General features: G+C 59.5%; 49 protein-coding genes. 25 read left to right on the top strand and 24 right to left on the bottom strand.

Going from position 1 to position 50,720, the window contains the following annotated elements; translation table 11 throughout:
* Positions 1-90 precede the first annotated feature (90 nt).
* Genes BZK31_RS12620 through BZK31_RS12610 form a run of 3 tightly spaced genes read right to left on the bottom strand, consistent with a single transcriptional unit; the run spans position 91 to position 1,855 of the window.
* Positions 91-762 (bottom strand): GNAT family N-acetyltransferase, encoded by a 672-nt coding sequence (locus BZK31_RS12620; protein ID WP_083183180.1) that lies wholly within the window; start codon positions 760-762, stop codon positions 91-93.
* 11 nt (positions 763-773) lie between these two features.
* The gene (locus BZK31_RS12615; RefSeq protein ID WP_083183178.1) at positions 774-1,220 is read right to left on the bottom strand and encodes a GNAT family N-acetyltransferase; all 447 of its coding nucleotides are present in this window, start codon (positions 1,218-1,220) and stop codon (positions 774-776) included.
* A gap of 5 nt (positions 1,221-1,225) precedes the next feature.
* Positions 1,226-1,855: an FMN-binding negative transcriptional regulator gene (locus BZK31_RS12610; RefSeq protein ID WP_083183176.1), complete on the bottom strand. Its 630-nt coding sequence runs from the start codon at positions 1,853-1,855 to the stop codon at positions 1,226-1,228.
* Positions 1,856-1,945: 90 nt separating this feature from the next.
* Between BZK31_RS12610 and pdxR the strand changes: the two genes are divergently transcribed.
* The 4 genes from pdxR (at position 1,946) to BZK31_RS12590 (ending at position 7,533) form a co-directional block, all read left to right on the top strand.
* Positions 1,946-3,508: a MocR-like pyridoxine biosynthesis transcription factor PdxR gene (pdxR, locus tag BZK31_RS12605; protein WP_083183174.1), complete on the top strand. Its 1,563-nt coding sequence runs from the start codon at positions 1,946-1,948 to the stop codon at positions 3,506-3,508.
* Positions 3,509-3,561: 53 nt separating this feature from the next.
* Positions 3,562-4,773 (top strand): YeeE/YedE family protein, encoded by a 1,212-nt coding sequence (locus BZK31_RS12600; RefSeq protein WP_083183172.1) that lies wholly within the window; start codon positions 3,562-3,564, stop codon positions 4,771-4,773.
* Positions 4,774-4,914: 141 nt separating this feature from the next.
* The gene (locus BZK31_RS12595; protein WP_167377941.1) at positions 4,915-5,787 is read left to right on the top strand and encodes a bestrophin family protein; all 873 of its coding nucleotides are present in this window, start codon (positions 4,915-4,917) and stop codon (positions 5,785-5,787) included.
* A 141-nt stretch (positions 5,788-5,928) separates the two neighbouring features.
* Complete coding sequence (locus tag BZK31_RS12590; protein WP_083183167.1) at positions 5,929-7,533, top strand: glucan 1,4-alpha-maltotetraohydrolase domain-containing protein; 1,605 nt, start codon at positions 5,929-5,931, stop codon at positions 7,531-7,533.
* Positions 7,534-7,589: 56 nt separating this feature from the next.
* On the opposite strand, the gene BZK31_RS12585 is transcribed toward BZK31_RS12590, so the two are convergent.
* The 3 genes from BZK31_RS12585 to aspA form a co-directional block, all read right to left on the bottom strand.
* Positions 7,590-8,594, bottom strand: coding sequence for an asparaginase (locus tag BZK31_RS12585; protein ID WP_083183165.1), 1,005 nt, complete (start codon positions 8,592-8,594; stop codon positions 7,590-7,592).
* A gap of 28 nt (positions 8,595-8,622) precedes the next feature.
* Positions 8,623-10,074 (bottom strand): alanine/glycine:cation symporter family protein, encoded by a 1,452-nt coding sequence (locus tag BZK31_RS12580; protein WP_083183163.1) that lies wholly within the window; start codon positions 10,072-10,074, stop codon positions 8,623-8,625.
* A gap of 283 nt (positions 10,075-10,357) precedes the next feature.
* The gene (gene aspA / locus BZK31_RS12575) at positions 10,358-11,782 is read right to left on the bottom strand and encodes an aspartate ammonia-lyase (protein ID WP_083183183.1); all 1,425 of its coding nucleotides are present in this window, start codon (positions 11,780-11,782) and stop codon (positions 10,358-10,360) included.
* A gap of 283 nt (positions 11,783-12,065) precedes the next feature.
* Between aspA and BZK31_RS12570 the strand changes: the two genes are divergently transcribed.
* Entirely contained in the window at positions 12,066-12,971 is a 906-nt protein-coding gene (locus tag BZK31_RS12570) for a LysR substrate-binding domain-containing protein (RefSeq protein WP_083183161.1), read from the top strand.
* A 40-nt stretch (positions 12,972-13,011) separates the two neighbouring features.
* Here the strand turns inward: BZK31_RS12570 and BZK31_RS12565 are convergent, their stop codons facing one another.
* Positions 13,012-13,644, bottom strand: coding sequence for a zinc metalloprotease (locus BZK31_RS12565; protein WP_083183159.1), 633 nt, complete (start codon positions 13,642-13,644; stop codon positions 13,012-13,014).
* 361 nt (positions 13,645-14,005) lie between these two features.
* On the opposite strand from BZK31_RS12565, the gene purE reads away from it, so the two are divergent.
* The 4 genes from purE (at position 14,006) to BZK31_RS12545 (ending at position 16,668) form a co-directional block, all read left to right on the top strand.
* Entirely contained in the window at positions 14,006-14,497 is a 492-nt protein-coding gene (gene purE, locus BZK31_RS12560) for a 5-(carboxyamino)imidazole ribonucleotide mutase (protein ID WP_083183157.1), read from the top strand.
* A 9-nt stretch (positions 14,498-14,506) separates the two neighbouring features.
* Complete coding sequence (locus BZK31_RS12555; RefSeq protein ID WP_083183155.1) at positions 14,507-15,589, top strand: 5-(carboxyamino)imidazole ribonucleotide synthase; 1,083 nt, start codon at positions 14,507-14,509, stop codon at positions 15,587-15,589.
* A gap of 217 nt (positions 15,590-15,806) precedes the next feature.
* Positions 15,807-16,052: a GlsB/YeaQ/YmgE family stress response membrane protein gene (locus tag BZK31_RS12550; protein WP_004881638.1), complete on the top strand. Its 246-nt coding sequence runs from the start codon at positions 15,807-15,809 to the stop codon at positions 16,050-16,052.
* Positions 16,053-16,134: 82 nt separating this feature from the next.
* Positions 16,135-16,668, top strand: coding sequence for a DUF3299 domain-containing protein (locus tag BZK31_RS12545; RefSeq protein ID WP_083183153.1), 534 nt, complete (start codon positions 16,135-16,137; stop codon positions 16,666-16,668).
* A gap of 12 nt (positions 16,669-16,680) precedes the next feature.
* On the opposite strand, the gene BZK31_RS12540 is transcribed toward BZK31_RS12545, so the two are convergent.
* Entirely contained in the window at positions 16,681-17,592 is a 912-nt protein-coding gene (locus BZK31_RS12540) for a D-hexose-6-phosphate mutarotase (protein ID WP_083183151.1), read from the bottom strand.
* Between the two features lie 107 nt (positions 17,593-17,699).
* Positions 17,700-18,101 (bottom strand): acyl-CoA thioesterase, encoded by a 402-nt coding sequence (locus tag BZK31_RS12535; RefSeq protein WP_083183148.1) that lies wholly within the window; start codon positions 18,099-18,101, stop codon positions 17,700-17,702.
* A gap of 428 nt (positions 18,102-18,529) precedes the next feature.
* Here BZK31_RS12535 and BZK31_RS12530 point away from each other — a divergent pair, with 428 nt between their 5' ends.
* The 8 genes from BZK31_RS12530 (at position 18,530) to BZK31_RS12495 (ending at position 29,007) form a co-directional block, all read left to right on the top strand.
* Complete coding sequence (locus tag BZK31_RS12530) at positions 18,530-19,819, top strand: MFS transporter (RefSeq protein ID WP_083183147.1); 1,290 nt, start codon at positions 18,530-18,532, stop codon at positions 19,817-19,819.
* A gap of 163 nt (positions 19,820-19,982) precedes the next feature.
* On the top strand, positions 19,983-20,981 hold the full coding sequence (locus tag BZK31_RS12525; protein WP_083183145.1) for a phosphate ABC transporter substrate-binding protein PstS: 999 nt from the start codon (positions 19,983-19,985) through the stop codon (positions 20,979-20,981).
* A gap of 138 nt (positions 20,982-21,119) precedes the next feature.
* Positions 21,120-23,405: an ABC transporter permease subunit gene (locus BZK31_RS12520; RefSeq protein ID WP_167377939.1), complete on the top strand. Its 2,286-nt coding sequence runs from the start codon at positions 21,120-21,122 to the stop codon at positions 23,403-23,405.
* A gap of 69 nt (positions 23,406-23,474) precedes the next feature.
* Positions 23,475-25,091 carry a phosphate ABC transporter permease PstA gene (gene pstA, locus BZK31_RS12515; RefSeq protein ID WP_208617200.1) on the top strand — a complete coding sequence of 539 codons (1,617 nt, stop codon included), beginning with the start codon at positions 23,475-23,477 and terminating at the stop codon, positions 25,089-25,091.
* Between the two features lie 69 nt (positions 25,092-25,160).
* Positions 25,161-25,994: a phosphate ABC transporter ATP-binding protein PstB gene (gene pstB, locus BZK31_RS12510; protein ID WP_083183139.1), complete on the top strand. Its 834-nt coding sequence runs from the start codon at positions 25,161-25,163 to the stop codon at positions 25,992-25,994.
* A gap of 70 nt (positions 25,995-26,064) precedes the next feature.
* Complete coding sequence (phoU, locus tag BZK31_RS12505; RefSeq protein WP_083183138.1) at positions 26,065-26,829, top strand: phosphate signaling complex protein PhoU; 765 nt, start codon at positions 26,065-26,067, stop codon at positions 26,827-26,829.
* A 204-nt stretch (positions 26,830-27,033) separates the two neighbouring features.
* Positions 27,034-27,942: a response regulator gene (locus tag BZK31_RS12500; RefSeq protein ID WP_083183136.1), complete on the top strand. Its 909-nt coding sequence runs from the start codon at positions 27,034-27,036 to the stop codon at positions 27,940-27,942.
* Positions 27,943-28,104: 162 nt separating this feature from the next.
* Complete coding sequence (locus BZK31_RS12495; RefSeq protein ID WP_083183134.1) at positions 28,105-29,007, top strand: peptidoglycan DD-metalloendopeptidase family protein; 903 nt, start codon at positions 28,105-28,107, stop codon at positions 29,005-29,007.
* An 83-nt stretch (positions 29,008-29,090) separates the two neighbouring features.
* Here the strand turns inward: BZK31_RS12495 and BZK31_RS12490 are convergent, their stop codons facing one another.
* The 3 genes from BZK31_RS12490 to phoB all read right to left on the bottom strand — a co-directional run bounded on the left by BZK31_RS12490 (position 29,091) and on the right by phoB (position 32,601).
* Positions 29,091-30,431 carry a hemolysin family protein gene (locus tag BZK31_RS12490; protein WP_083183132.1) on the bottom strand — a complete coding sequence of 447 codons (1,341 nt, stop codon included), beginning with the start codon at positions 30,429-30,431 and terminating at the stop codon, positions 29,091-29,093.
* Positions 30,432-30,528: 97 nt separating this feature from the next.
* Entirely contained in the window at positions 30,529-31,851 is a 1,323-nt protein-coding gene (phoR, locus tag BZK31_RS12485; RefSeq protein ID WP_083183130.1) for a phosphate regulon sensor histidine kinase PhoR, read from the bottom strand.
* Between the two features lie 60 nt (positions 31,852-31,911).
* Positions 31,912-32,601 (bottom strand): phosphate regulon transcriptional regulator PhoB, encoded by a 690-nt coding sequence (gene phoB, locus BZK31_RS12480; protein ID WP_002555882.1) that lies wholly within the window; start codon positions 32,599-32,601, stop codon positions 31,912-31,914.
* A gap of 161 nt (positions 32,602-32,762) precedes the next feature.
* Here phoB and BZK31_RS12475 point away from each other — a divergent pair, with 161 nt between their 5' ends.
* Positions 32,763-33,134 carry a COG4315 family predicted lipoprotein gene (locus BZK31_RS12475; RefSeq protein WP_083183128.1) on the top strand — a complete coding sequence of 124 codons (372 nt, stop codon included), beginning with the start codon at positions 32,763-32,765 and terminating at the stop codon, positions 33,132-33,134.
* A 20-nt stretch (positions 33,135-33,154) separates the two neighbouring features.
* Here the strand turns inward: BZK31_RS12475 and ubiA are convergent, their stop codons facing one another.
* Positions 33,155-34,045, bottom strand: coding sequence for a 4-hydroxybenzoate octaprenyltransferase (gene ubiA / locus BZK31_RS12470; RefSeq protein ID WP_083183127.1), 891 nt, complete (start codon positions 34,043-34,045; stop codon positions 33,155-33,157).
* Positions 34,045-34,605: a chorismate--pyruvate lyase family protein gene (locus tag BZK31_RS12465; RefSeq protein WP_083183182.1), complete on the bottom strand. Its 561-nt coding sequence runs from the start codon at positions 34,603-34,605 to the stop codon at positions 34,045-34,047. Before BZK31_RS12465 ends, ubiA begins: the two co-directional genes overlap by 1 nt.
* Before the next feature lie 186 nt (positions 34,606-34,791).
* Here BZK31_RS12465 and BZK31_RS12460 point away from each other — a divergent pair, with 186 nt between their 5' ends.
* The 5 genes from BZK31_RS12460 (at position 34,792) to BZK31_RS12440 (ending at position 37,849) form a co-directional block, all read left to right on the top strand.
* A complete protein-coding gene (locus tag BZK31_RS12460) occupies positions 34,792-34,959 on the top strand; it encodes a rubredoxin (protein ID WP_002555879.1) in 168 nt (55 codons plus the stop codon).
* Positions 34,960-34,982: 23 nt separating this feature from the next.
* Positions 34,983-36,131, top strand: a complete 1,149-nt coding sequence (locus BZK31_RS12455) for an NAD(P)/FAD-dependent oxidoreductase (protein WP_083183124.1) — start codon at positions 34,983-34,985, stop codon at positions 36,129-36,131.
* Between the two features lie 188 nt (positions 36,132-36,319).
* A complete protein-coding gene (locus BZK31_RS12450) occupies positions 36,320-36,595 on the top strand; it encodes an HU family DNA-binding protein (RefSeq protein ID WP_025262535.1) in 276 nt (91 codons plus the stop codon).
* Between the two features lie 268 nt (positions 36,596-36,863).
* Positions 36,864-37,304, top strand: a complete 441-nt coding sequence (locus BZK31_RS12445; protein WP_083183122.1) for a hypothetical protein — start codon at positions 36,864-36,866, stop codon at positions 37,302-37,304.
* A 167-nt stretch (positions 37,305-37,471) separates the two neighbouring features.
* Positions 37,472-37,849, top strand: coding sequence for a helicase (locus BZK31_RS12440; RefSeq protein WP_083183120.1), 378 nt, complete (start codon positions 37,472-37,474; stop codon positions 37,847-37,849).
* Here the strand turns inward: BZK31_RS12440 and BZK31_RS12435 are convergent, their stop codons facing one another.
* From BZK31_RS12435 to BZK31_RS12390, 10 genes are all read right to left on the bottom strand, one after another.
* Positions 37,850-39,811: a DUF7844 domain-containing protein gene (locus BZK31_RS12435; protein ID WP_083183118.1), complete on the bottom strand. Its 1,962-nt coding sequence runs from the start codon at positions 39,809-39,811 to the stop codon at positions 37,850-37,852.
* Positions 39,808-40,128, bottom strand: a complete 321-nt coding sequence (locus tag BZK31_RS12430) for a DUF2388 domain-containing protein (protein ID WP_083183117.1) — start codon at positions 40,126-40,128, stop codon at positions 39,808-39,810. The genes BZK31_RS12435 and BZK31_RS12430 overlap by 4 nt, the downstream gene beginning before the upstream one ends.
* Positions 40,129-40,167: 39 nt before the next feature.
* A complete protein-coding gene (locus tag BZK31_RS12425; RefSeq protein ID WP_083183114.1) occupies positions 40,168-40,473 on the bottom strand; it encodes a DUF2388 domain-containing protein in 306 nt (101 codons plus the stop codon).
* Positions 40,474-40,564: 91 nt separating this feature from the next.
* Complete coding sequence (locus tag BZK31_RS12420; RefSeq protein WP_083183112.1) at positions 40,565-40,885, bottom strand: DUF2388 domain-containing protein; 321 nt, start codon at positions 40,883-40,885, stop codon at positions 40,565-40,567.
* A gap of 316 nt (positions 40,886-41,201) precedes the next feature.
* Complete coding sequence (locus tag BZK31_RS12415; RefSeq protein WP_083183110.1) at positions 41,202-41,417, bottom strand: DUF1127 domain-containing protein; 216 nt, start codon at positions 41,415-41,417, stop codon at positions 41,202-41,204.
* Positions 41,418-41,736: 319 nt separating this feature from the next.
* Complete coding sequence (locus BZK31_RS12410; protein WP_083183108.1) at positions 41,737-43,230, bottom strand: acetyl-CoA hydrolase/transferase family protein; 1,494 nt, start codon at positions 43,228-43,230, stop codon at positions 41,737-41,739.
* A 178-nt stretch (positions 43,231-43,408) separates the two neighbouring features.
* A complete protein-coding gene (locus tag BZK31_RS12405; RefSeq protein ID WP_083183106.1) occupies positions 43,409-44,863 on the bottom strand; it encodes an NAD(P)(+) transhydrogenase (Re/Si-specific) subunit beta in 1,455 nt (484 codons plus the stop codon).
* On the bottom strand, positions 44,860-45,183 hold the full coding sequence (locus BZK31_RS12400) for an NAD(P) transhydrogenase subunit alpha part 2 (protein WP_004881581.1): 324 nt from the start codon (positions 45,181-45,183) through the stop codon (positions 44,860-44,862). Before BZK31_RS12400 ends, BZK31_RS12405 begins: the two co-directional genes overlap by 4 nt.
* Before the next feature lie 10 nt (positions 45,184-45,193).
* Positions 45,194-46,315: a Re/Si-specific NAD(P)(+) transhydrogenase subunit alpha gene (locus BZK31_RS12395; protein ID WP_083183104.1), complete on the bottom strand. Its 1,122-nt coding sequence runs from the start codon at positions 46,313-46,315 to the stop codon at positions 45,194-45,196.
* A 425-nt stretch (positions 46,316-46,740) separates the two neighbouring features.
* Positions 46,741-47,649 (bottom strand): LysR family transcriptional regulator, encoded by a 909-nt coding sequence (locus BZK31_RS12390; RefSeq protein WP_083183103.1) that lies wholly within the window; start codon positions 47,647-47,649, stop codon positions 46,741-46,743.
* A 155-nt stretch (positions 47,650-47,804) separates the two neighbouring features.
* Here BZK31_RS12390 and BZK31_RS12385 point away from each other — a divergent pair, with 155 nt between their 5' ends.
* Together BZK31_RS12385 and BZK31_RS12380 are read left to right on the top strand one after the other, a co-directional pair.
* Positions 47,805-48,986, top strand: coding sequence for an acyl-CoA dehydrogenase (locus BZK31_RS12385; protein WP_083183101.1), 1,182 nt, complete (start codon positions 47,805-47,807; stop codon positions 48,984-48,986).
* A 12-nt stretch (positions 48,987-48,998) separates the two neighbouring features.
* Positions 48,999-50,219, top strand: coding sequence for a CaiB/BaiF CoA transferase family protein (locus BZK31_RS12380; protein WP_083183099.1), 1,221 nt, complete (start codon positions 48,999-49,001; stop codon positions 50,217-50,219).
* Positions 50,220-50,720 lie beyond the last annotated feature (501 nt).

The following is a 50,720-nucleotide window of genomic DNA, read 5'->3' as shown; positions in this document are numbered from 1 at the left end:
GACAGTTGGCTCCCACGGGAAGATCACGTCGTGGGAGCCAACTTGTCCGCGAAGGCAGGGTGTCAGGCGCCGCAGTTCAAGCGACGAACGCTACTGCCGAAACGCCTCGAGCCCTTTGATCTGCTCGCCATCGCTGAAGTTATCCACCGCCAGCCAGCCTTCGAAAGCGGTTTGCAGGGCAGGCCATTCGCCGTCGATGATCGAGTACCACGCGGTGTCTCGGCTTTTACCTTTAACCACCATGTGCTGGCGGAAGGTGCCTTCGTAGCGGAAACCGAAGCGCTCGGCGGCGCGTTTTGAGCGGGCGTTGTTGGCGTTGCATTTCCATTCCAGGCGGCGATTGCCCAGTCGAAACGCTTCCCTGGCCAGCAGGTAAATCGCCTCGGTGCCTTTGGGTGTGCGTTGCATGGAGGCGCTGAAGGTTACGTGGCCTATTTCTATCCGGCCATGGGCCGCGAAGATCGACAGAAAACTGATGATCCCCTCGGCTTTGCCAGTCTGCTGATTGATCACGCTGTAAAACCATGGATCTGTCGCTGCCTGATGCCCGGCCAGCCAGGTATCGAAGGCATCGCGCTGGCTGAACGGCCCGTAAGGCAGATAATCCCACAGCGCCGGGTCGGCATTCGGCCCCTGCAAGACTGACCACAAGTCGTCGGCATGACGGGATGTGTCCAGCTTTTCCAGCCGAATGAACCGACCGTTCAACGTCTCTGGCCCAGGCAGCGTCGCCGGTTGCCAATCCAATGCGGTCTCAGACATCAATCACTTCCTCAAAGAGCCTTGCGAAATTGAATGTAACCGCCACGCTCGGCGATGCGCTCATACAACTGAATGGCCGTGGCATTGGTTTCATGGGTCAGCCAATGCACCTTGTCACAGTCATCGGCCTTCGCAGTCGCGTAGACATGCTCGATCAACAACCTGCCGATCCCGCTGCCGCGCTGTTGCGGCGCAACGATCAGGTCCTGCAAATAACAGGCATTTTTGATGCTCCAGTTGGAGCGGTGATAGATGAAGTTCACCATGCCCACCGCTTCGCCGTCCAGCCAGGCCAGGGCCGAATGGGTCGGTTCGCTCGGGTCGAGCAGGCGTTGCCAGGTCACCTCACTGACGCCTTCGGCCAGCTCGGTCTTGTAGAAACGCAGGTAGGCCTGCCAGAGCGGCAGCCACGCTGAATGATCGTCGGCTGTCACCGGGCGAATATGCACATTGCTCATGGCTGTCATCCTTGGCCCATCAACCGGGCCAGTTGCTGTTCGTTGGGTTTTTGGCTGGCGGCAAGACCGTTTTTTACTCCGTCCATGTCCGATGCGCTGCGGTTCTGGCTGAGTTTGCGTTTGCCTTCCAGCCGCTGGACGGGCAGGGCGAAGCCGACGATGGCGCCGAGCATCCGGGCGATGTAATCGGCGGGTGCGTCATCAATCGACCAGGGCTGAGCGCGATCGGATTCGTGCTTGATCGTCAGCTCGTTCAGCAGACCACGCAGACGCTGCGTGTCGGTGAAGGTCTCGGCTTTGCCGCAGGCATGCACGGCCAGGTAATTCCAGGTGGGTACGACCTGACCGTGCTCGGCTTTGCTCGGGTAATACGACGGGCTTACGTAGGCGTCGCCGCCAGGGAAGATCACCAGCGTTTCGCTGCAAGTGTCCAGGTGTCGCCATTGCGGATTGGCTTTGGCCAGATGACCGTAAAGCGTGCCACGGGAGCCTTGATCACGACGCAGCACCAACGGCAAGTGACTGGCCTGCATGCCGTCCTCATCCCACGTGACCAGAATCGCCAGACGGGTCTGATCCATTTGCTCATGGAGTCTGGCGATATCGGTGTCGTTGAAGGCGGCAGGTGTGTACATGGCAATGCTCCCGTTTCGGTGAACCCATCCTAGGTAGGTCATTGGTCTGTTGTAAGATCCATTTTTCAGAGATTTCATAGGGCCAATACGATGGTGTCCGACCCGTCTGCGTTTCCGTCCACGCTCACCGGCATCCGGCTGGACAGGCGTCAGGGCCTGAGCAAGCAGCTTTATCGAGCGCTGCGTCAGCAGATTCTGGACACCCGACTGCCCAGCGGCACGCGTCTGCCTGCCAGTCGTGAACTGGCCGACCTGCTGGCGATTTCCCGCAACAGCGTCCTGCGCGCCTACGATCAGTTGTATGCCGAGGGTTTTACCGAAACCCGCGTGGGTGACGGGACCTACGTGGCGCATTTACCGAGCCGCACCGCAGCGCTGGATCAGCGGCACGACGTAAAACTATCCACCGACTTGTCCACAGGTTTGCCCACAACTTTGTCCACAGGTTTATCCACAGTTCGCCCGGGGTTTTCAAACAATCTGGACGCCGAAGTTATCCACAGTTCGGCGCTGAATCTGCTCAGAACCCATCAGCTTCCTGTTCCTTCAGGCGAAGCCCCCAGAGCGTTTCGCGTCGGCGTGCCAGCCTTCGATCTGTTTCCGTTCGCCCTGTGGGGCAAGCTTTACGCGGCTTTCTGGCGTCGGCCGGATCCGGCCCGGTTGGGTTATGGCGATGCGGCGGGAGAGCTGCGTCTGAGAGAGCTGATCGCGGCATATCTGCGGTCCTCTCGAGGCCTCTACTGCATGGCTGAACAAATTGTGATCACCAGCGGCGCGCAGCACGCGATCAGCCTTTGTGCACAGTTGCTGATTGATCCCGGCGATCGGGTCGCGGTAGAAAATCCGGGCTATCGCGCAGCGGGACATGCCTTTGCGGTGGCCGGCGCTCGATTGCAGGGTGTGGCGGTGGATGGCGAAGGTCTGTGCTGCGCCGAACTGGCACGCTCCGATTGCAGGCTGGCGTATGTCACGCCGTCGCACCAATACCCCACCGGTGTGGTGATGAGCCTGGCCAGACGCCTCGACTTGCTCGCGTGGGCCGAGCAGCATCAGGCCTGGATCGTGGAGGACGACTACGACGGCGAATACCGATACAGCGGCGCACCGCTGGCACCACTGGCTGCGCTGGATCGAAGCGGGCGAGTGTTGTACGTGGGCACCTTCGGCAAAATTGCCTTTCCGGCTTTGCGCCTGGGTTATCTGGTGCTGCCGCAAGAACTGGTGCAGCCGTTCAGCCAGCGCAAGGCGTTGGACATGCGGCATACCGAGGTCAGCACTCAGGCGGTCATGGCGCAGTTCATTGCCGCCGGGCACTTCCAGCGGCACATTCGTCGCATGCGGCGGGCTGCGTTGAGCCGGCGCAATGCATTGCTCGCAGGCTGGCCTGCCGATATCGCGGGTTGCGCCGCCATGCCCACGGTCTCGGCGGGGTTGCACGTGATGGTCAAGGTCCAGAGCCTGGCCCGCGAGCGTGAGTTGATCGAGCAGGCCGCCAGTGTCGGTGTCGAAATCACGCCGTTGAGCAGCTACTGGCTGCCCGATTCGCCCCAGTCCATGGATGAACGGGCCGGGCTGGTGCTGGGTTTTGCGGCGGTGCCGCAAGCGCATATCAACGATGCGCTGAACAGGCTGCGCACGGTCTGGTCCGAGTAGGCCTGCGGTACACGTATAATCGCCTCTTTCTGCTATTCGTCGTCGAGAGACTCATGAACACTTCCCTTTCTGCAACACCCGGCCGCACTTACGGCGCACCGCTGGCGGCGTTGTTTCTGTTATTGATGGGCGCGCAGTTTCTGCTGCTCAGCGTCGGCACCCGTCAGGTTCTGCTCTGGATTCTCGGTGCAGCGTTGGGCGTCACCCTGTATCACGCCGCGTTTGGATTCACCTCTGCCTGGCGAGTGTTCATTCGTGAACGGCGCGGTGCGGGTCTGCGCGCGCAGATGGTGATGCTCGCCGTTGCCGTGGTGCTGTTCTTCCCGGCGCTGGGTGCCGGCACGCTATTCGGGCAGCCGGTCACGGGTCTGGTCGCGCCCGCTGGCGTTTCGGTGGTGGTCGGAGCCTTCATCTTCGGCATCGGTATGCAACTGGGCGGAGGCTGTGCGTCCGGGACGCTGTTCACGGCGGGCGGCGGTAATGCGCGGGTGCTGATCACGCTGCTGTTCTTCATCCTTGGGTCGCTGATTGCCACGCACCACGTTGACTGGTGGTTCGCTCTGCCTTCGTTTCCGGCCACCTCGCTAGTAAAGAGCTTTGGCGTGATCCCGGCGCTGCTGGGCAACCTGGCATTGTTCGCCCTGATTGCGTTCGTCACCGTACGCCTCGAAAGGCGCCGTCACGGTCAGCTTGAAGCGCCTGTCACCAGCGAGCATCGCGGCCTGCGCCGACTGCTGCGCGGTCCCTGGATCCTGGTCTGGGGCGCTGTGGCGCTGGCGATTCTCAACTATGCAACGCTGGCACTGGCCGGTCGGCCCTGGGGCATCACCTCGGCATTCGCCTTGTGGGGTGCCAAAGTGGCGAGCGGTCTGGGCGTGGATGTCGGCAGTTGGGTGTTCTGGCAAAGCGCGGCGAATGCCAAGGCTCTGGCCGCGCCGGTCTGGGAAGACATCACCAGCGTCATGGACATCGGCATCATGCTCGGCGCTTTGCTTGCCGCAGGACTGGCCGGACGTTTTGCGCCGAACCTCGACATCCCGACACGCTCGATCGTGGCGGCCGTGATCGGTGGCCTGCTGCTCGGTTACGGCTCGCGTCTGGCCTACGGCTGCAACATCGGTGCGTATTTCAGCGGTATCGCTTCCGGCAGCCTGCACGGCTGGCTGTGGTTGGTTGCGGCCTATGCGGGTAACGTCATCGGCGTCCGGCTGCGTCCGTTTTTCTTTGCCGCAGAGCGTCCGCAGGTCGCGTTGAGCGGTTGCTGAAAAACGATTGAACCCTTGAGATAAAGCGGGCCGTTGGCGAACCATCTGCCATTTTGGCATTCAAACCCCGTGCAGTAGCGAGGATGTCCGAATGCGGTCTCGCTTATTTATCGATGGGGTAGTCCTTTGCAGCAGACGATCATGGGAAAAATCCGATTTCTGGGCAAGACAATCGGTTATGTGGGCTGGTCGCTTTTCTGGCTGCTGATTTGGGACGTGATTGTCACGGTCGATTTCATGCTGTACCTGGAGCGCAAGATCACCTTGCCATCCATGCCGCTGACCCTGCTGGGTTCGGCGCTGGTGGTGCTGACCAGCTTCCGTAACTCCAGCGCTTACAACCGATGGTGGGAAGCCCGCACGCTGTGGGGCTCGCTGGTCAACAGTTCGCGCAGCTTCGCCCGTCAGGTGCTGACGCTGGTCGAGGACGATGACGGCATCAACCCGGTGAAGGCGACCTTGTTGCGCCGCCACGTCGCCTACGTCAAATGCCTGTCTGCGCACTTGAAGGGCGCGCATTGCGGCGACGAGGTGCAAGCCTTGATCCCCCGTGAAGAGTTCGAACGCCGTTTCGACACCAACAACTTCCCCAACGACCTGCTCAACACCTCGGCTGCGCTGTTGGCCAAGGAATACCAGTGCGGTCGCCTGGACAGTATCCGTCTGGCACGTCTGGAATCGACGATGGTGGATATCTCCAACTGCCAGGGCGGCATGGAGCGCATTGCCAACACACCGTTGCCTTATCCGTACGTGGCGTTTCCGCGTCTGTTCATCACCCTGTTCTGCCTGATCGTCCCCATCGGTCTGGTCGAAACCCTTGGCTGGTTCACGCCGCTGGCGTCCACTGTGGTGGGCTTCATGCTGCTGGCGATCGAGAAGATCGGCACTGACCTGCAGAGCCCGTTCAAGGCCAGCGAGCACGAAATCCAGATGACGGCGCTGTGCGCGAACATCGAGCGCAATCTTGAGTCGATGCTCCGTGGTGCACAGGAAGAAAGCAAGGCGTCCTGAATCGGCCTCTACAAAAGAAATGGCATGGACGCCATTTCTCTTGTGCCGCAATGAGCGGTCGGGCTATCAGTTCTGTCAGGTTACGAGGGCTGTCATCATCTTTAAGCTGGCGATAACGTTTCCTGCCCAGGGACTATCGCCATGCACTTCTTCCGGTTCATCGCGCTGCCGATTCTGGTTCTAACCTGTCAGATTGCTCTTGCTGAAGACTTGCGTGGCAATACCGCGCGAGGCCTGCGTAATGACGGCGGTGACGAAATCCTGCTTCAGGGCTTTCACTGGAACTCCAGCCGCTCAACACCTCAAAGCTGGTACAGCATGCTCAAGGACAAGGCTCCGCAAATCCGTGCCGATGGATTCACCTCGGTCTGGATGCCGGTGCCGTGGCGCGACACTTCTCACTGGAGCGATGCGAACACTCAGGCGTCGGGGGGCGGAGAAGGCTATTTCTGGCAGGACTTCGACAAGAACAGCGCCTATGGCAATGCCGACACGTTCAAGCAGGCTGTCGACGCATTGAGCGCTGCCGGGGTCAAACTTGTGTACGACGTAGTACCTAATCACATGGATCGGCAGCACATCGGCCCACAACTCAAAGAGCGGCTGAGTGACAAGGAAGACTGGCGCGACGGCTGTACGCAGTGCGACGACGGCGATCCGTTCATGGGCGGAGAAGCTGACCTCAACACCGCAAAACCTGAGGTCTTCGCTCTGTTCGGTGAGGAATTCGCCAGGTTGCGCGACAGTCATTCGGCAGACGGTTTGCGTTTCGACTTCGTGAAGGGCTATAGCGCCGCCACGGTCAATCGCTGGATGGAAGCGTTTGGGGATCAGCAATTCTGTGTCGGGGAACTCTGGAAAGCGCCTGGCGAGTACCCGCCCGAAGACAGTCGGCATATTGCCAGCTGGCAAGACGCGTTGAAGCAATGGTCCGATCAGTCCCGCTGCACTGTCTTCGACTTTGCGCTCAAAGAACGTATGCAGAACGGCGATATCACGCAGTGGAAATACGGACTGAACGCCAACCCGGACGCCAACTGGCGTGCCGCTGCGGTGACCTTTGTGGATAACCATGACACCGGTTATTCGCCTGGAGCCAACGGTGGGCAGCACCACTGGGCGTTGCCTGAGCATCTTCGCGATCAGGCTTACGCTTATATTCTCAGCAGCCCGGGAACGCCGACAGTGTACTGGCCGGACATGTACGACTGGCCACGCGGTTCCTTGCTGCGGCAATTGATACAGATTCGACGCAGTGCCGGTATCAGGGCCGATTCGCCGATCAGCTTCCTGAAAACCGCTACAGGCCTGGTCGCAGAAGTGACCGGCACCCGACAACTGCTCCTGATCGCACTGGGTTCTGATTACAGAAACGAACAGGTTCCGGCCAGTTTCAAGCCAGCACTGAGTTCGGGTGCCAATGAGGCAATAAGGATTTGGCGAGCCAATGCCGTTGAGGTCCAGCTGACCTGCACAAATGGTCAGACCCGCTGGGGCGAGGGCGTTTATGCCATCGGTTCTGGTCTGGAGCTTGGTGAGTGGGATCCGGCGCGGGCGGTTCGTCTGGATGAAACCGGTGAGTATCCAGACTGGCGGCAGCGGATTCGCGTCGCCGACAATGCGGCCTATGAATGGAAATGCATCGTGCGCAGCGATGCCGAGCCCGAAAAGGTCATCAAATGGCAGGAGGGCGCCAATACACGTTTTGTTGCGAAGGAGGGCGGTGACAGCAAGGGCGGATTATGAGGGGTGTTTCGGCAGGATTCGGCTCAGTCTTGAACCCTGCCAAAACAGCTTGGGACTTAGCGAAGTTCCCCGCACAGATCCAGCTCGACCAGCCGCCGGATATCTTCGATCACAAGGTCTGCGCCGAGCAGAGTGTGCAGCTTGCCGAATGCCGCTTCGCGCGTCATTCCGCCACCTGACAGCACGCCGGCCCCACGCAGACGGCTGCCCGCTTCGTATACATCCAGCTCGACGCCGCCTTCGTGGCACTGCGTGATTGCAACCACGCAGATGCCTCGCGCCCTTGCGTTTTCCAGGCTGGCGACGAACCGGGGATCGTCGCTTGGACCTGTGCCGTTGCCGAAGCATTCCAGGACCAGGCCCTGAATGCCACTGTCGACCAGACCGTCCAGCTGCGCGGCGCCGATACCCGGAAACAGCGGCATCACGGCGACGTTGGCCAGGGTTCTGGGCTGACGATAATCCAGCGCGTCGGGTAATGACACGGCGGCATGACCGCCTCGCGATCGCTGCAGCGGCGCGAACGGGTGGCGTCCGAAACTGCGGATTTTGGCGCAGCGGGTCGGTGCCATCAGATCGCCGTGGAAATACAGATGAACACCTGAAGCCAGCCCGCTGCCCAGCGCAAGCAACGCGCCATTGACGTTTTCCCAGGCATCGCTGTCCGGCACGCCAGCAGGCAGCATGGAGCCTGTGAATACCACCGGTGCATCAAACCCCAGCAACTGAAAGCTCATCGCTGCGGCGCTGTAGGCCAGGGTATCGGTGCCATGCAGCACCAGCACCGAATCGCAGCCGTCCACATCCACCGCTTCGATCACCGCTTCACGCAGACGCAGCCAGTAGGCTGGCGTCATGTTGGCACTGTCGATCAGGGGCGACATCTCGCGAAAACGCCATTGCGGCACGATCAGTTCGGGGTGCTCGGCCAGTTGCGCGGCCATTCGTGCCTCGAAACCCGACGCAGGTGCAAGGCCGTTGGCGCTGGCCTGCATACCGATGGTGCCGCCGGTGTAGAGAACCATTACTCGCTTGGCGGGTTGATGTGCGTCGTGAGTCATGGCTCTCTCCTTTCAGGGCGTTGTACGTTTATCGCGCTTGTGGAGCAGGTTTGCCTGCCACTTCAGCGTCGTGAACCGGTGTCTGGGCAGGGTTGGCCGGCCAGGCATTTCGATCCAGATCCAGGTCCGGGAATTGGCTGGAATCGAAGACCGGAGTCTTGATGCCCGCACGACGCTGGGCATCGTAATCATTCAGGATGCGTTTGACGACTTTGAACAGCATCGCCAGCGCGATCAGGTTGACGAAGGCCAGCATGGTCATGGTGATGTCAGCGAAGGCCAGTACGTCTTTGAGGTCAACGACCGCGCCCCACAGAATCAGCACCAATACCGCGACGCGATAACCGATGATTGCCTTCTTCTTCTCGCCGAAGAGGAAGCGCAGGCTGTTTTCACCCAGGTAGTAGTTGTAAAGGATCGAGGTGAACACGAACAGCGCCAATGCCACGCTGATGAAGATCCGGCCCCAGTCACCCACCACGGCAGCCAGCGAGTTCTGTGCAAGCACGATACCGTTGCCGTCGTAGCCAACGTCGTAGATACCGGAGAGCAGAATCAGCAGGGCGGTGCAGGTGCAGATCACGAACGTGTCGAGGAACACGCTGAATGCCTGAACCACGCCTTGGGCAACCGGGTGCTCGACCTGAGCCACCGCCGCCACGTTCGGGGCGCTGCCCAGACCGGCTTCGTTGGCGAACACGCCGCGCTTGACGCCCATGACGATCGCGCTGCCGATCAAGCCGCCGAACACCGGGTCAAGACCGAAGGCGCTTCTGACGATGGTCATCAGCATGGCCGGAACGTGGTCGATCTGCAGGACGATAACGTAGACAGTGACCGCGATGTAGATCAGGGTCTTGACCGGCACCAGCAGGTCGGAGATCGCAGCAATGCGCTTGATGCCGCCGATGAATGCCAGGCCCAGCAGCACGACCAGACAGATGCCGGTGGTCATGGTGTTAACGCCGAAGGCGCTTTTCAGCGAGTCGGTCACCGCGTGCGATTGCAGGCCGTTGAAGGCGAAGCCGAAGGTCACCAGCAGCAGAACCGCCATGACCATGCCCAGCCAGCGTTTGCCCAGACCGTGCTGGATGTAGAACGCCGGACCGCCACGGAACTGGCCTTCGGAGTCCTTGCGTTTGTAGAGCTGAGCGAGGGAACACTCTATGAAGCTGCTGGACATGCCGACCAGCGCGGTCACCCACATCCAGAACACGGCACCCGGGCCACCGAGCGTCACGGCAATGCCGACACCTGCAATGTTGCCCGCACCGACGCGGCCGGCAAGGCTGAGCATCAGGGCCTGAAACGAACTCAGCTGACCCGCGCTGCTACGCAAGCTGTCGCGAAATACCGAGAACATGTGGAAAAAGTGTCGAAACTGAACGAAACGTGAGCGGATCGTGAAGTAACTACCCAGGCCTACGATAAGTACGATCAGTACTTTACCGGAGAGAAAGTCGTTAATCATTTCCAGCATTTTTGTTATTCCTCGCTACTTTTGAGGGGGCGCACTATACCGGTGCAAAGTTTTTACGTCTGTAGCCGCTTTCTTGTGGGACTGATTCTTCATTTACGGCGCTAAATGAATGCGCTGTGGATAAACTCCGCAGAGCGTTGTGCCAGAGGCTCGGGGCCGTTATCGGATCCCGTTTGGCCAGCAGGCAAAAAAAAGGGTCTGGAGAATCACTCCCAGACCCTCAAAAAATTGAGGGGTGTCTAGGCCCTCAATCTGGTGAGCTTGTTGCGCAGGTCATTCCCTGTCAGGCCTTCAGTGGAGCCAGACGTGGAGCAATCATGTTTTCGGGGCGCAGGATGTCGTCGAGCATGGCGTCGTCGAGCAAGCCTTCTTCGCGAACCAGTTCCAGAACGCCGCGGCCGGTTTCCAGCGCGATGCGGGCGATACGGGTCGAGTTCTCGTAGCCGATGTAAGGGTTCAGTGCGGTGACCAGACCGATCGAGTGCTCGACCAGTTCACGGCAGCGCTGTTCGTTGGCGGTGATGCCGACGATGCAGTGCTCGCGCAGCATGTCCATGGCGCGCTGCAGCAGGCGGATCGAGTCGAAAATCTTGTAGGCGATCAGCGGCTCCATGACGTTGAGCTGCAATTGGCCACCTTCGGCCGCCATGGTCAGCGCCAGATCATTGCCGATGATTTCGAAGGCCACCTGATTGACCGCTTCCGGGATCACTGGATTGACCTTGCCGGGCATGATCGAGCTGCCTGGCTGACGAGCTGGCAGGTTGATTTCGTTGATGCCGGTGCGCGGACCGCTGGACAGCAGGCGCAGGTCGTTGCAGATCTTCGACAGCTTGACCGCGGTGCGCTTGAGCATGCCGGAGAACAGCACGAAGGCGCCCATGTCGGAAGTCGCTTCGATCAGGTCGGCGGCTGGCACCAGCGGCTGGCCGCTGATGGTCGCCAGACGCTCGACCGCAAGCTTCTGATAGCCAGGGTCTGCGTTGATGCCGGTGCCGATGGCGGTGCCGCCGAGATTGACTTCGGTCAGCAGCTCTGGCGCCAGGCTGTGCAGACGGTTCAGGTCTTCCGTAAGCGTGGTGGCAAAGGCACGGAATTCCTGACCCAGGGTCATCGGAACGGCGTCCTGCAATTGGGTACGACCCATTTTCAGGACGTGGTTGAATTCTTCACCCTTGGCGGCGAAGGCCTGAATCAGGCTGTCGAGGCTGGCCAGCAATGCATCGTGACCGAGCAGCAGACCCAGGCGAATGGCCGTCGGGTAGGCGTCGTTGGTCGACTGAGCCATGTTCACGTCATTGTTGGGGTGCAGATGCTTGTATTCGCCCTTCTCGAAACCCATGGTTTCCAGCGCAATGTTGGCGATGACTTCGTTGGCATTCATGTTGGTCGAAGTGCCAGCGCCGCCCTGAATCATGTCCACCACGAACTGATCGTGGAAGTCGCCACGGATCAGGCGGGCACAGGCCTCGCTGATGGCGGCGTATTTGGCATCGTTGAGGTGTCCGAGCTGATGGTTCGCGTCGGCTGCGGCCTGCTTGACCATGGCCAGGGCCACGACCAGTTTAGGGTAGTGCGAAAGCGGCACGCCAGACAGGTGAAAATTGTTGACCGCGCGCAGGGTCTGAATGCCGTAGTAGGCGTTTGCAGGGACTTCTAGAACACCAAGCAGGTCTTTTTCGATGCGCGATGATGCAGGCGAGGACATGATAGAAAAAGTCTCAAAAAAAGCACGGACGATGCCGGAACGCAGCGGATAGTGGGCTTTGCGTTTAAAGTTGACCAATGCTGTTAAACGCTGGGCTATGCATAAACGGCATAACAGGTGTGTAACCTGGGTTTTTTGTCATGCGTAAAGGGGACAAAATGTCGCACCTGTACATGTTCCTGTCGCTCACGGGACGGAAAGGTTTTTGTAACTGCATCGCGTCAGGCATCGTCTCTACCGCAGTCGCCTGCTGACGCAGTCAACCATTGTCCGGGAGGACCTGATGAATCTGGAAAGCAAATGGTTGGAGGATTTCAGCGCTTTGGCGGCCACTCGCAGTTTTTCCCAGGCCGCCGAGCGTCGCTTCGTGACGCAACCTGCGTTCAGTCGGCGTATTCGCAGCCTCGAAGCGGCGCTTGGGCTGACCCTGGTCAATCGGTCGCGCACGCCCGTTGAACTGACCGCCGCCGGGCAGCTGTTTCTGGTCACCGCCCGTACCGTCGTCGAGCAACTGGGCGAGGTGGTGCGTCATCTGCATCATCTGGAAGGCGGGCAGGGTGAGGTCATGCAGGTTGCGGCAGCGCATTCGCTGGCGCTTGGTTTCTTCCCGCGCTGGATTGCCCAACTACGCAACGAAGGCCTGAACATCGCGACCCGCCTGGTCGCGACCAACGTGGGCGATGCGGTGCACGCGTTGCGCGAGGGTGGCTGTGACCTGATGCTGGCGTTCTATGACCCGGACGCGGCGTTACAGATGGACGCGGAAATTTTCCCGTCTCTGCACCTCGGGCAGACTCAGATGTTGCCGGTCTGTGCCGCCGATGCACACGGACAGCCGCTGTTCGACATGGACGGCGAGGCCAGCGTGCCGCTGCTGGCTTACAGCGCGGGTGCTTTTCTGGGGCGGTCGGTGAACATGTTGCTGCGTCAGCGCAATCTACGGTTCACCACGGTGTACGAGACCGCCATGGCCGACAGCCTGAAAAGCATGGCGCTGGAAGGGCTTGGGATTGCGTGGGTGCCACAGCTGAGCGTGCGTGCCGAGCTGGCGCGAGGCGAGCTGGTGGTCTGTGGCGGTCCTGAGTGGCACGTTCCGCTGGAAATCCGTCTGTACCGCTGCGCGCTGGTGCGCAAGGCCAACGTTCGCCTTTTGTGGCGCAAGCTCGAAAGTGCGGCGGCGCAGGAATAGCGGCAGAACGGGCCGCCGGGATGGGCGGCCCGCGTCTGGGTCAAGGGTACTGGCTCAGATCCTCGGCGATACGGCGCTTGTTCTCGTCGCTGTAGACTTTACAGTACTGGCGATAGGATTGATGGACCGCCACCAGATTGGTTTCACACCACCAGGCTCCCCGATACAGAATTTCCGCAGATTCGTGGGTGCCGCCCAGCATATGGCCCAGCTCATGGGCCGCAGTCGACACATATCCCAGCGAGGCCATGCCCGTATGGCTGCCTGGAGCCGACAGGCCCAAGGTGTTCGAATCCATTGCCTCCTGAGTCAACAGCAGGTACTTGGTCGTGCCGTTTCGCGGCAGGTTCCTGGCATTGATGTACTGATCGGCCCGCTGCCTCCATGCGTTGTAGATCGCATCGGAATCAGTGCTCTTGTAGGCAAAATCCGTAACGCCCGGGACGTCGCTGATGAACTGCAACTGAACGCGCCGACCTGTGAAACTCTCCAGGTCTTTCACGAGCCAGATAAGATAATCCTCGGCAATGCGGGCGGTGCTGGTTTCCTCGATGTCATTGTGCAGCAGCAGAAAGAGGAACAGCGGGCGTCTGGATGGCGAGTCTTCGGCCTGGGCCACCTGGCCAGACAACAGTGCGGCGATCAGCAGGGCGCCGGTAAAGATTTTCAACATGGGTACTCATCCTTGAGTAAGTAATTCGAGATCTGCCCGGAGCGGGTCAGACCTCACGTAATAAATAGCAATACGTTGCGGCAGTCAGCCGGACCTGGCTGCTGTAGCTGTGGTCCTGTGATATTGAATGTGCAGGACTTGCACGTGTCCTGCTGTGGGAAGGGAAGTCGCCCTGCGGACCGTTTACAAAAACCTTGTACGGATGGTCGTGGAAGGGGCTGTCATCCTGCTGCTTTACGGTATACTGCGCGGCCTTTGGCCGGTTCGATCGGTCATTATTCGTACAACGAGCCACGCCGGTCCTCCCGCGTGGCTTGTTGTTTTTAGACGCGCCTGCGGGCGCCCGATGAGAGGCACGACGATGAGCGTACTGGTTGGCGTGATCATGGGCTCCAAGTCCGATTGGTCCACCCTTAGCCACACCGCTGACATGCTGGAAAAGCTCGGCATTCCCTACGAGGTCAAAGTGGTGTCAGCGCACCGCACGCCGGACTTGCTGTTCCAGTACGCCGACGAGGCGGAGAGCCGTGGTATCGAGGTCATCATCGCGGGCGCCGGTGGTGCCGCTCATTTGCCGGGCATGTGTGCAGCCAAGACCCACCTGCCGGTGCTGGGAGTGCCGGTGCAGTCCTCGATGCTGTCGGGCGTCGACTCCCTGCTGTCCATCGTGCAGATGCCTGCCGGTATCCCGGTCGCCACACTGGCCATCGGCAAGGCCGGTGCGATCAATGCGGCGCTCTTGTCGGCGAGCATCCTGGGCGCCAAACACCCGCAATTTCACGCAGCGCTGAAGAAATTCCGCGCCGAACAGACAGACAGCGTTCTGGACAATCCAGACCCACGTCACGCCTGAGGTTTTTTCATGAAAATCGGTGTAATCGGTGGCGGCCAGCTGGGCCGCATGTTGGCACTGGCGGGTACACCGCTGGGCATGAATTTCGCCTTTCTCGACCCTGCGCCGGACGCCTGCGCAGCGGCACTGGGCGAGCCCCTGCGTGCCGATTATGGCGATCTCGATCCCCTGCGCCAGCTGGCGGATGAGGTCGATCTGGTGCCCTTCGAGTTCGAAAGCGTCCCCGCCGAAACCGTGGCCTTCCTGTCGCAGTTCGTACCGGTCTACCCGAGCGCCGAAGCGTTGCGCATTGCGCGTGACCGCTGGTTCGAGAAAAGCATGTTCAAGGACCTGGGCATTCCGACGCCAGCCTTCGCCGATATCCAGTCGCAAGCCGACCTGGATGCGGCGGTGGCCAGCATCGGTCTGCCTGCCGTTCTGAAAACCCGCACGCTGGGGTATGACGGCAAGGGCCAGAAAGTGCTGCGCACCGCTGCCGACGTAGTGGATACCTTTGCCGAACTGGGCAGCGTGCCGTGCCTGCTGGAAGGCTTCGTACCCTTCACGGGCGAAGTGTCGCTGATTGCCGTGCGTGCGCGTGACGGAGAAACCCGTTTCTACCCGCTGGTGCACAACACTCATGACAGCGGCATCCTGCGCCTCTCCATTGCCAGTACCGATCACCCTTTGCAGGCGCTGGCCGAGGGTTACGCCGGTCGTGTGCTCAAGCAACTGGATTATGTGGGTGTGCTGGCCTTCGAGTTCTTCGAAGTCGATGGCGGCCTGAAAGCCAACGAAATCGCGCCGCGTGTGCACAACTCCGGTCACTGGACCACCGAAGGCGCCGAATGCAGCCAGTTCGAAAACCACCTGCGTGCCGTTGCCGGCCTGCCGTTGGGTTCGACAGCCAAAGTGGGCGAGAGCGCGATGCTGAACTTCATCGGCGAAGTCCCTGCGGTAGACCAGGTCATCGCGGTCGAAGACTGCCATCTGCATCACTACGGCAAGGCGTTCAAGGCAGGCCGCAAAGTTGGCCACGCGACCGTTCGCAGCCACGACCGCGCCACGCTGGACCGTCAGGTCGGTCTGGTCGAGGCGCTGATCAAGGGCTGAGCCTTCGCTGCCCTGCCTGGGCATCCCGTCAGGGCGAGCGTGCTCGTCCCTGAACGGTCTGTTCAGGCACATCGTGCGTGGAGTCAATCCGCGCCAGGCGGTTCTTTCCGCCAATCTTCATTTCCGCCGGAACCATTCCCCACTGCCGTTCTCAGATAGCAGTAAGCCAAGGCTGCTATGGGTCGTGGCACGTTCAATTCAGACAGAGGGAAATGGCATGGGTATCATCGGAACCATCTTCATCGGCTTGATCGTCGGCCTGCTGGCGCGCTTCCTCAAGCCGGGCGATGACAGCATGGGCTGGATCATGACCATCCTGTTGGGCATCGCCGGTTCGCTGGCTGCGACCTACGGTGGCCAGGCTCTGGGCATCTATCAGGCGGGCGAAGGCGCAGGCTTCCTGGGCGCACTGGTCGGCGCAATCATTCTGCTGGTCATCTACGGCATGATCAAAAAGCGCTAAGCATTAGCGTCAGCCCTCTGTTTTGCACTGCGCAGAGGGCTAGAATGCGCGGCAATTCTTTCTTTCCTGCCGAGCACTGTTCATGCGTCGCTTTCTCGTAATGACTTTACTGCTGGTATCCGGGCTTGCACACGCCCAGTTGCCGGAAACCGACTGGCTGGAACTCATGCCCAAGTCGGATCAAAAGGCCCTTGAGGCCATGCCTGAAATCGACCACAACTCTCCTGAAGCGATGGGCACCTTTGACAGCAAGGGCGGGCTCAAGCAGAGCAAAGGGTTGCCGGCGGTGATGTATTCCGCCAAGACGGTCCCGGCGATGAACAACAAGACCATTCGGCTGGGTGGTTATCCGGTCCCGCTGGAAACCGACGCCAAGGGGCACAGCACGCTGTTCTTTCTCGTGCCGTATCCGGGCGCCTGCATCCATGTTCCGCCTCCGCCGCCCAATCAACTGGTGCTGGTGCGTTACCCCAAAGGCCTGAAACTGGATGATATCTACACACCGCTGTGGGTCGAAGGCACCCTGAAAATCGAGAAGATCAGTAACGATCTGGCCGATGCGGCCTACGCTATGGACGCATCCAAGGTCCGGATCGTCGTCGAATCGGACCTTTGATGCAGGCTTGAATCAGAGCGGCTCGCTCCAGATGCTCACGTTCAGAATGTGCATGTCGTCCGGGGCCAGGGTCACCACGTCACTCAGCACGTTGGCGGTTTCGACGCAGACCATGCGCTGCCAGCCGTCCGCTGCCATGTCGGTGAACCGGCTGGTCTTTTCAATCCACGGGTTCCACAGAATGGCCGAGTTCGACCCGCTGCTGTGAATCTGGATGCGGCGTTGCCAGTGTGGGTCGACAATGCTCAGCAGGCCCGGCGTGTCCAGGTAGATGCGGTCGGTTTCGCCGGTAAACGTCAGATCGCCGCTCTGCTCGCGCTCTTCCCAGTTTTCCAGCGTTTCGATGTAGCGCAGGCCGTCCAGCCCTTCGACGCTTACCTGACGTGAGTCGCTGACCGCAAAATACGTGTGCAGCGCCTGGCTGATCGTGACCGCTTCAGTGCCGCAGTTATAGCTGACCAGGCTGACGTTCAATGCGTCGTCCAGGCGAATGCTCAGCTTGAGCGCGACGTTGTGCGGCCAGCCCGGCAGTTTGCCTTCGGCCTGCGGCAGGACGAACTCCACCAGCAGGGCCGCGCCGTCTTCGCCGACACCCAGCATTTCCCAGTCCAGCGCGCGAACCTCACCGTGGGCCTTGGCCGGCTCGGCGCTCTGACGCATGGCCTGCACGCTTTCAGGGTTACGTTCCAGATTGCCAAACCATGGCCAGCAGATCGGCATACCGGCGCGGATGGGCTTGCCTTGCTTGAAGACCGCTTCTTCGTTCAGCCAGATCAGCGGCTGCTGTCCGTCGCGCTGATAGCTGAGAATGTGCGCGCCTTGCTGTGCGACGAGCAGTTCTGCGTCGCCGTGGCGAATGCGCCAGCAATTCAATTCATCGTACTGGACGGGTTCGACGCTGGATTCAACCGGGGATGTGGACATGCGAAATCTCTCACTCAATGGCCGTGACGAAAGTAGACCGTGCTGGACGGAATGAGTTTACCCGGGGGCATGGCCGTTTCTGGTCTCAGCCCCAGGCAGGACAAGGATCAGCGTCGCGCGGGGACCGAACGGGTGCGGCCGGCGGCATCGATGGCGACGAACACGAAAACCGCTTCGGTGACCTTGCGCCATTCGCTGGTCAACGGGTCATCGCTCCACACCTCGACCATCATCTTGATCGAGGTGCGGCCGACTTCTAGGGTTCGCGTATAAAAGGAAAGCTGTTCGCCGACCGCCACCGGGACCAGAAAGGCCATGCGGTCGATCGCCACCGTTGCGACGCGTCCGCCTGCCACTTTGCTGGCCATCGCGGTGCCTGCAAGGTCCATCTGGGACACCAGCCAGCCGCCGAATATATCGCCAAAGCCATTGGTTTCACGGGGAAGTGCCGTGATTTGCAACGCAAGATCGCCTTGCGGAGTTGGATCTTCTTGTTCGAGCTCGATCATGCCTAGGGTGCCTCTGACCCATGACTCTATTATTTTTTGCCGCGGTTAACAGGGTCATTGAAAACCTGAAACATGAACATTGTATGTTCTGATTCAGGCATGGCCCTTGAGGGAAACTCTGCGAAAACCGCTGATTCAGACGTTTTCGCACAAATTCCCAGTGCCGCTGACAGCCTGCGAGTATATCGGGCGTTGCGTCATAGAACGACCGTCGGGTTCTCATTTTGTGTCCACGACGTTCTCGCCAGGTTTTTTTTAAGACAATTTGTTATCTTGCTGGACCTCTACAGGTGACAAGACTGCCTGTACACGCAATTTTGGTGCCTATCTGCACAGTTGCTCCGGACAATCGCTTCTGCACGCCACCCCGCCGCAGCCAGCGTAGCTGTCGCATGCCTATTTCAGAACAAGCAAAGAGAAGCCTTGTCATGTCATCTGTTTCTTCAAGTACCGCGCAGCCAGCGCGACCGTTGACCCGTAGCGACTACAAGACGTTGTCGCTTTCCGCCTTGGGTGGAGCGCTGGAGTTTTACGACTTCATCATTTTCGTGTTTTTTGCGGCAGTGGTCGGCAAGCTGTTCTTCCCGGTAGACATGCCTGACTGGCTGCGCATGATGCAGACATTCGGCATTTTCGCCGCCGGTTATCTGGCACGTCCGCTGGGCGGCATCATCATGGCGCACTTCGGCGATCTGCTGGGGCGCAAGAAAATGTTCACACTGAGCATCTTCATGATGGCGGTGCCGACCCTGATCATGGGTCTGCTGCCGACCTATGCCCAGATTGGCATGTGGGCGCCGATCCTGCTGCTGTTGATGCGCGTCATTCAAGGCGCGGCCATCGGTGGTGAAGTCCCGGGCGCCTGGGTATTCGTGTCCGAGCACGTTCCCGCGCGTTACATCGGTTATGCCTGTGGCACGCTGACCGCGGGCCTGACGGCAGGCATTCTGCTGGGCTCGCTGGTCGCCACGGCGATCAACAGCATCTACAGCCCCGTCGAAGTAGCCGATTACGCCTGGCGTATCCCGTTCCTGCTGGGGGGTGTGTTCGGCTTGATGTCGGTGTACCTGCGTCGTCTGCTGCACGAAACCCCGGTCTTTGCCGAGCTGCAACTGCGCAAGGCGCTGGCCGAAGAAGTGCCGCTCAAGGCCGTACTGCGTGATCATCGCGGCGCCGTCGCGCTGTCGATGCTGATGACCTGGCTGTTGTCGGCCGGCATCATCGTCGTGATTCTGATGACACCGACCATTCTGCAGACCATTTACGGCTTCCCGGCTGCCACGGCATTGAAGGCCAACAGTCTGGCCATCGTCTTTCTGAGCATTGGCTGCATCGCCGCCGGTGCACTGGCCGACCGGTTCGGCGCGGGCTGGGTGTTCCTGCTCGGCAGCGCCGGTCTGCTGGCCAGTTCGTGGACCTTCTATCACATCCTTGCCGACAACCCGGGCGTGCTGTTTCCGTTGTACGCGCTCACCGGCCTGTTCGTCGGCACCATCGGTGCCGTGCCGTATGTGATGGTCAAGGCGTTCCCGCCAGTGGTGCGTTTTTCGGGTCTGTCGTTCTCGTACAACCTGGCGTACGCCATCTTCGGCGGCCTGACCCCTATGGTCGTGACCTTCATGCTCAAGAGCAGCCCGATGGGCCCGGCCTGGTATGTCGCGGCGCTGTGCGGCATGGGCATGGCAATCGGCATCTACCTGCTGTCCCGCAAGCGCTGATCACGATTCACCGAAACGCGCATTCGTAGATTGTGCCAAAAGGCCATCACCTGATCCGGGGGATGGCCTTTTCATCTTATTGTCACAATCAGTTCATAGAGTAGTCACACGACCGGCGAAAGCGGGTCATGGACCCCTACATACCCTGCCAGGAGCGCAAGGAATGACACTCAAGAGTCTGATGACTGCACTGACATTTGTGGCAGCCGGAGTCGCTGCTGCAAATTCATTCGCCGCCGTAGATCCGGCCATCAAGTCCTACACCAAGACCTCCGGTGTATCGGGCAATCTCTCCAGTGTCGGCTCCGATACCCTGGCCAACCTGATGACCTTGTGGGCCGAGGCCTATAAGAAAGAATACCCGAGCGTGAACATTCAGATTCAGGCCGCCGGATCGTCGACCGCGCCACCCGCGCTGACCGAAGGCACTGCCAATCTGGGGCCGATGAGCCGCAGGATGAAAGACGGCGAGTTGTCAGCGTTCGAGCAGAAGCACGGCTACAAGCCGACGGCCATTCCGGTGGCAGTCGATGCGTTGGCGGTGTTCGTGCACAAGGACAACCCGATCAAGGGCCTGACCCTGCAACAGGTTGACGCGATCTTTTCCGTGACTCGCCTGTGCGGTGCGAAGACGGATGCCAAAACCTGGGGCGACGTCGGTGTGACGGGTGACCTGGCAGGCAAGCCGATCCAGCTGTTTGGTCGCAACTCGGTGTCCGGCACTTATGGCTACTTCAAAGAAGAGGCCTTGTGCAAAGGCGACTTCAAGCCCAACGTCAACGAGCAGCCAGGCTCGGCCTCGGTGGTCAGCTCCATCAGCAACTCGCTGAACGGCATCGGTTACTCCGGGATTGGCTACAAGACCTCCAACGTCCGTACCGTCCCGCTGGCGAAAAAAGAGGGCGGTGAGTTCGTCGAAGATAACGAAGCCAATACCTTGAACGGCACTTATCCGCTGTCCCGCTTCCTGTATGTCTACGTGAACAAGGCGCCCAATCAGCCACTGGCACCGCTGGAAGCAGAATTCGTCAAACTGGTGCTCTCGAAACAGGGCCAGGAAGTGGTCATGAAAGATGGTTATATCCCGTTGCCTGCTCGCGTGGTCGAGAAGGCATTGACCGACCTGGGCCTGCAAAACGCCACGGGCGTGGCGGCAAAGTAACAGACGCAATAGCGAGGCTGAATGGACTTGCCTTGTCACAGGCTGAACAGTCCGCCGCCGGATTTTCTGGGCAGCGGGCTTTTTTGCGTCACTCTTCTGTAATGTTTCTGTAATACAAGGCCGCTACGGTGTGTGCGCATGAATGAGTTGGCTAAAGCCGCGATGAATCAGGACTCTGCCCCGGAGCGTATTGACTTCAATACGCCCGCGATGCTGCGCAAGCGTCGTATTCGTGCGTTCAAGGATCGTCTGACTCACTGGTACGTGGCCATTGGCGGTCTGGCGGTGCTGGCTGCCATTACCCTGATTTTCTTTTACCTGGCCTACGTCGTTGCGCCGTTGTTCAAGGGAGCGAGCCTGACGGCTGCGGCGCCCCTGAACGCCACCTGGCTGCAGGACGCCGGCAAGCCGCTGATGATCGCCATCGAAGAACAGAACCAGATCGGCATGCGGATTTCCGACAAGGGCGACGTGGTGTTCTTCGACATCAAGGACGGCACCGAGCTGCAACGTGTCGCGTTACCGATTCCGGCGGGGACAACCGTCACGTCCATCGGCAAGGACCAGCCGGGTGCGCCGCTGATTGCACTGGGCCTGTCCAATGGTCAAGTGTTGATCTTCAGGCATTCGTACCTGACCACTTATCCGAACAATCAGAAAACCATCACGCCCAGTGTCGCCTGGCCTTACGGCGAGACGCCGCTGGTGCTGGACGAAGCGGGCCGTGCCGTCGAACACGTGACCGTCAGCGTCGACGGTGAAAACCTGAAAGTGGCGGGCTCCACCGGCACGCAGTTGCATGTCATCGCGCTTGAGCAGACCGAGAACCTGATGACCGGCGAAATGACCCGCGAGCAGAGCCGTATCGAATTGCCGCAGATGTCCGCCACGGTCAAAGCCATCTACATCGATCCGCGCCAGCAATGGCTGTACGTCATCAACGGCCGGGCGCAGGCTGACGTGTTCAGCCTGCGCGACCGCTCGCTCAATGGCCGCTATAAATTGCTGGAAGACGGCAATGCCGAGATCACGGCCAGTGCTCAACTGGTCGGCGGCATATCGTTGATCATGGGTAATTCCAAAGGCGGCATGACCCAGTGGTTCATGGCTCGGGATACCGATGGCGAACAACGCTTGATGCACATTCGCGATTTCAGGATGGGCAACGCGCCGATCGTGCAGGTCAAGCCGGAGCAGCGTCGCAAAGGCTTCATCGCTCTGGATGCCTCAGGCAAGCTGGGCGTGTTCCACAGCACGGCGCATCGCACATTGCTGGTCGATCAGGTCGTGGACGGTCCCGGCATCCTGGCGTTGTCGCCACGCGCCAATCAGGTGCTGGTCGAAAGTGGCAGCACGCTGTTGCCGTTGAGACTGGACAACCCGCATCCCGAAGTGTCATGGAGTTCGCTGTGGGGCAAGGTCTGGTATGAAAACTACGACGAGCCCAAGTACGTCTGGCAGTCCACGGCGTCCAACAGTGACTTCGAACCCAAACTGAGCCTGGCGCCGTTGACGTACGGCACGCTCAAGGCCGCGTTCTACGCCATGCTGCTGGCCGCGCCGCTGGCGGTTGCCGCCGCGATCTACACCGCCTACTTCATGGCACCGGGCATGCGCCGCAAGGTCAAGCCGGTGATCGAGCTGATGGAGGCGATGCCAACGGTGATTCTCGGTTTCTTCGCCGGGCTGTTCCTGGCTCCGTATCTGGAAGGCCATTTGCCGGGGATTTTCAGCCTGCTGTTGCTGACGCCCATCGGCATTTTGCTGGCGGGTTTTTTCTGGACGCGTCTGCCCGATTCGATCCGCCTGCGTGTACCGGACGGTTGGGAAAGCGCGATTCTGATTCCGGTCATCCTGCTGGTGGGCTGGTTCTCGCTGAGCATGAGCCCGCATCTGGAGAACTGGTTCTTTGATGGCGACATGCGCATGTGGATCAGTAATGATCTGGGCATCACCTACGATCAGCGCAACGCGCTGGTGGTCGGGCTCGCGATGGGCTTTGCGGTGATCCCGAACATTTATTCGATTGCCGAAGACGCCGTGTTCAGTGTGCCGCGCAGCCTGACGCTGGGATCGTTGGCGCTGGGCGCCACAGCCTGGCAGACCCTGACGCGGGTGGTGATCCTGACCGCCAGCCCCGGTATTTTCTCGGCCCTGATGATCGGCATGGGCCGTGCGGTAGGTGAAACCATGATCGTGCTGATGGCCACCGGCAATACGCCGATCATGGACATGAACCTGTTCGAAGGCATGCGCACGCTGGCGGCCAATGTCGCTGTGGAGATGCCGGAATCGGAAGTGGGCGGCAGTCATTATCGGGTGTTGTTCCTGGCGGCGTTGGTGTTGCTGATGTTCACCTTTGTCATGAACACCGTTGCAGAGCTGATTCGTCAGCGCCTGCGCAAGAAATACTCGTCGCTTTAAGGAAGGTAGAAGTTCGTGAAAAGGAACTCCCTCAAAGGCTGGTTCAAAAGCGGCGCTCCTGGCGTATGGATGAGTGCGGGTGCCGTTTCCATCGCCGTGATCATGACCATCGGTTTGCTGGCCGTGATTGCCGTGCGCGGCCTTGGACATTTCTGGCCCGCCGATGTGGTTGCGGCACAGTACGACGTCCCCGGTCAGGCAAGGCATGTGCTGATGGGGGAACTGGTCGAGAAGGAGCAGGTGCCGCGCGCCCGCTTACAAGGCGCAGGTTTGCCAGTCCCTGCCGAAGGGCCCGAGTTCATGACCCGCGAGCTGTTCAAGGTCGGAAACCGGGACATCAATCCCAGCGATTTCACGTGGGTGATCGGTGAGTGGCTGACCGGGGAGAGTCGGCCGGCCGAGTTGATGACCCTCGAGCGTCGCGAGTGGGGCAACTTCTACGGCTATCTGGTCAACGTCAAGGAAAGCGGCAAGGTCGTCGCGCAAGGCGAAGCAGCGTGGCCGACCTTGCAGGAACGCATCAAGCGAGTCGAGCGGTTGGCTGACGAACTGTATGCGCTGGAGAAGAAAGACATCGGCGCCATCAATCATGGTATCGAGCGGCTGCGTCTCCAGGCCCGCAAGCTGGAGCTCGATGGCAGGCTCGATGCCGCCGCGCAGGCCGACATGGCTGTCGAGCGCGCCGAACTCGATGCCCGTTACGTGGCCATCGAAGAGCGTCTTGGCGCGCTGCATCAGGCATTCGACCGCGACAGCCTTACGGCCCGTGATGCCAACGGCAAGGAAATCGAGATCAGCCTGGGCAAGGTGGTGCATGCCTACCAGCCCAATGCGATGGGCACGGTCACCAAACTGACTTTCTATTTCAAGAAACTGTGGGAATTCCTGAGCGACGACCCGCGTGAGGCCAATACCGAGGGCGGGATCTTCCCGGCGATTTTCGGGACCGTGATGATGACCTTGATCATGGCGATCATCGTCACGCCGTTCGGCGTACTGGCGGCGGTGTACCTGCGCGAGTATGCGCGCCAGGGCCCGTTGACCCGGCTGATTCGCATTGCGGTCAATAACCTGGCCGGCGTCCCCGCCATCGTCTATGGCGTGTTCGGTCTGGGTTTCTTTGTCTATGTGCTGGGCGGTTCGGTGGACCGGCTGTTCTTCCCCGAGGCCTTGCCTGCACCAACGTTTGGTACGCCGGGTCTGTTGTGGGCATCGTTGACCCTGGCGCTGCTCGCCGTTCCGGTGGTGATCGTGGCGACTGAAGAGGGGCTGGCGCGGATTCCGCTGACACTGCGTGAGGGCTCGCTCGCACTGGGTGCGACCAAGGCCGAAACGCTGTGGAAAATCGTCTTGCCGATGGCCAGCCCGGCCATGATGACCGGCCTGATTCTGGCCGTGGCCCGCGCCGCGGGTGAGGTTGCGCCGTTGATGCTGGTCGGCGTGGTCAAGCTGGCACCGTCGTTGCCGCTGGATGGCAACTACCCGTACCTGCACCTCGATCAGAAGATCATGCACCTGGGTTTTCACATTTACGACGTGGGCTTCCAGAGCCCCAATGTCGAGGCGGCTCGCCCGCTGGTCTACGCCACGGCCTTGTTGCTGGTACTGGTCATCGCCTTGCTCAACCTGTCGGCGGTCAGCATTCGCAACCACCTGCGGGAAAAGTACAAGGCGCTCGACAACTGATCCAAGAGTGCCGCCCCTCATGCGAGGCGGGCGGCCCTATGAAACGAATGGTTCGCACAGGAGCAATCCATGCAGCACGAAAGCCCGACTCACGGCATGAACATGTCGGCTCTGAGACGTCACAAGCAAGGCCTGCATCTGGCCGACGAAACCGTGGCGATCGAAGTGCCGGGGCTGAACCTGTTCTATGGCGAAAAACAGGCGCTGTTCGACATCGCCCTGAACATTCCCAAGCAGAAGGTGACCTCGTTCATCGGCCCGTCGGGATGTGGCAAGTCCACGCTGCTGCGCACCTTCAACCGCATGAATGATCTGGTCGATGGCTGCCGCGTCGAGGGCGCGATCAATCTGTACGGCCACAACATCTACACCAAGGGCGAAGAAGTCGCCGAATTGCGCCGCCGTGTCGGCATGGTGTTCCAGAAGCCGAACCCGTTTCCCAAGACGATCTATGAAAACGTGGTCTACGGACTGCGCATTCAGGGGATCAACAAAAAGCGCGTACTCGACGAAGCTGTCGAGTGGGCCTTGAAAGGCGCTGCACTGTGGGATGAGGTCAAGGATCGACTGCATGAGTCGGCACTGGGCTTGTCCGGTGGTCAGCAACAGCGTCTGGTCATTGCCAGAACCATCGCCGTGGAGCCGGAAGTCCTGCTGCTCGACGAACCCTGCTCGGCACTTGACCCCATTTCGACCCTTAAAGTCGAAGAGCTGATCTACGAACTGAAATCCAAATACACCATTGTGATCGTTACCCACAACATGCAGCAGGCGGCTCGGGTGTCGGATTACACCGCGTTTATGTACATGGGCAAGCTCGTCGAGTTTGGTGATACCGACACATTATTCACCAATCCGGCCAAAAAACAGACCGAAGACTACATCACCGGTCGTTACGGCTAGGACGTGCTTCGTCAGACCTGAACCACCGCTGCGTTTTCGCAATTAACCGGACGTTCCAAGGACACCCAGCATGATCCACAAAGACAGCCACACGCATCACATTTCCCAACAGTTCAACGCGGAACTCGAAGATGTTCGCAGCCATTTGCTCGAAATGGGTGGCCTGGTCGAGAAGCAGGTGAATGACTCGGTAACCGCACTGATCGAGGCCGATTCGGGCCTGGCCCAGCGCGTTCGGGAAGTCGACGACCGGATCAACCAGATGGAGCGCAATATCGATGAAGAATGCCTGCGCATTCTGGCACGTCGTCAGCCTGCGGCTTCCGATCTGCGATTGATCATCAGCATTTCCAAGTCGGTAATCGACCTGGAGCGCATCGGCGACGAGGCCACCAAGATCGCCCGTCGCGCGATCCAGCTGTGCGAGGAGGGCGAGTCGCCGCGTGGTTACGTCGAGGTGCGACACATCGGTGATCAGGTGCGCAACATGGTGCGTGACGCGCTGGACTCGTTCGCCCGCTTCGACGCCGAACTGGCTCTGTCCGTCGCCCAGTACGACAAGGTCATCGACCGTGAGTACAAGACCGCGCTGCGCGAGCTGGCGACCTACATGATGGAAGACCCGCGTTCGATCTCACGCGTTCTGAACGTCATCTGGGTGCTGCGTTCGCTTGAGCGTATCGGTGACCATGCGCGCAATATCTCCGAGCTGGTGATCTACCTGGTGCGCGGCACCGACGTTCGCCACATGGGCCTCAAACGCATGAAAGAAGAAGTGCAGGGTATATCCGCAAGCAAAACCGCTAATGTTCCGGGTGAAGCTGACGATAAGTAAGATTGCCTGCAAGAAAACGCCCGGCCTGTGTCGGGCGTTTTTCATTGTGCAGATGAACATTTCCAGCCGCCTGCGGATTAAATCTCATGGCGCAGTCAATCAATATGGCAGTTGGCTATTGGTCAACGCTATGCTTGCCGAAACAAAGGGCGTGTTGGCATATCGCAGTTCGCCTCCAGGGTGAACACGTCCGCAGGAGCGTCGATGAGTAAGGTCAGTGTATTGGTGGTGGATGACGCGACTTTCATTCGCGACTTGGTTAAGAAAGGGCTGCGCAATTATTTTCCCGGGATTCACACCGAGGACGCAGTCAACGGCCGCAAGGCCCAGGCGTTGCTGAGCAAAGAGTCGTTCGATCTGATTCTGTGCGACTGGGAAATGCCTGAGATGTCCGGTCTTGAGCTGCTGGCCTGGTGCCGTTCGCAAGACAACTACCTGAAAACCGTGCCGTTCATCATGGTGACCAGCCGTGGCGATAAGGAAAACGTGGTGCAGGCGATCCAGGCCGGTGTCAGCGATTTCGTCGGCAAGCCGTTCACCAACGAACAACTGCTCACCAAGGTCAAGAAAGCCCTGGCCAAGGTTGGCAAGCTGGACGCCGTCATGTCTTCGGCACCGGCCCGCATGAATTCGCCGCTCAATGATTCGCTGAGCGCGCTGACCGGTGGCAAGGCCGAGGTGGTGCGTTCCGCGCCTGCAGCCGCGCCTGCAGCCGCGCCTGTCGCCAGTGGCATCGCCAAGGCACCTCCGGTGGTCGCCAAATCGGCAGAGCCTGCCGGTCGTGGACAAGGCCAGCTGCGCCTGCCCAATGGCATTCAGTCCTGCGTGATCAAGGCGCTGAGCCTGAAGGAAGCTTCGCTGGTGGTACGTCGCAGTGACAACCTCCCGCAAGTCCTGGACAGCGCCGTGCTGGACCTGGAGCAGGGCGAGAGCAATGAAACCGCACGTTTGAACGGCTACCTGCATTCAGTGGCTGCGTTTGAGCAGAAACCGGACAGCGACTGGTTGCAAGTGATCTTCCGTTTCGTCGACCAGGACGCGCAGAAGATGGATTACCTGTCCCGCCTGATCGCACGCGGCACGGCGCAGAAGCACTTCGTTCCCGGCGCCTGATCGCCGATCCCGCGCGGCGCGGTGTGCCGGTCACACATTGCCGCGACCTATGGCGCGTGTTTCTTGACGCTCGCTTTGTTGCCAATTGAAAGCGCTGTGTCCTTTTCCGGGCACAACGCTGCTAGGCTTGGCAACCATCGTCAATGAACCAGACCCTTTCTGATGCTCGAGCGCCTGCTGATTCTGATTGCCCTGACCATGACCACTCCTGTGGCCTGGGCGATCACGATCTATAAAACCACCGATGCCGATGGCGTTGTCTCGTTTTCCGACCGGGCCTCACCAGGGGCCTCGGTGCTCGTGTTCCGCGACCGGATGGTCGAGCACATCGAACAGCAGGTGCACCTGAGCATCAGGCGCGAAAAGGGCGTGCACAGTCTCTATGTGCGTAACGACCTGTATGCGCCGGTCGAGGTCGAACTGAAGCTGTCTGGAGTCAAGAACGTGTTGGGAGTCTCGGGCTCATCAGCCACGCTGCGCCGCACAATTGCCGCGCGCAGCAATGAGCGCGTGGTGGTGTTGAGCCCGAAGGTGCCGGACAAGGCGATGAATTACGCCTCGATGCTGAGCTCGACCCTGGGCGACCCAAAGAGTACCGCGCAGGCTTACCGCTATCCGCTGCCCTGGGTCGGCGGCCCGTTTCGCCTGACGCAGGGGCCGGGTGGCAAATACAGCCATTACGGGATCAAGGGGCGCTACGCGATGGACATCGCCATGCCTGAAGGCACGCCGATCATCGCGGCACGCGGCGGTACGGTGATAAAGATCGAGAACAGTCAGTCTGGCCGGGGCTCGAACGCTTCAGGCAATTTCGTGCGCATTCTGCACGACGACGGCACCATGGGCGTCTACCTGCATTTGATGCGCGGCTCGGTCGCGGTCAACGAAGGCCAGCGCGTGCATGTGGGAAGTCCGCTGGCGCGCTCCGGCAATACCGGCAACAGCACCGGGCCGCATTTGCACTTTGTCGTGCAGCGCAACACCGGCAATGAACTGGTTTCCATCCCTTACGAATTCGCCCAGCCGGTTCAAAGCCTGCCCAACTTCGCAGTAGGCGGAAACTGACGGTTGATCGATCCCGGCTCTGCGTTCAGGTCTGCACGCGGAGCATGGGCACGATCAACCGCTGAGTCAGGTGCGCAGCGGGTTCAATCCAGCTTCAATACCTTGGCCAGGACAATCTTGGGGCCTTTCATCTTCTTGATGATGATCCGCAGTCCTTCGACTTCCATCTGCTCTTCTTCTTCCGGCACCCGCTTGAGGGTCTCGTAGATCAGGCCCGCCAGGGTTTCGGCCTCGATGTGGTCAAGGTCGATCCCCAGCAGCCGCTCGATCTTGAACAGCGGGGTGTCGCCGCGTACCAGCAGTTTGCCCGGCTGGTAAGCCAGAATGCCGCGTTCGACCTTGCGGTGTTCGTCCTGAATGTCGCCCACCAGCACTTCAAGCACGTCTTCCATGGTCAGGTAGCCGATGATCTTGCCGTCGGCTTCTTCGACCACCGCGAAGTGTGCCCCGCCCTTGCGGAATTGCTCCAGCAGCTGCGAGAGCGGCATGTGCCGCGACACGCGTTCCAGCGGACGGGTTAGCTCGGCCAGGTTGAACGACTCGGGCAGGTGGTCCAGATCGGCCAGTTCGAGCAACAGATCCTTGATGTGCAGCAGGCCGACGAACTCGCCACGCTCCGCGTCATAGACCGGGTAGCGGCTGAACTTGTGGCGGCGGAACAGCGCAAGGATTTCCTTGAGCGGTGCGTTGAAGTCCAGCGTCACCATGTCTTCGCGGGAGTTGGCCCAGTCGACGACTTCCAGCTCGCCCATTTCCACGGCCGACGCCAGCACACGCATGCCCTGATCGCTCGGGTCCTGGCCACGGCTGGAGTGCAGAATCAGTTTCAGTTCGTCGCGGCTGTAGCTGTGTTCGTGATGCGGACCGGGCTCGCCTTGACCGGCGATGCGCAGGATCGCGTTGGCGCTGGCGTTGAGCAGGTAGATCGCCGGGTACATGAGCCAGTAAAACAGGTACAGCGGCGCGGCGGTCCACAGCGACAGCAGCTCCGGCTTGCGGATCGCCCAGGATTTGGGGGCCAGCTCGCCGATCACGATGTGCAGGTACGAAATGATGAAGAACGCGGTGAAGAACGAGATGCCCTTGATCAGCTCGGGAGTGTCCACGCCCATCGCGCTGAGTACAGGCTCCAGCAGGTGGGCGAACGCCGGTTCACCGACCCAGCCCAGCCCGAGGGAGGCGAGGGTGATACCCAGCTGGCAGGCGGACAGGTAAGCGTCGAGCTGGCCATGCACCTTGCGCAGAATGTGCCCGCGCCAGCCGTTCTTGTCGGCGATGGCCTCGACCCGGGTCGAGCGCAGTTTGACCATGGCGAATTCCGCCGCAACGAAAAAGCCGTTGAGCAGAACCAGGAACAGAGCAAAAAGAATCATGCCGAAGTCGGCAAAGAGTGAAGACAGGTTGAAACTAGGGGAAGGGTCCATGGTGGAGTTTTACGGGGTCCGTTCTAACAGAAAAGGGTGATGCTGCGCCGAAAAAGCGCCATGAACCCGGCAATGTAGCGGCTGTGTGAGCGATTGCCTAGTAGTCTGACTCGTCGCTTTCGGGTTTGGACATCTGGCTGGTGGCAAAATGGCAGGTGAAAACGCTGCCCTTGTTCGGAACGCTGTTGATTTCAAGGGTTGCGCGATGCCGCAGCAGCACATGCTTGACGATCGCAAGCCCCAGCCCAGTACCGCCGGTATTGGACGCACGGCTGGTATCGACGCGGTAGAAACGTTCGGTCAGGCGCGGCAGGTGTTTGGTTTCGATACCGATCCCCGAATCCTGCACGCTCAGGTGCGCGCCGCGTTCGTCCGTCCACCAGCGGATGCGAATGGTGCCCTTTGCCGGCGTGTATTTGACCGCGTTGAAGATCAGGTTGGAAAACGCGCTACGCAGCTCGGTTTCGCTGCCTTTGAGGCGCATCTCGCTTTCGATGCTGAGATCGATCTGTTGATTCTTGCTGCCTGACAGGGCGTTGGCGTCGGCCGTGATTGTCTTGAGCAGGCTGCTGATGACCACCGGATGGTTATCCGACGGGTAGTCGGTGGCTTCCAGCTTGGCCAGCAACAGCAAGTCGTTGAGCAGCGTCTGCATGCGTCCGCCTTGCTGATGCATTTGCTGCAGCGCACGCACCCAGCGCGGATTTACTTCATCGACATTGTCGAGCAGGGTTTCCAGATAGCCGAAGATCACCGTCAGCGGCGTACGTAATTCATGGGAAACGTTGGCGACGAAATCTTTGCGCATCTGCTCCAGTTGATGGATTCGCGTCACATCGCGCACCAGCATCAGGTGCTCGTTGTTGCCGTAGCGGGTGATCAGCAATTGAATATGCAGGCGATCATTGGTGGGCGAGGGGATCTCCAGCGGCTCGGCGTAGTTGCCCAGCGCGAAGTATTCCTTGAAGCGCGGATGACGCACCAGGTTGGTCACCGGCTGTCCGCTGTCCTGCGGCGTCTTGAGCCCCAGCAAGGTTTCAGAGGCGCGGTTCCACCATTCCAGGTTGCCTTCGCTGTCGAGCATGATCACCGCATCCTTGAGGGCGGCGGTGGACTCCTGGACGCGATCGATGACGGCTTGCAGGCGCCCGCGAACGCGCTGGTCACGGCGCTGCAGGTGATAAATGCTGTCGAAGACTTCGCCCCACAGACCGTAGCCGTCCGGTGGCGGCTCGTCAGCCTTGTGGCTGCTCAGCCATTCATGCAGGCGCAGCAGTTGCTTGAGGGTCCAGGCCAGATAGAGGCCCAGCCCGATGGACAGGCTCCAGCCATACTGTCCACTGATCAGGCCGACCAGCAGGCAGGCCGTGATCAGCAGCAACATGTGGCGTATCAGCGTGCCGTGCCAGTTTTGGTTCAATTAAGGGTACATCCTAGTCTGGTGCACGCTGTGGGTGCCCTGTGTCTGCGAAAGCGGCTGTCAGCTTTTCGTGGAAAAGCGGTAGCCGGTGCCGCGCACGGTTTGTACCAGATTTTCATAAGCGTCACCCAAGGCTTTGCGCAGACGGCGAATGTGAACATCCACTGTGCGTTCTTCGACGTACACGTTGCCGCCCCAGACCTGATCGAGCAATTGGCCGCGCGTGTAGGCGCGCTCCTGATGGGTCATGAAGAATTGCAGCAGGCGGTATTCGGTGGGGCCCATCTCTGCCGGTTTGCCGTCGATGGTGACGCGATGGCTGATCGGATCGAGTAACAGGCCGCCGACCTCGATAGGCGCCTCGCCGTCCGTTGGACCGGCGCGACGCAGTACAGCCTTGAGGCGCGCAACCAGCTCACGGGGCGAGAAAGGCTTGGTGATGTAATCGTCAGCGCCCACTTCCAGGCCCTGGATCTTGTTGTCTTCTTCGCCCTTGGCGGTAAGCATGATGATCGGGATGTCCCCGGTCAGCTCATCGCGCTTGAGACGGCGCGCCAGTTCGATACCCGAAGTGCCGGGCAGCATCCAGTCGAGCAGAATCAGGTCCGGCTTGCGATCAACGATGATCGCGTGGGCCTGCTGAGAGTTTTCGGCTTCAATACAGTCGTAGCCAGCCATTTCCAACGCAACGGCGATCATTTCGCGAATAGGCGCTTCGTCGTCAACGATCAGAATGCTCCTGCCAGCCATGCTTGAACCTCGTGTCATTTAACTGTCTTGGGGCGCATTAGATAACGGAATTATTGCAGTCGTGTGACAGGTTGGAATGAGGCTATCACGCATGCCCTCTGCCGACTAAGCTGGGGTGGCTATCTCGAACTCAAATCAACGATAAAAAGAGGATGTATCCGATGGCTAACCTCTCTTCTGCATTCACGTGCCTGCTGGCTGCCGCTGCCCTGGCGTCGTCTACGCTGAGCCTCGCTGCCGAGCCTGCCATGACTCAGGACGGCAAACTGGTCGATCACAAAGGCATGACCCTGTACACGTTCGACAAGGACAGCACCGGCAAATCGGTCTGCAATGATCAGTGCGCGGTCAACTGGCCACCGCTCGCTGCCGAAGCCGACAGCTCTGCCGAGGGCAAGTGGACCGTCATCACCCGTGATGACAAGACGCGGCAATGGGCTTACGACGGCAAGCCGCTCTATACCTTCAAAAGCGACACGAAGGCTGGCGATGTCACGGGCGAAGGCGGCGTCTGGCACATCGCCAAACCCTGACGCGTCATCCCGCTGACCGGTCAGCGCACTGCGTAATCAGCGACGATTCCCAGGAATATCGCCAGACCGGCCCAGTGGTTATGCAGAAACGCCTTGAAGCACGCGTCTCGCTCACGCTGGCGCGTGCTCCAGAACTCCCAGGCAAAACAGGCGGCGGCTACCAGCAGGCCCAAGAAAAAGCACAGACCGAGTTCGAACCGTGCACCCGCCAGCATCAAACATCCCAGCGCCAGGCTCTGTAGCGTCAGAATGATCACACGATCGGCGTCACCGAACAGTACGGCAGTGGATTTCACACCGATCTTCAAGTCATCGTCGCGATCCACCATCGCGTAGTAGGTGTCGTAACCGACGGTCCAGAGCAGATTGGCGATGTACAGTAGCCAGGCGGCGGCAGGCAGTTCGCCGGTTTCGGCGGTGAACGCCATCGGCATTCCCCATGAGAACGCCGCGCCCAGCACCACTTGCGGGTAGTACGTGTAGCGCTTCATGAACGGATAACAGGCTGCCAGCGCCAGGCCGCCGAAGGACAGCCAGATGGTTGTCGCATTGGTGAACAGCACCAGCACGAAGCTCAGCCCTACCAGCACCGCGAACAGAATCAGTGCCTCGCGACTGCTAACCTTGCCGCTGACCAGCGGGCGCTGCTCGGTGCGTTTCACATGACCATCCACCTTGCGGTCGGCGTAGTCGTTGATCACGCAACCCGCCGCCCGCATCAGGAACACGCCGACCACGAAGATCAGCACGTTCGCCACCGATGGCGAACCCTTGCCGGCGATCCACACTGCCCACAGGGTCGGCCACAGCAACAGATAAATACCGATCGGCTTGTCGATTCGCGTTAGCTGGATGAAGTCCCAGATACGCGGATTCAGACGATTCAACGATTTGAGCAGCGACAGGTACATCAGGCTTGTTCCTCTTTCTGGATCACGCTCATGAACGACGGCAGGAAAACTTCGGCAACCAGCACGCTCAACGGACCGCGACTGAAGCGTGAGCGACGCGCCCAGAGGCCTTCGGTTGAATCGGCGGGAGGCAGCCGGTTTTCAGGGTAGCGACACACTTCAAGCTGGCCCCGGTCGAACGCAGGGTCACTGAATAGCAGTTCGCCCAGTGAGCGCGAACCCAGCGCGTCCATCTGCAGGCCACCTTTGCTGAGGGCACTGCGGTCTGCCACGCTGCGAGCAAAGACCCAGCGGTTGCCGTTGCCCAGCAGATAGACTTCGCGCACCCAACCCTCGCTGGCCTTGGGCAGCGCCAATGCCACGCATTCATCATCGCGTAATGGCTGCCAGCCTTCGAACAGGGGAATGACGCTGAATCCTCCGTCGGACAGACGGTCCAACCGACGGGTCAGGGAATCCTGATTGAACAGCCAGTCGAGAATTACCGGCTCGGGCGCATCGATCAACCGGTCGCGCTCAAGCCAGACTGGCGTCGTAAAGGCGGGGTTTTGCTGGGTCACGGTAAGCATGCGTCGGCAGTTAACGGGGGCGCGAGCTTATCATGATTGCCCGGCTCGACAGACGCGGGGCAAACAGTCGGTGATATAAACGGACTTGCATCCGGGCCTGTCGATCAGTACAACGCCCGTTCAAGCGGCAACGACCGCTGCGCCAACATCCAGCCTGATTAACGAGAGTACCGAACCATGAAAAAGTGGCAATGCATTGTCTGCGGCCTGATCTACAACGAGGCCGATGGCTGGCCGGATGACGGTATCGCGCCGGGTACGCTCTGGCAGGACGTGCCTGAGGATTGGCTATGCCCCGACTGTGGCGTCGGCAAGATGGACTTTGAAATGATCGAAATCGGTTGATTCACCTGACTCGGGAAACCGTCATGAGCGCACCTGTCGTCATCATCGGCACTGGCCTTGCGGGCTATAACCTCGCACGGGAATTTCGCAAGCTGGACGGGGAAACGCCCCTGTTGTTGATAACCGCCGATGACGGCCGGTCTTACTCCAAGCCCATGCTGTCTACCGGATTCGGCAAGAACAAGGAAGCCGACGGTCTGAGCATGGCCGAGCCGGGTGCCATGGCCGACCAGCTCAAGGCCGAAGTACGTACACACACGCGCATCAGCGGCATCGATCCGGGCCACAAGCGTCTGTGGATCGGTGAAGAGGCTGTCTACTATCGGGATCTGGTCCTGGCCTGGGGGGCCGAGACGATTCGGGTGCCTGTCGAAGGCGACGCCGGTGATGCGGTGTTCCCGATCAATGACCTCAAGGATTACGCACGCTTTCGCGCTGCCGCTGCGGGCAAGCGTCGGGTACTGATCCTCGGTGCCGGACTGATCGGCTGCGAGTTTGCCAATGACCTGATGCTGGGTGGCTACGAAGTGGACCTGGTCGCGCCTTGCGAGCATGTCATGCCGACCCTGCTGCCAGCCGCTGCTGCGGCCGCAGTGCAGAGCGGGCTTGAAGGGTTGGGTGCACGGTTTCACCTCGGACCGGTGCTCACGCGTCTGCAACGCAGCGCTGAGGGGCTGCAGGCGCAGTTGTCCGATGGTCAGACGATCGAATGCGACCTGGTGGTGTCCGCCATCGGCCTGCGTCCGCGAATCGAACTGGCCGCCGCCGCCGGATTGCAGACCGGGCGTGGCGTGCTGGTCGACCGCTATCTGCAAACGTCTCACCAGAACATTCACGCCTTGGGTGACTGCGCGGAAGTCGATGGCCTGAACCTGCTTTACGTCATGCCGCTGATGAGCTGCGCACGGGCCCTGGCTCAGACGCTGGCCGGCACACCGACCGCGGTGAAGTACGGTCCGATGCCGATTACCGTCAAGACGCCGGCTTGTCCGCTGGTGGTTTCGCCACCGCCACGCGGAATGGAAGGGACCTGGAGCGTCGAAGGCCAGGGCGCGGATATCAAGGCGTTGTGTCACGACGCTGACGGCCAGTTGCTGGGTTATGCGCTGACCGGTGCCGCCGTTATGGAAAAACTGGCCTTGAACAAGGTTTTACCTGCGTTATTGGCATAATTTCGCGTCGTTTTGTCGGATAGAGCACTTATTTGTACTCATAAAGGTTGTTCATGTACTGGCGCGCCTTACGTCGGCGTGCCATCCTCGCTCTCGTCTGCCGCTACGTAGAGCCGTCGCGGCGCCTTGTTACTGTTTGCCATAAGCAGTGCGGGACATAAAAACAAAAACCGTAAAAGAGGCTTCATATGCGTAAACCTGATATTGCAGCCGCCATTGCTGAAAAGGCGGACCTGACCAAAGAGCAATCCAACCGCGTTCTCAATGCCATTCTTGAAGAAATCACCGGCGCACTGCACCGCAAGGACAGTGTCACTCTGGTGGGTTTCGGCACGTTCCTGCAACGTCACCGTGGGGCCCGCACTGGCAAGAATCCGCAAACGGGTGAGCCGGTGAAGATCAAGGCCAGCAACACCGTTGCCTTCAAACCGGGAAAAGCGTTGAAAGACAGTGTAAATCCTTGATACCGGCGGTTCGCCCCGGCGGGTGGCGAACGGTCAAAGCACGGGCACACCGAGCGTATCGGGTGCCCGTTTTTTCATGGGTAGCCTCGGCAGCGTCGTGAACCCTGTCGTTGTGTTTGCAGTACGAATCTTCCTACCTGATTTCGGTTATTTACCTTCTCAACGTCCAGTTTTGCCTGACTTCTTCTTCCTGTTCATTCCCTTAAAGTCCTGCCCCCGCGGCCCTTTCCGGTTTGCGGTGTTGAACATCAACTTTGGGAAGATATAAATGAACAAGCTATGGAAGTCTGCTGCCGTCGCAACCCTGATCGCCACCACGGCAGGATGCGTGAGCTATAACGTAAGTCAGCCGACGGCACCGCTGGAAGGTTCGGTCAAAACCGACCTGAAGGCTGACGTCAAAGTGGGCGGAGTCATCAGCGGTGAATCCTCCACCAACATTCTGTTCAACTTCCTCAGCTTCGGGGGCGACACCCGTTTCGCAGACGGCGTGGCCTACGGCGGTACGAGTGGCGGCGGCCTGGGCCTGGCGCTGCCGGACCCTGTCTCCACCACCAAGGCTGCAGCAGCTTACAAGGCTGTGAAGTCTTCCGGTGCCGACCTGATCGTCGCGCCTCGTTATGAAGTCAGCGTCAAGGACTACTTCATCTTCAAGCAAGTGGGCGTGAAAGTTACAGGTAACAAAGGCAGCATCAACAGCATTCGCTGATCCGCCTGTCCAGACGCTGTCCATAAAATGGGCAGCGTTCATGCTCTCTGAACTCTGCAGTGATATGCGTCGAAAACAGGAAGTTTCCTACAGAACCAAAGCGAATAACCCGTTACACTCCCGCGCCGATTCAAATGATCGGTTCAAACTATCGCTGAGGCTGTTGCATGAAATTTCGCTTTCTACTCTGGATGCTGGGTCTGTTGATGGGCCGCGCCAGTCGCAGCAATCCTGCTTTCCAGCAACAACTGGCGGGCAAGGATCTGACCTTCCAGTTGCAAACCGCCGATGGAAAGGTGGCTCGTCATTTTATCGTCCGCGATCAGCGTATCAGCAGCCTCAAGGGTCTGGTCGCCGAGCCTGCCTTTGCCATTTCATTTCGTGACGCCGCGTTCGGTTTCGAGACTCTCCAGGCCAAGAACAAACAACTGGCATTCATGAAGGGCATCCAGGACAAGGACATTCAGATCAAGGGCAATCCGGCTCTGGTGATCTGGTTCCAGGGCCTGACCAAGTACCTCAAGCCCAAGAAGAAAAGCCACTGATCAAGGCAGTTGCAGTCCACCCGACGCCTTGTGAAGAACGCGTAGGTGATCGCCCATCTGCTTGAGGTTGGCTTCGTTCGCGGCGATCTCCCTGGCGCGCTCGGGGTCCAGCAAGGCGCGCACTTCCTTATCCAGATCACCCGTCAGGCGCTTGAGTTGCTTCTGGCGCTGGCTGCTTTCGCTTTCAAGCATTTGCCACTCGGCTGTCTGCGGCAGACCGTAACCTCTGCTGCCTAGCAACTCGGCGGGGCGGCTGAGAAATCCGCTGCTGGCGAGCAATTCCTGTAACGTGCCAGTCGCTTTCGAAACGCGCCCGTCCTTCTGTTCACGGGCACCCAGATAACTCTGCTTCACCTCATCCTGTGCCAATAGCAACTGGCGGCGCAGGCTGGCCTGTTCCAGCAACAAAATGGCGGCGCTGGTGCGCAGGTCGGCTTTGTCGAACCACTGGCTGCGCTCGCTGGCCGGCAGGCTCATCCAGTCTTCCACTGTGGTCTGTTTGATCGGCAGGTGCTTTTTCAGCACCTCGAACATCGCTTGATAGCGGTCGCGATAAGAATCGAACCGGTAACCCAGGCGCAACGCTTCCTTTGGGTCATCCAGCACGCTGGTGTCGGCGAGACCGCGTCCCTTGAGCACTTCCAGCAGGCCGTTGGGCAAGATGCTGTCCAGACCGACCAGCTTCGGGTTGTGCGTACCGCTGCGCAGCAGCTTGAGGTTTTCAACCGCGCAATTGTTCGACAGGAAGTAGTAGTTGCCGTCGTAGCTCCAGTGCATTTCGGCGGCGTGCTGAACCAGTCCTTCGATTTCAGGACGCGACAGCTTGATCGGCACCGACGCCAGGCTGCGCAATTCAGTCTTGGTGTATTCGTCGATCACCTGCGCCAGCGGCAGTACGAACAGTCGCGACGGGTAGGCGCCCATCAGGCCATCCCAACTGGACAGTTGCACGTCGCCGACAAATGCTCGGTAGGACAGGACCAGATGCTGGTCCAGATCGAGACGGCAATCCGGGCCACGAGGACGGCCTGGCTTGCAGATCACCAGACGCAGCATGCTGTGCCCCCAGCGGCTCACCCAGTTCTGGTTAGCCTCGGCCAGCAGGTAATCGACCGCGTAGACCCGCTCCGGATCCAGCTTGCCCAGCGGTTCGCGACCGAAATCGCTGCCGGCGTTCAGGTACGGGTAAAAGGTCGGGCAGGTGTCCTTTGCAGCAGGTGCCCAGCCGAAACGTTCTTTGTAATAGGCATATAACGCTGGGCGACGACAGGCATAGGCCGGGTCGAGCAGGAAATATTCCATATTTACGGCGACGAATTCGAGCGGGCTGGTGGTTTCGTAGATGTCCGGACTGCGTGCCACCTGGCCATTGTGTTCTTCTCGTTCGCCACGTCGCCCTACGTACTGAGGCCAGCCGGCAAGGTCCAGCAGGCGAGGGTCATCGCTCAGGGTAAAGCGGCGTTCGGTCTGACCCCGACAATCGTCGGGCAGCCCGATATTGCCCAGCGAGCTGTTACGGCGCGAACAACGCACGAGGGTGGCTCGTTCGGCGTCGGACCACAGGCGGGCGCGGTCATAAATGTGCGTCAGTTCATGCAGAACCGTGGCGAGCATCTCCCGGCGCACGGTGCCATGCGGGCGACCGGTCTGCGTGGTTGCGGCAGTGCCGTCGGTCAACGAAGCCAGCAGGTGGGTGTTGAGATACAACTGATAAGGCCCGGCGGCCTGGCCATAGGCGTTTTGCGGCATGTCGCTGGACCAGCTCACGGCGACGCGGCGATCCAGCGATTCAATGAAACGTGGCGGCAGAGCACGCATGGCTTCATCGATCAGCGTCTGGCTGGCCTGCCGTTGGACTGCATCGAGGCCGTCGGTCTGCAGTTCAAGCTTCAGGCTGGCTGAAGCATATGTCCCGACCAGCGACAACGCGCCAGCAAGCAGCCAGACGCCAAGGCGCCTCACAATGCGAGGATTGCTTCAGCCAGCGTCTGGTCGCTGGCATTGCGTGCTTCCGGCAGGCGGGTGCGCAGCGTATCGAAGGCGGCATCGAGTTGCGCGCCATGAATATCGCCACCGCTGGCAACGTAGCTGGCGGCATCGTCCTTGGCCTGAATCACGACCTTGGAGTCGCGAATCGATGTGGTGGTGTCAGAAGTGAAGTCGATGGAGCGACCGAACGCACGGACAATGATGTTGCTCGTTGCGACAACGGTCTGGGCCTGGGCAAGGTCGGCCATCAACAGCAGGCCAAGAGAAACAGCAATCAGCGGCGTACGCATTTTAATAACGTCTCCAGTTACGCAGAGGGGGCAAAGTGGCTATTGGACGAGGATTGCCTGCGCCAGTTCAAGGTCGCTGGCACGAAGTTTTACGTGGGACTGGCGCAAAATGCGCAACGCTGACTCGAGCCGGGCACCCCGGATCTGACCTTCCGTGGCGACAAATACCGCGGCATCGTCCCGGGCCGCCATGACCAGCTTGTTATCGAACGGCGAACTGCTGACCTGACTGGTCGCATACCCGGTCTTCACCAGGCCTTGCGTGGTGCTATCGAACGCATGAGCCGGGTTGGTCCAGATCAGACTGGTGAGGAGAACAATCAGAAAAGAGTGCAATGAACGCATGGCTTTCACGAACCGGCAAAACAGGCGTCAAGGCTAGCGCAATGCTCTAGCCAGAGCTACCCCGGCCTGCCCGCTGCCGGGGCGTTGCTCATCAGATCGCCAGAATGGCTTGAGCCAGTTGGGTGTCGGTGGCATGCAGCTCAGGCATCTGCTGGCGAATGTGCTGGAGCGCGCCCTCAAGTTGAGCGCCACGGATATCGCCCGCACTGGCCACGAAGCTGGCGGCATCGTCACGTGCTGCGCGGACGATCTTGTCGTCCTTGAACGAGGAGGAGACATCCGACGTGGCATCGGTGGAAGCCGCCACAGCGCCGACCACTGTGTCGGTGGTTACGATGAAGCTGGAAGCCTGGGCGCTTGCGGCAGCGGCGGTCAGCAGAACGGCTGCACCAAAGGTACGTAGCAGAGACATGGTCGAATTCCGTCAGAGTAGGGTGGTAGCTGAAGTTGCGGTTGGCACAGGCTGTCTGCGAGGCCGGTCTGGCGCCCAGCCTATATCAGCGCTGACCGGCTTGCTATTGCGATAAGGTACCGAAGCGCTGCACGGTGTACATGAAATGGTAACTGTACTTGCCATTCTCTGTAACATTTAAACTGTACTTGTTCAGCGTCCAGATCTGTCTCGCAGAAATGACAAAACCCGATTCAGTCTCCTGAGTCGGGTCTTGTATGAAGCAATTCGGGTTGCTGGCGGGGACTTCAGCAGTCTGGGGCCAGCGGGCGCGCAATTAGCGCCAGAACGGCTTGCTCAGCTCTTCGTAACGCTGGGCTTCGCTGATACCTGCATCGGCCAGCAAACGTGCGTCAAGGCGAGCCAGTTGATGGCGGCTGGAAAGGCGACGCTGCCAGAGCATCAGGTTGGCGAACATGCGCAGAGGCAAAGAAGCTTTTGCGGTGGTGGCGGTGCTTTCGCTGAACAGATCGGAACTGATTGTACGTTCCATGGTGTGACTTCCTTCCGCTTGTGGCGGGATAAGTGAGTTGCTTGACTGGTGCCCATTCTCCTCTCGATTGGCCAGCCCCTACAGACACAGTTCATTTGTATTGTGAGGGTTCAGTTAACTGTTTATAGGCACTGTTTTGTTCGTTATTGGGGCAACTGTACCGGTCAGCACCTTAATGGTGCATTTCGGGCGGTGAGTCGATGGTTTTCACCTTTCAAGACGCTTTTATGACCGGTACAGCAGTACAGTTTTTTCAAGTAAAGGGTTTGCTTGGCGACAGTAGGCAAGAAAGTGCCTTGCTCACTGTTAACTGTCCTATTCAGATCGGCAGCATTCGACCGGTTTCCTCCATATTAATGTGCCAACTCAGAGCTTCGCGCAGGAGATGAGGTGTATGTCCGCCTTTCTCGCAAGCGGCGTCGAAGTAGGTGTTCAGTGCTTCCTGATAATCCGGATGGACACAGTTGTCGATGATCACTCGCGCACGCTCTCTCGGCGCCAGGCCACGAAGATCCGCCAGGCCCTGCTCGGTCACCAGAATGTCGACGTCGTGCTCGGTGTGATCGACATGACTCACCATCGGCACGACGCTGGAAATCGAGCCACCTTTGGCGATCGATTTGGTTACGAAGATGGCCAGATGAGCGTTGCGCGAAAAGTCTCCCGAGCCACCGATCCCGTTCATCATTCGTGTGCCGCACACATGGGTCGAGTTGACGTTGCCGTACAGATCGAACTCCAGTGCGGTGTTGATCCCGATGATGCCCAGCCGGCGAATGACTTCCGGATGATTGGATATTTCCTGCGGGCGCAGCACCAGCCTGGATTTGTAACGGTCGAGGTCGGCGAACACCTGAGCATGTTTGGATGCCGACAGCGTCATGGAACTGCCCGAAGCGAAGCTCAGCTTGCCGGCGTCGAACAGATCGAAGGTAGAGTCCTGCAAGACCTCGGAATACATGGTCATGTCATGGAAGGGGGAGTCCAGCAGACCGTGCATCACCGCGTTGGCGATGGTGCCGATACCTGCCTGCAGCGGCATCAAGGTGTTGGTGAGTCGTTCTTCGCGCACTTCCTGCTTGAAGAACTCCACCAGATGCTGAGCAATGGCCTGGGTTTCCACATCCGGCGGCAGTACCGTTGACGGCGAGTCGGGCTGATTGCTGATGACGATGCCGACAATCTTGGCCGGGTCGATTTTCACCGCGTGACTGCCGATACGCGAATCGGCTTCCAGCACCGGAATCGGCAGGCGTGTGGGGCGATAGCTGGGAATGTAAACGTCGTGCAGTCCTTCCAGCTCCAGCGGCTGGGCCAGGTTGATTTCGACGATCACCTGTTTGGCGAGGATGGCAAAGCTGGCCGAGTTGCCCACCGATGTGCTCAACACCAGATGGCCTTCCTCGGTGATGGCAACGCACTCGATGACGGCCAGGTCCACGGCCTTGATCTGTCGGTTACGCAATTGCTCGACGGTATCGGACAAATGTTGATCGATGAACATGACCGTGCCGTCGTTGATGGCGCGACGTAGTGTGCTGTCGACCTGAAACGGCATGCGCCTGGAAAGCACGCCGGATTCGGTCAGTTGCTTGTCCAGGTCGTTGCCCAGGCTGGCCCCGGTCATCAGGCTGATCTTGAGCGGCGTGAGCTTCGCTCGTTCAGCCAGTGCATGGGGAACGGCTTTGGCTTCACCTGCACGGGTGAAACCACTCATGCCGACGGTCATGCCATCTTCGATCAGGGCGGCGGCGTCGGCGGCGCTCATTACCTTGCTCATCAGGGAGGGCAGGCGGATACGGTCACGGTACATGGATTCTTTCTCGGAGGTTGAGACGAGCGACAAGTCTAGAGAGTCGGACTGTGTTCGTCCCGCTACCATGGTCGCATTGGAGGGCTCTAATTAGCGGGTCTCGGTGCAAAACACTGTTACGCGAAATGCAAAAAGCCCCGGTCGCAGCGCGAGCGGGGCTGTGCTGAGGCAGGTCAGGCTAGGCGTTATCGACCGCCTTCACCATGTCCTCGATCACCTTTTTGGCGTCTCCGAACACCATCATGGTTTTATCCAGATAGAACAGTTCGTTATCCAGGCCCGCATAGCCACTGGCCATGGAGCGCTTGTTGACGATGACGGTCTTGGCCTTGAACGCTTCGAGAATCGGCATCCCGGCGATCGGCGATTTAGGATCGTTCTTGGCTGCCGGATTGACCACATCGTTGGCACCGAGCACCAGCACGACGTCTGCCTGGCCGAACTCGGAGTTGATGTCGTCCATCTCGAACACCTGGTCGTAAGGCACTTCGGCTTCGGCCAGCAGTACGTTCATATGACCGGGCATCCGTCCTGCCACCGGGTGGATGGCGTACTTCACGGTCACGCCATGGTGCACCAGCTTTTCCGTCAGCTCCTTGAGCGCATGCTGCGCTCGGGCTACCGCCAGACCGTAACCCGGTACGATGATCACAGTGTCGGCGTTGGTCAGCAGGAACGTCGCATCGTCGGCAGAGCCAGACTTGACCGGGCGTGCTTCCTTGGCGCCTGCAGGACCGGCTGTATCGGTCGCACCGCCAAAGCCACCGCCAATCACGTTGAAGAACGAGCGGTTCATGGCTTTGCACATGATGTACGACAGGATCGCGCCGGAAGAGCCGACCAGCGAACCGGCGATGATCAGCATCGAGTTGTTCAGCGAGAAGCCGATACCTGCCGCCGCCCAGCCTGAATAGCTGTTGAGCATCGACACCACGACAGGCATATCGGCCCCGCCGATCGGAATGATCAGCAGCACACCGATCACGAAAGCCAGCGCAAGCATGATGGCGAAGGCCGCAAGGCTGCCGGTGAACATGAAGGTCAGGCCGAAGAACAGTGTGGCCAGACCCAGAATCAGGTTCAGCTTGTGCTGCCCGGCGAACTGTACCGGCGCGCCCTGAAACAGACGGAATTTGTATTTGCCCGAGAGTTTGCCGAACGCAATGACCGAGCCTGAAAAAGTGATCGCACCAATCGCTGCGCCCAGGAACAGCTCCAGACGATTGCCTGCCGGAATGGCGTCGCCTAGATGAGCAACGATGCCCAGCGACTGCGGCTCCACCACCGCTGCAATGGCAATGAAGACCGCAGCCAGACCGATCATGCTGTGCATGAAGGCCACCAGCTCCGGCATCTTGGTCATCTCGACGCGCTTGGCCATCATCGAGCCAGCCGTACCGCCGATCAGCAGGCCGACCACGATGTAGCCAATGCCTGCGCTGGTGCCTTCAGCCGTCGACAGCGCTGCCAGTTTGAACACCAGGCCGATCGTGGTGATGATGGCCAGCCCCATGCCGAGCATGCCGAACAGGTTGCCGCGACGCGATGTGGTGGGATGGGAAAGCCCTTTGAGCGCTTGAATGAAGCAGATCGAAGCGATCAGATACAGCAGGGTAACCAGGTTCATGCTCATGGTTTCTGCACCTCATCCTTTGCCTTGGGCGCTTTCTTCTTGAACATTTCCAGCATGCGTCGGGTGACGAGAAACCCGCCGAACACGTTGACGGCTGCCAGTGCTACGGCCAGCGTGCCCATGGTTTTACCCAGCGGCGTGACAGTCAGGGCCGCGGCCAGCATCGCGCCTACGATCACGATGGCGGAGATGGCGTTGGTAACGGCCATCAAGGGTGTGTGCAGCGCGGGTGTCACGTTCCACACCACGTGGTAGCCAACATAGATGGCCAGCACGAAAATGATCAGGTTGTAGATGCCGGGGGAGATCAACTCTTCCATTGGTGTTTCCTCAGCCGTTCTTGCGGATGACGTTGCCGTCGCGGCACATCAGGCACGCGGCGACGATGTCGTCTTCGAGGTTGATCGAGAAAGTGCCGTCCTTGTCGAACAGCAGTTTCATGAAGTCCAGCAGGTTGCGGGCATAGAGTGCCGAGGCATCGGCTGCAACCAGTGCGGGCAGATTGGTGTGGCCGACGATGGTCACGCCATGCTCGACCGTCACCTGATCGGCCGCGGTGAGTGGGCAGTTGCCACCTTGCGCGGCCGCGAGGTCGATGACCACCGAGCCGGGTTTCATCTGTGCCACGGTCTCGGCGCTGAGCAGCACCGGTGCCTTGCGGCCTGGGATCAGCGCGGTGGTGATCACGATATCCGCCAGTCTGGCGCGCTCATGCACCGCCACGGCCTGCCGCTGCATCCAGCTGGCAGGCATGGGGCGCGCATAGCCGCCGACACCTTCGGCGCATTCGCGCTCCTCATCGGTCTCGTAGGGAACATCGATGAATTTGGCGCCCAGCGACTCGATCTGCTCCTTGACCGCCGGACGCACGTCGGACGCTTCAACCACCGCGCCCAGTCGTTTGGCCGTGGCAATGGCCTGCAGTCCGGCAACGCCAGCCCCGAGAATCAGTACGCGCGCAGCTTTGACCGTGCCGGCGGCTGTCATCAGCATCGGCATGAAGCGCGGGTAATGATGAGCGGCAAGCAGAACTGCCTTGTAACCGGCGATGTTGGCTTGCGAGGACAGCACATCGAGACTTTGCGCCCGTGAGGTGCGCGGAGCTGCCTCAAGCGCAAAGGCGGTAATACCGCGCTCGGCCATTCTGGCGATGTTCTCGCTGTTGAAAGGGTTGAGCATCCCGATCACGACTGTGCCGCTCTTTATCAGCGAGAGCTCGTTGACGTCGGGGGCGACGACTTTGAGGATCAGCTCGCTCGCGAACGTATCGCTTGCTCCGCCGATGCTGGCGCCTGCGGCTTCATAGGCACTGTCCGGAACGCTGGCATGAATGCCCGCCCCGCTTTGCACCGTGACCCTGTGCCCTTGGCTGATCAGCTTCTTGATGGTTTCCGGGGTGGCAGCTACCCGGCTTTCACCTGACTGGGTTTCGAGAGGAACACCAATGTGCACGACAGAATCTCCTGCGCGATCTTTATCGTTCGTAAATAGGCCAGTGCACTACGGCTGGTGCAACTGGGATGGCCGATCAGCACGCGCCCTGAATACAGGGAGCGCCGCATTTTGCAGGCGAAGCCGAGGGGCTTCAATAGATTCTGTAACGAGACTGAAAATTAACTACAAGTCATCCTGTGACCTAATGTCGCAGTTTTTCAGTTAAGACCAATGAATACGGTGCTCTTGGCGAAATCCCTGTGGAAAACAAGGGGATCCGGATTTTTGAGCCGACATCGTGTGTCAGGTGCATAAAACCCTAAAAGTCCCATGGATAAAGGCCTTCAGGCGAATTTCATCGAACATGGCAAGTTTCGTTTTAAGCGACATAAGCTTACATCTGTAGGTAATACGCAGCCTAGACTACTTTTTAGGCGCGTGGCTCAAGGCCTTGCGGTAGGCAGCCTGTAGCCATTTGCTTGCTCGATGAGCCAGTCGCGAAAAGCGCGCAGCGAAGCTGATTCGATTTTTCGCTCCGGAATCATCAGGTGATAAGCCTTGTCTCCTGGTAACGAATGGGCGTTGGCAATCACCAGGCGCTTTTCATGCAGTTCACGCTGAATCAGAAAGGGCGGAATGAGCGCGATGCCCATGTCATGCATCGCAGCCTGCGCCAGCATCGAGAACAGCTCGTACCGAGGCCCCGTCATGTCGCGCGCCACGTTCAGGCTTTGGGCATTGAACCACTGCCGCCACGCGTAAGGGCGGGTGGTTTGCTGGAGCAGCGGCAGCTGTGCCAGTTCGTCCGCAGCAAGGATCTCACGACCGTCCATGAAAGAAGGGCTGCACACCGGCATGGAATTCTCGCTCATCAGTCGATGGGCCTGAGTGCCGGACCACTCGGCATCACCGAAGTAGATGGCGGCATCGAAATCGGTATCGGCGAAAAGAAACGGTCGCGTGCGGTTGGTGAGATTCACCGTGACCTCGGGGTGCTTGTGCTGGAAATCCTTCAGGCGAGGCAGCAACCATTGCGTACCGAACGTCGGCACGACGGCCAGCTCAATCACGTTCACGCCTTGTTGACCCATGATCGAAAGGGTATCGCGTTCTACTGCATCCAGTTGCAGGGCAACGCGACGGCTGTAGGAAAGCCCGGCTTCTGTCAGCTTGACTCCACGTCTTGAGCGTCGGAAAAGCTCCACGCCCAGAAACGCTTCCAGGCCACCGATCTGTCGGCATACCGCGCCTTGGGTCAGTGACAGTTCCTGCGCGGCTTTGGTGAAGCTCTCATGGCGGGCGGCCGATTCGAAGCTGATCAGAGCGGTCGTGCCAGGGATTTTGCGCCTCATGTACCGTGTCCTCACTGATTGTGGCTTTAATCGGCCGGATATCGCATTACGGAGTGAGAAATTAGCACAACAGCTTGAGGATTCCTCGTTTGTCGGTGGGTCGATCCGAGTCTAGGATCAACGGCACAACATTCAGGTATACGTGAGGGCGAGTTATGAGCGGCAAGGCGAGTTTCAACTGGATCGATCCTCTTTTGCTGGATCAGCAACTCACAGAAGAAGAGCGCATGGTTCGTGACAGCGCCGAGCAGTTCGCCCAAAGCAAGCTTGCCCCGCGCGTACTCGAAGCCTTTCGTCACGAACAAACCGATCCGGCCATTTTCCGCGAGATGGGTGAGATGGGGTTGTTGGGTGCCACGATTCCGGAGGCATTTGGTGGCAGCGGCCTGAATTACGTTTGCTATGGCCTTATCGCGCGGGAGGTTGAGCGTATCGACTCTGGTTACCGCTCGATGATGAGTGTGCAATCGTCGCTGGTCATGGTGCCCATCAATGAATTCGGCACTCAGGCCCAGAAGGAGAAGTACCTGCCCAAACTGGCTTCTGGTGAATGGATTGGCTGTTTCGGCCTGACCGAGCCCAATCACGGTTCCGATCCTGGCGCCATGATCACCCGTGCCAAGCGAGTAGAAGGTGGTTATCGCCTGACCGGCAGCAAGATGTGGATTACCAACAGCCCGATCGCCGACGTATTTGTAGTGTGGGCCAAGGATGATGCCGGTGACATTCGAGGCTTCGTTCTGGAGAAGGGGTGGGCAGGGCTGAGCGCTCCGGCGATTCACGGCAAGGTCGGACTGCGTGCGTCCATCACCGGCGAGATCGTCATGGATAACGTGTTTGTGCCTGAAGAGAACATCTTCCCCGATGTGCGCGGGCTGAAAGGGCCGTTCACCTGCCTGAACTCGGCACGCTACGGGATTTCCTGGGGTGCGCTCGGAGCCGCCGAGTTCTGCTGGCACACGGCTCGTCAGTACACGCTGGATCGTCAGCAATTCGGTCGGCCTTTGGCGGCCAATCAATTGATCCAGAAAAAGCTCGCCGATATGCAGACCGAGATTACTCTGGCACTGCAAGGTTGCCTGCGTCTGGGGCGCATGAAGGATGAAGGCACTGCAGCTGTGGAAATCACCTCGATCATGAAGCGCAATTCGTGCGGCAAGTCTCTGGATATCGCACGCATGGCGCGGGACATGCTCGGCGGTAACGGAATCTCCGATGAATTCGGCATCGCTCGCCATCTGGTCAATCTGGAAGTGGTGAACACTTACGAAGGAACGCATGACGTGCATGCACTGATTCTCGGGCGTGCGCAGACCGGCATTCAGGCCTTCTATTAAGGAGGGCGGAACATGGGCGCGCTTTCTCATATTCGGGTGCTGGATTTGTCGCGTGTACTGGCCGGTCCGTGGGCGGGGCAGATCCTTGCCGATCTTGGTGCGGACGTCATCAAGGTCGAGCGCCCGGTGTGTGGTGATGACACCCGTTCGTGGGGGCCGCCGTTCCTTCGCGACCTTGCTGGAGAAAACACGACCGAGGCAGCGTATTACCTGTCTGCCAATCGCAACAAGCAATCGGTCACCATCGACTTCACGCGTCCTGAAGGGCAGAAGCTGGTACGAGAACTGGTGGCCAAGTCCGATATCGTCATCGAGAACTTCAAGGTCGGCGGGCTGGCGGCTTATGGTCTGGATTACGAGGCACTCAAGTCCGCCAATCCCCGGCTGATCTACTGCTCCATTACCGGATTCGGTCAGACGGGGCCCTACGCAAGGCGAGCGGGTTACGACTTCATGATCCAGGGGCTGGGCGGATTGATGAGCCTGACAGGTCGGCCCGATGGCGACGAGGGCGCTGGACCGGTGAAAGTCGGTGTAGCGTTGACCGACATTCTGACCGGGTTGTATTCGACTACGGCCATTCTTGCTGCGCTGGCCCATCGTGATCAAAGCGGCGTGGGGCAGTACATCGATATGGCGCTACTGGATGTGCAGGTTGCCTGTCTGGCCAATCAGGCGATGAACTACCTTACAACGGGCGTGGCGCCCAAGCGCCTGGGCAATGCTCATCCCAACATCGTCCCTTATCAGGACTTTCCTACCGCCGATGGGGATTTCATTCTCACGGTAGGCAATGACAGTCAGTTCCGAAAGTTTGCCGAAGTGGCAGGGCAGCCGCAGTGGGCAAGTGATCCTCGGTTCCTGACCAATAAGCTGCGGGTGGCCAACCGTGCCGAGTTGATCCCGCTGATTCGTCAGGCGACGGTATTTAAGACAACGGCTCAATGGGTCGACGAATTGGAGGCGGCAGGCGTGCCTTGCGGGCCGGTCAATGACCTGGCGCAGGTGTTTGCCGATCCGCAAGTATTGGCTCGCGGCCTGGCTGTCGAGCTGCCGCATGCGTTGGGCGGGCGTGTCGCTCAGGTGGCAAGCCCTATCCGATTGTCCGAGACGCCGGTGGAATACCGGCGCGCACCTCCTTTATTGGGGGAGCACACTGCTGAGGTTCTGCAGACGCTTCTGGGTATGAGCAGTGATGATGTCAGCGCTTTGCGAAACGCCGGCGTGCTGTAGCTATATAAGAAGCCACCGCTAAAGCTCTCCTCTATATAGCTATAAGGCCCGGATTCACTAATTTCTGCTTATTTGAAAATAACGGTTGACGCGCCCGGTGAGGTGTCTATAATTCGCCCCACTTCCGGCGCAGACGGAAACGAAAAAGCCTTGCGATTCAATGAGTTACAAGGGTTTGGTCGGGTCGGTCAGCGAGGAAGTCGGTCGGTTTTGTTGGAATCGACAGCGGTGAGAAAAAAGAGTTTGACACGCGGTTGTAACGCTGTAGAATTCGCCTCCCGCTGACGAGCAACGCAGAGTTGGCCGCAGCGCAAGTGATTGAAGTTGATCAGGAAACTTGAAAAACTTCAGAAAATAATCGCTTGACAGATACACAGGGCGCTGTAGAATGCGCGCCTCGGTTGAGACGAAAGGCTCAACCCACCGCTCTTTAACAACTGAATCAAGCAATTCGTGTGGGTGCTTGTGGTGTCAGACTGAAGTCAACAGATTATCAGCAAC

The sequence above is a fragment of the Pseudomonas floridensis genome, assembly GCF_002087235.1.
GTDB lineage: Bacteria > Pseudomonadota > Gammaproteobacteria > Pseudomonadales > Pseudomonadaceae > Aquipseudomonas > Aquipseudomonas floridensis.
This window is presented reverse-complemented; position numbering and strand designations above follow the sequence as displayed.

What these genes read in the sequence shown, in the direction of transcription:
- BZK31_RS12620 (WP_083183180.1), bottom strand. Translation starts at nt 762, where the DNA reads ATGTCTGAGACCGCATTGGATTGGCAACCGGCGACGCTGCCTGGGCCA.
- BZK31_RS12615 (WP_083183178.1), bottom strand. Translation starts at nt 1,220, where the DNA reads ATGAGCAATGTGCATATTCGCCCGGTGACAGCCGACGATCATTCAGCG.
- BZK31_RS12610 (WP_083183176.1), bottom strand. Translation starts at nt 1,855, where the DNA reads ATGTACACACCTGCCGCCTTCAACGACACCGATATCGCCAGACTCCAT.
- pdxR (WP_083183174.1), top strand. Translation starts at nt 1,946, where the DNA reads ATGGTGTCCGACCCGTCTGCGTTTCCGTCCACGCTCACCGGCATCCGG.
- BZK31_RS12600 (WP_083183172.1), top strand. Translation starts at nt 3,562, where the DNA reads ATGAACACTTCCCTTTCTGCAACACCCGGCCGCACTTACGGCGCACCG.
- BZK31_RS12595 (WP_167377941.1), top strand. Translation starts at nt 4,915, where the DNA reads ATGGGAAAAATCCGATTTCTGGGCAAGACAATCGGTTATGTGGGCTGG.
- BZK31_RS12590 (WP_083183167.1), top strand. Translation starts at nt 5,929, where the DNA reads ATGCACTTCTTCCGGTTCATCGCGCTGCCGATTCTGGTTCTAACCTGT.
- BZK31_RS12585 (WP_083183165.1), bottom strand. Translation starts at nt 8,594, where the DNA reads ATGACTCACGACGCACATCAACCCGCCAAGCGAGTAATGGTTCTCTAC.
- BZK31_RS12580 (WP_083183163.1), bottom strand. Translation starts at nt 10,074, where the DNA reads ATGCTGGAAATGATTAACGACTTTCTCTCCGGTAAAGTACTGATCGTA.
- aspA (WP_083183183.1), bottom strand. Translation starts at nt 11,782, where the DNA reads ATGTCCTCGCCTGCATCATCGCGCATCGAAAAAGACCTGCTTGGTGTT.
- BZK31_RS12570 (WP_083183161.1), top strand. Translation starts at nt 12,066, where the DNA reads ATGAATCTGGAAAGCAAATGGTTGGAGGATTTCAGCGCTTTGGCGGCC.
- BZK31_RS12565 (WP_083183159.1), bottom strand. Translation starts at nt 13,644, where the DNA reads ATGTTGAAAATCTTTACCGGCGCCCTGCTGATCGCCGCACTGTTGTCT.
- purE (WP_083183157.1), top strand. Translation starts at nt 14,006, where the DNA reads ATGAGCGTACTGGTTGGCGTGATCATGGGCTCCAAGTCCGATTGGTCC.
- BZK31_RS12555 (WP_083183155.1), top strand. Translation starts at nt 14,507, where the DNA reads ATGAAAATCGGTGTAATCGGTGGCGGCCAGCTGGGCCGCATGTTGGCA.
- BZK31_RS12550 (WP_004881638.1), top strand. Translation starts at nt 15,807, where the DNA reads ATGGGTATCATCGGAACCATCTTCATCGGCTTGATCGTCGGCCTGCTG.
- BZK31_RS12545 (WP_083183153.1), top strand. Translation starts at nt 16,135, where the DNA reads ATGCGTCGCTTTCTCGTAATGACTTTACTGCTGGTATCCGGGCTTGCA.
- BZK31_RS12540 (WP_083183151.1), bottom strand. Translation starts at nt 17,592, where the DNA reads ATGTCCACATCCCCGGTTGAATCCAGCGTCGAACCCGTCCAGTACGAT.
- BZK31_RS12535 (WP_083183148.1), bottom strand. Translation starts at nt 18,101, where the DNA reads ATGATCGAGCTCGAACAAGAAGATCCAACTCCGCAAGGCGATCTTGCG.
- BZK31_RS12530 (WP_083183147.1), top strand. Translation starts at nt 18,530, where the DNA reads ATGTCATCTGTTTCTTCAAGTACCGCGCAGCCAGCGCGACCGTTGACC.
- BZK31_RS12525 (WP_083183145.1), top strand. Translation starts at nt 19,983, where the DNA reads ATGACACTCAAGAGTCTGATGACTGCACTGACATTTGTGGCAGCCGGA.
- BZK31_RS12520 (WP_167377939.1), top strand. Translation starts at nt 21,120, where the DNA reads ATGAATGAGTTGGCTAAAGCCGCGATGAATCAGGACTCTGCCCCGGAG.
- pstA (WP_208617200.1), top strand. Translation starts at nt 23,475, where the DNA reads ATGAGTGCGGGTGCCGTTTCCATCGCCGTGATCATGACCATCGGTTTG.
- pstB (WP_083183139.1), top strand. Translation starts at nt 25,161, where the DNA reads ATGCAGCACGAAAGCCCGACTCACGGCATGAACATGTCGGCTCTGAGA.
- phoU (WP_083183138.1), top strand. Translation starts at nt 26,065, where the DNA reads ATGATCCACAAAGACAGCCACACGCATCACATTTCCCAACAGTTCAAC.
- BZK31_RS12500 (WP_083183136.1), top strand. Translation starts at nt 27,034, where the DNA reads ATGAGTAAGGTCAGTGTATTGGTGGTGGATGACGCGACTTTCATTCGC.
- BZK31_RS12495 (WP_083183134.1), top strand. Translation starts at nt 28,105, where the DNA reads ATGCTCGAGCGCCTGCTGATTCTGATTGCCCTGACCATGACCACTCCT.
- BZK31_RS12490 (WP_083183132.1), bottom strand. Translation starts at nt 30,431, where the DNA reads ATGGACCCTTCCCCTAGTTTCAACCTGTCTTCACTCTTTGCCGACTTC.
- phoB (WP_002555882.1), bottom strand. Translation starts at nt 32,601, where the DNA reads ATGGCTGGCAGGAGCATTCTGATCGTTGACGACGAAGCGCCTATTCGC.
- BZK31_RS12475 (WP_083183128.1), top strand. Translation starts at nt 32,763, where the DNA reads ATGGCTAACCTCTCTTCTGCATTCACGTGCCTGCTGGCTGCCGCTGCC.
- ubiA (WP_083183127.1), bottom strand. Translation starts at nt 34,045, where the DNA reads ATGTACCTGTCGCTGCTCAAATCGTTGAATCGTCTGAATCCGCGTATC.
- BZK31_RS12460 (WP_002555879.1), top strand. Translation starts at nt 34,792, where the DNA reads ATGAAAAAGTGGCAATGCATTGTCTGCGGCCTGATCTACAACGAGGCC.
- BZK31_RS12455 (WP_083183124.1), top strand. Translation starts at nt 34,983, where the DNA reads ATGAGCGCACCTGTCGTCATCATCGGCACTGGCCTTGCGGGCTATAAC.
- BZK31_RS12450 (WP_025262535.1), top strand. Translation starts at nt 36,320, where the DNA reads ATGCGTAAACCTGATATTGCAGCCGCCATTGCTGAAAAGGCGGACCTG.
- BZK31_RS12445 (WP_083183122.1), top strand. Translation starts at nt 36,864, where the DNA reads ATGAACAAGCTATGGAAGTCTGCTGCCGTCGCAACCCTGATCGCCACC.
- BZK31_RS12440 (WP_083183120.1), top strand. Translation starts at nt 37,472, where the DNA reads ATGAAATTTCGCTTTCTACTCTGGATGCTGGGTCTGTTGATGGGCCGC.
- BZK31_RS12430 (WP_083183117.1), bottom strand. Translation starts at nt 40,128, where the DNA reads ATGCGTACGCCGCTGATTGCTGTTTCTCTTGGCCTGCTGTTGATGGCC.
- BZK31_RS12425 (WP_083183114.1), bottom strand. Translation starts at nt 40,473, where the DNA reads ATGCGTTCATTGCACTCTTTTCTGATTGTTCTCCTCACCAGTCTGATC.
- BZK31_RS12420 (WP_083183112.1), bottom strand. Translation starts at nt 40,885, where the DNA reads ATGTCTCTGCTACGTACCTTTGGTGCAGCCGTTCTGCTGACCGCCGCT.
- BZK31_RS12415 (WP_083183110.1), bottom strand. Translation starts at nt 41,417, where the DNA reads ATGGAACGTACAATCAGTTCCGATCTGTTCAGCGAAAGCACCGCCACC.
- BZK31_RS12410 (WP_083183108.1), bottom strand. Translation starts at nt 43,230, where the DNA reads ATGTACCGTGACCGTATCCGCCTGCCCTCCCTGATGAGCAAGGTAATG.
- BZK31_RS12405 (WP_083183106.1), bottom strand. Translation starts at nt 44,863, where the DNA reads ATGAGCATGAACCTGGTTACCCTGCTGTATCTGATCGCTTCGATCTGC.
- BZK31_RS12400 (WP_004881581.1), bottom strand. Translation starts at nt 45,183, where the DNA reads ATGGAAGAGTTGATCTCCCCCGGCATCTACAACCTGATCATTTTCGTG.
- BZK31_RS12390 (WP_083183103.1), bottom strand. Translation starts at nt 47,649, where the DNA reads ATGAGGCGCAAAATCCCTGGCACGACCGCTCTGATCAGCTTCGAATCG.
- BZK31_RS12385 (WP_083183101.1), top strand. Translation starts at nt 47,805, where the DNA reads ATGAGCGGCAAGGCGAGTTTCAACTGGATCGATCCTCTTTTGCTGGAT.
- BZK31_RS12380 (WP_083183099.1), top strand. Translation starts at nt 48,999, where the DNA reads ATGGGCGCGCTTTCTCATATTCGGGTGCTGGATTTGTCGCGTGTACTG.